The sequence below is a fragment of the Pedobacter sp. KACC 23697 genome (assembly GCF_045348445.1).
GTDB lineage: Bacteria > Bacteroidota > Bacteroidia > Sphingobacteriales > Sphingobacteriaceae > Pedobacter.
The window spans coordinates 1,787,816-1,845,486 of sequence record NZ_CP157485.1; the positions used below are offsets into that span (position 1 = coordinate 1,787,816).

At 38.1% G+C, this 57,671-nt stretch carries 54 protein-coding genes (1 of these 54 cut by a window edge); 26 read left to right on the forward strand and 28 right to left on the reverse strand.

Annotated elements, in window-relative coordinates:
• Positions 1-32 precede the first annotated feature (32 nt).
• On the forward strand, positions 33-191 hold the full coding sequence (locus tag ABEG20_RS06825; RefSeq protein WP_109924584.1) for a lmo0937 family membrane protein: 159 nt from the start codon (positions 33-35) through the stop codon (positions 189-191).
• 276 nt (positions 192-467) lie between these two features.
• On the opposite strand, the gene ABEG20_RS06830 is transcribed toward ABEG20_RS06825, so the two are convergent.
• Both ABEG20_RS06830 and queA read right to left on the reverse strand, forming a co-directional pair.
• Positions 468-1,133, reverse strand: a complete 666-nt coding sequence (locus ABEG20_RS06830) for a 2-C-methyl-D-erythritol 4-phosphate cytidylyltransferase (protein ID WP_406826631.1) — start codon at positions 1,131-1,133, stop codon at positions 468-470.
• Between the two features lie 75 nt (positions 1,134-1,208).
• The gene (gene queA / locus ABEG20_RS06835; protein ID WP_406826632.1) at positions 1,209-2,258 is read right to left on the reverse strand and encodes a tRNA preQ1(34) S-adenosylmethionine ribosyltransferase-isomerase QueA; all 1,050 of its coding nucleotides are present in this window, start codon (positions 2,256-2,258) and stop codon (positions 1,209-1,211) included.
• Between the two features lie 201 nt (positions 2,259-2,459).
• Between queA and ABEG20_RS06840 the strand changes: the two genes are divergently transcribed.
• Positions 2,460-3,704: an ABC transporter permease gene (locus tag ABEG20_RS06840; RefSeq protein ID WP_406826633.1), complete on the forward strand. Its 1,245-nt coding sequence runs from the start codon at positions 2,460-2,462 to the stop codon at positions 3,702-3,704.
• 730 nt (positions 3,705-4,434) lie between these two features.
• Here the strand turns inward: ABEG20_RS06840 and ABEG20_RS06845 are convergent.
• A complete protein-coding gene (locus ABEG20_RS06845) occupies positions 4,435-5,631 on the reverse strand; it encodes a pyridoxal phosphate-dependent aminotransferase (RefSeq protein WP_406826634.1) in 1,197 nt (398 codons plus the stop codon).
• A gap of 113 nt (positions 5,632-5,744) precedes the next feature.
• On the opposite strand from ABEG20_RS06845, the gene ABEG20_RS06850 reads away from it, so the two are divergent.
• From ABEG20_RS06850 to bioA, 3 genes are read left to right on the forward strand one after another with little or no spacing between them, the layout of a single operon-like run.
• Entirely contained in the window at positions 5,745-6,731 is a 987-nt protein-coding gene (locus tag ABEG20_RS06850; RefSeq protein ID WP_406826635.1) for a cation diffusion facilitator family transporter, read from the forward strand.
• Positions 6,718-7,164, forward strand: coding sequence for an NUDIX domain-containing protein (locus ABEG20_RS06855; protein WP_406826636.1), 447 nt, complete (start codon positions 6,718-6,720; stop codon positions 7,162-7,164). Before ABEG20_RS06850 ends, ABEG20_RS06855 begins: the two co-directional genes overlap by 14 nt.
• A gap of 6 nt (positions 7,165-7,170) precedes the next feature.
• Positions 7,171-8,472 (forward strand): adenosylmethionine--8-amino-7-oxononanoate transaminase, encoded by a 1,302-nt coding sequence (gene bioA / locus ABEG20_RS06860; RefSeq protein WP_406826637.1) that lies wholly within the window; start codon positions 7,171-7,173, stop codon positions 8,470-8,472.
• Between the two features lie 48 nt (positions 8,473-8,520).
• Here the strand turns inward: bioA and ABEG20_RS06865 are convergent, their stop codons facing one another.
• The 5 genes from ABEG20_RS06865 to ABEG20_RS06885 all read right to left on the reverse strand — a co-directional run bounded on the left by ABEG20_RS06865 (position 8,521) and on the right by ABEG20_RS06885 (position 13,203).
• Positions 8,521-8,937 carry a VOC family protein gene (locus tag ABEG20_RS06865; RefSeq protein WP_406826638.1) on the reverse strand — a complete coding sequence of 139 codons (417 nt, stop codon included), beginning with the start codon at positions 8,935-8,937 and terminating at the stop codon, positions 8,521-8,523.
• A gap of 890 nt (positions 8,938-9,827) precedes the next feature.
• The gene (locus ABEG20_RS06870) at positions 9,828-11,201 is read right to left on the reverse strand and encodes an exonuclease domain-containing protein (RefSeq protein ID WP_406826639.1); all 1,374 of its coding nucleotides are present in this window, start codon (positions 11,199-11,201) and stop codon (positions 9,828-9,830) included.
• Positions 11,202-11,327: 126 nt separating this feature from the next.
• On the reverse strand, positions 11,328-11,957 hold the full coding sequence (locus ABEG20_RS06875; protein ID WP_406826640.1) for a hypothetical protein: 630 nt from the start codon (positions 11,955-11,957) through the stop codon (positions 11,328-11,330).
• A gap of 11 nt (positions 11,958-11,968) precedes the next feature.
• Positions 11,969-12,355 carry a two-component system response regulator gene (locus ABEG20_RS06880; RefSeq protein ID WP_406826641.1) on the reverse strand — a complete coding sequence of 129 codons (387 nt, stop codon included), beginning with the start codon at positions 12,353-12,355 and terminating at the stop codon, positions 11,969-11,971.
• An 89-nt stretch (positions 12,356-12,444) separates the two neighbouring features.
• Positions 12,445-13,203 carry a LytR/AlgR family response regulator transcription factor gene (locus tag ABEG20_RS06885; RefSeq protein WP_406826642.1) on the reverse strand — a complete coding sequence of 253 codons (759 nt, stop codon included), beginning with the start codon at positions 13,201-13,203 and terminating at the stop codon, positions 12,445-12,447.
• A 334-nt stretch (positions 13,204-13,537) separates the two neighbouring features.
• On the opposite strand from ABEG20_RS06885, the gene ABEG20_RS06890 reads away from it, so the two are divergent.
• The 4 genes from ABEG20_RS06890 to idi all read left to right on the forward strand — a co-directional run bounded on the left by ABEG20_RS06890 (position 13,538) and on the right by idi (position 16,273).
• Entirely contained in the window at positions 13,538-13,813 is a 276-nt protein-coding gene (locus ABEG20_RS06890) for a hypothetical protein (RefSeq protein ID WP_406826643.1), read from the forward strand.
• Between the two features lie 190 nt (positions 13,814-14,003).
• The gene (locus ABEG20_RS06895; protein ID WP_406826644.1) at positions 14,004-14,897 is read left to right on the forward strand and encodes a MerR family transcriptional regulator; all 894 of its coding nucleotides are present in this window, start codon (positions 14,004-14,006) and stop codon (positions 14,895-14,897) included.
• Positions 14,894-15,730, forward strand: coding sequence for a phytoene/squalene synthase family protein (locus ABEG20_RS06900; protein WP_406826645.1), 837 nt, complete (start codon positions 14,894-14,896; stop codon positions 15,728-15,730). The genes ABEG20_RS06895 and ABEG20_RS06900 overlap by 4 nt, the downstream gene beginning before the upstream one ends.
• On the forward strand, positions 15,731-16,273 hold the full coding sequence (gene idi / locus ABEG20_RS06905; RefSeq protein WP_406826646.1) for an isopentenyl-diphosphate Delta-isomerase: 543 nt from the start codon (positions 15,731-15,733) through the stop codon (positions 16,271-16,273). It abuts the gene before it with no gap.
• A gap of 198 nt (positions 16,274-16,471) precedes the next feature.
• Here the strand turns inward: idi and ABEG20_RS06910 are convergent, their stop codons facing one another.
• The 3 genes from ABEG20_RS06910 to ABEG20_RS06920 are packed head-to-tail and all read right to left on the reverse strand — an operon-like array spanning position 16,472 to position 17,839.
• Positions 16,472-17,209 carry an endonuclease gene (locus ABEG20_RS06910; protein ID WP_406826647.1) on the reverse strand — a complete coding sequence of 246 codons (738 nt, stop codon included), beginning with the start codon at positions 17,207-17,209 and terminating at the stop codon, positions 16,472-16,474.
• A 1-nt stretch (position 17,210) separates the two neighbouring features.
• Positions 17,211-17,414, reverse strand: a complete 204-nt coding sequence (locus ABEG20_RS06915) for a KTSC domain-containing protein (RefSeq protein ID WP_406826648.1) — start codon at positions 17,412-17,414, stop codon at positions 17,211-17,213.
• 44 nt (positions 17,415-17,458) lie between these two features.
• Entirely contained in the window at positions 17,459-17,839 is a 381-nt protein-coding gene (locus ABEG20_RS06920) for a hypothetical protein (RefSeq protein WP_090496596.1), read from the reverse strand.
• Between the two features lie 108 nt (positions 17,840-17,947).
• Here ABEG20_RS06920 and ABEG20_RS06925 point away from each other — a divergent pair, with 108 nt between their 5' ends.
• The 4 genes from ABEG20_RS06925 (at position 17,948) to ABEG20_RS06940 (ending at position 21,974) form a co-directional block, all read left to right on the forward strand.
• A complete protein-coding gene (locus ABEG20_RS06925; protein WP_406826649.1) occupies positions 17,948-18,139 on the forward strand; it encodes a hypothetical protein in 192 nt (63 codons plus the stop codon).
• A gap of 612 nt (positions 18,140-18,751) precedes the next feature.
• The gene (locus ABEG20_RS06930; RefSeq protein ID WP_406826650.1) at positions 18,752-19,543 is read left to right on the forward strand and encodes a HipA family kinase; all 792 of its coding nucleotides are present in this window, start codon (positions 18,752-18,754) and stop codon (positions 19,541-19,543) included.
• A complete protein-coding gene (locus tag ABEG20_RS06935; RefSeq protein WP_406826651.1) occupies positions 19,521-19,904 on the forward strand; it encodes a DUF3037 domain-containing protein in 384 nt (127 codons plus the stop codon). The genes ABEG20_RS06930 and ABEG20_RS06935 overlap by 23 nt, the downstream gene beginning before the upstream one ends.
• Positions 19,905-20,060: 156 nt before the next feature.
• The gene (locus ABEG20_RS06940; protein WP_406826653.1) at positions 20,061-21,974 is read left to right on the forward strand and encodes an AAA domain-containing protein; all 1,914 of its coding nucleotides are present in this window, start codon (positions 20,061-20,063) and stop codon (positions 21,972-21,974) included.
• A 1-nt stretch (position 21,975) separates the two neighbouring features.
• Here ABEG20_RS06940 and ABEG20_RS06945 read toward each other — a convergent pair whose 3' ends face one another.
• The gene (locus tag ABEG20_RS06945; RefSeq protein WP_406826654.1) at positions 21,976-23,829 is read right to left on the reverse strand and encodes a DNA topoisomerase 3; all 1,854 of its coding nucleotides are present in this window, start codon (positions 23,827-23,829) and stop codon (positions 21,976-21,978) included.
• Between the two features lie 201 nt (positions 23,830-24,030).
• On the opposite strand from ABEG20_RS06945, the gene ABEG20_RS06950 reads away from it, so the two are divergent.
• Positions 24,031-24,483, forward strand: a complete 453-nt coding sequence (locus ABEG20_RS06950) for a hypothetical protein (protein WP_406826655.1) — start codon at positions 24,031-24,033, stop codon at positions 24,481-24,483.
• Here the strand turns inward: ABEG20_RS06950 and ABEG20_RS06955 are convergent.
• Entirely contained in the window at positions 24,480-25,265 is a 786-nt protein-coding gene (locus ABEG20_RS06955; protein ID WP_406826656.1) for a murein L,D-transpeptidase catalytic domain family protein, read from the reverse strand. The two genes, ABEG20_RS06950 and ABEG20_RS06955, sit on opposite strands and share 4 nt — an antisense overlap.
• Before the next feature lie 243 nt (positions 25,266-25,508).
• Here ABEG20_RS06955 and ABEG20_RS06960 point away from each other — a divergent pair, with 243 nt between their 5' ends.
• Positions 25,509-25,631 (forward strand): hypothetical protein, encoded by a 123-nt coding sequence (locus ABEG20_RS06960; protein WP_335321425.1) that lies wholly within the window; start codon positions 25,509-25,511, stop codon positions 25,629-25,631.
• Here ABEG20_RS06960 and ABEG20_RS06965 read toward each other — a convergent pair.
• The gene (locus tag ABEG20_RS06965; protein ID WP_406826657.1) at positions 25,615-27,522 is read right to left on the reverse strand and encodes a DUF3857 domain-containing transglutaminase family protein; all 1,908 of its coding nucleotides are present in this window, start codon (positions 27,520-27,522) and stop codon (positions 25,615-25,617) included. The genes ABEG20_RS06960 and ABEG20_RS06965 overlap by 17 nt on opposite strands.
• Positions 27,523-29,496, reverse strand: coding sequence for a transglutaminase domain-containing protein (locus ABEG20_RS06970; protein WP_406826658.1), 1,974 nt, complete (start codon positions 29,494-29,496; stop codon positions 27,523-27,525).
• 183 nt (positions 29,497-29,679) lie between these two features.
• Between ABEG20_RS06970 and ABEG20_RS06975 the strand changes: the two genes are divergently transcribed.
• Together ABEG20_RS06975 and ABEG20_RS06980 are read left to right on the forward strand one after the other, a co-directional pair.
• Positions 29,680-30,633 (forward strand): exonuclease domain-containing protein, encoded by a 954-nt coding sequence (locus tag ABEG20_RS06975; protein ID WP_406826659.1) that lies wholly within the window; start codon positions 29,680-29,682, stop codon positions 30,631-30,633.
• Between the two features lie 79 nt (positions 30,634-30,712).
• Positions 30,713-32,572: a M1 family metallopeptidase gene (locus ABEG20_RS06980; RefSeq protein WP_406826660.1), complete on the forward strand. Its 1,860-nt coding sequence runs from the start codon at positions 30,713-30,715 to the stop codon at positions 32,570-32,572.
• 172 nt (positions 32,573-32,744) lie between these two features.
• Here the strand turns inward: ABEG20_RS06980 and ABEG20_RS06985 are convergent, their stop codons facing one another.
• Both ABEG20_RS06985 and queG read right to left on the reverse strand, forming a co-directional pair.
• Entirely contained in the window at positions 32,745-32,936 is a 192-nt protein-coding gene (locus tag ABEG20_RS06985; protein WP_406826661.1) for a hypothetical protein, read from the reverse strand.
• Between the two features lie 24 nt (positions 32,937-32,960).
• On the reverse strand, positions 32,961-33,896 hold the full coding sequence (gene queG, locus ABEG20_RS06990; RefSeq protein WP_406826662.1) for a tRNA epoxyqueuosine(34) reductase QueG: 936 nt from the start codon (positions 33,894-33,896) through the stop codon (positions 32,961-32,963).
• A gap of 134 nt (positions 33,897-34,030) precedes the next feature.
• Here queG and ABEG20_RS06995 point away from each other — a divergent pair, with 134 nt between their 5' ends.
• Positions 34,031-34,237 carry a hypothetical protein gene (locus tag ABEG20_RS06995; RefSeq protein ID WP_147228577.1) on the forward strand — a complete coding sequence of 69 codons (207 nt, stop codon included), beginning with the start codon at positions 34,031-34,033 and terminating at the stop codon, positions 34,235-34,237.
• A gap of 61 nt (positions 34,238-34,298) precedes the next feature.
• Here the strand turns inward: ABEG20_RS06995 and ABEG20_RS07000 are convergent, their stop codons facing one another.
• From ABEG20_RS07000 to pdxH, 4 genes are all read right to left on the reverse strand, one after another.
• On the reverse strand, positions 34,299-35,807 hold the full coding sequence (locus tag ABEG20_RS07000) for a GNAT family N-acetyltransferase (protein WP_406826663.1): 1,509 nt from the start codon (positions 35,805-35,807) through the stop codon (positions 34,299-34,301).
• Positions 35,808-36,207: 400 nt separating this feature from the next.
• A complete protein-coding gene (ruvB, locus tag ABEG20_RS07005; RefSeq protein WP_406826664.1) occupies positions 36,208-37,230 on the reverse strand; it encodes a Holliday junction branch migration DNA helicase RuvB in 1,023 nt (340 codons plus the stop codon).
• A 32-nt stretch (positions 37,231-37,262) separates the two neighbouring features.
• Positions 37,263-38,156 (reverse strand): 3-hydroxybutyryl-CoA dehydrogenase, encoded by an 894-nt coding sequence (locus tag ABEG20_RS07010; protein ID WP_406826665.1) that lies wholly within the window; start codon positions 38,154-38,156, stop codon positions 37,263-37,265.
• A 91-nt stretch (positions 38,157-38,247) separates the two neighbouring features.
• Positions 38,248-38,898: a pyridoxamine 5'-phosphate oxidase gene (gene pdxH, locus ABEG20_RS07015; protein ID WP_406826666.1), complete on the reverse strand. Its 651-nt coding sequence runs from the start codon at positions 38,896-38,898 to the stop codon at positions 38,248-38,250.
• A gap of 46 nt (positions 38,899-38,944) precedes the next feature.
• On the opposite strand from pdxH, the gene ABEG20_RS07020 reads away from it, so the two are divergent.
• Positions 38,945-39,508, forward strand: a complete 564-nt coding sequence (locus ABEG20_RS07020) for a YqgE/AlgH family protein (RefSeq protein WP_406826667.1) — start codon at positions 38,945-38,947, stop codon at positions 39,506-39,508.
• A gap of 39 nt (positions 39,509-39,547) precedes the next feature.
• Here the strand turns inward: ABEG20_RS07020 and ABEG20_RS07025 are convergent, their stop codons facing one another.
• From ABEG20_RS07025 to ABEG20_RS07040, 4 genes are all read right to left on the reverse strand, one after another.
• Positions 39,548-40,489 carry a nitrilase family protein gene (locus tag ABEG20_RS07025; RefSeq protein ID WP_406826668.1) on the reverse strand — a complete coding sequence of 314 codons (942 nt, stop codon included), beginning with the start codon at positions 40,487-40,489 and terminating at the stop codon, positions 39,548-39,550.
• 72 nt (positions 40,490-40,561) lie between these two features.
• Complete coding sequence (locus tag ABEG20_RS07030) at positions 40,562-41,368, reverse strand: DUF6597 domain-containing transcriptional factor (RefSeq protein WP_406826669.1); 807 nt, start codon at positions 41,366-41,368, stop codon at positions 40,562-40,564.
• 79 nt (positions 41,369-41,447) lie between these two features.
• Positions 41,448-41,948, reverse strand: a complete 501-nt coding sequence (gene purE / locus ABEG20_RS07035; RefSeq protein ID WP_406826670.1) for a 5-(carboxyamino)imidazole ribonucleotide mutase — start codon at positions 41,946-41,948, stop codon at positions 41,448-41,450.
• A gap of 80 nt (positions 41,949-42,028) precedes the next feature.
• Positions 42,029-43,168, reverse strand: a complete 1,140-nt coding sequence (locus tag ABEG20_RS07040; protein ID WP_406826671.1) for a 5-(carboxyamino)imidazole ribonucleotide synthase — start codon at positions 43,166-43,168, stop codon at positions 42,029-42,031.
• Between the two features lie 54 nt (positions 43,169-43,222).
• Here ABEG20_RS07040 and ABEG20_RS07045 point away from each other — a divergent pair, with 54 nt between their 5' ends.
• A complete protein-coding gene (locus tag ABEG20_RS07045; protein WP_406826672.1) occupies positions 43,223-44,413 on the forward strand; it encodes an NAD(P)/FAD-dependent oxidoreductase in 1,191 nt (396 codons plus the stop codon).
• A 14-nt stretch (positions 44,414-44,427) separates the two neighbouring features.
• Here ABEG20_RS07045 and ABEG20_RS07050 read toward each other — a convergent pair whose 3' ends face one another.
• Positions 44,428-45,144, reverse strand: a complete 717-nt coding sequence (locus ABEG20_RS07050) for a hypothetical protein (RefSeq protein ID WP_406826673.1) — start codon at positions 45,142-45,144, stop codon at positions 44,428-44,430.
• 180 nt (positions 45,145-45,324) lie between these two features.
• On the opposite strand from ABEG20_RS07050, the gene ABEG20_RS07055 reads away from it, so the two are divergent.
• Positions 45,325-47,541 carry a B12-binding domain-containing radical SAM protein gene (locus ABEG20_RS07055; RefSeq protein WP_406826674.1) on the forward strand — a complete coding sequence of 739 codons (2,217 nt, stop codon included), beginning with the start codon at positions 45,325-45,327 and terminating at the stop codon, positions 47,539-47,541.
• A gap of 430 nt (positions 47,542-47,971) precedes the next feature.
• Here ABEG20_RS07055 and ABEG20_RS07060 read toward each other — a convergent pair whose 3' ends face one another.
• Together ABEG20_RS07060 and ABEG20_RS07065 are read right to left on the reverse strand one after the other, a co-directional pair.
• A complete protein-coding gene (locus ABEG20_RS07060) occupies positions 47,972-48,235 on the reverse strand; it encodes a hypothetical protein (protein WP_406826675.1) in 264 nt (87 codons plus the stop codon).
• A gap of 289 nt (positions 48,236-48,524) precedes the next feature.
• Positions 48,525-51,752 (reverse strand): amidohydrolase family protein, encoded by a 3,228-nt coding sequence (locus tag ABEG20_RS07065; RefSeq protein WP_406826676.1) that lies wholly within the window; start codon positions 51,750-51,752, stop codon positions 48,525-48,527.
• A 325-nt stretch (positions 51,753-52,077) separates the two neighbouring features.
• On the opposite strand from ABEG20_RS07065, the gene ABEG20_RS07070 reads away from it, so the two are divergent.
• The 5 genes from ABEG20_RS07070 to ABEG20_RS07090 form a co-directional block, all read left to right on the forward strand.
• Entirely contained in the window at positions 52,078-53,976 is a 1,899-nt protein-coding gene (locus ABEG20_RS07070) for an ATP-dependent DNA helicase RecQ (protein ID WP_406826677.1), read from the forward strand.
• Between the two features lie 111 nt (positions 53,977-54,087).
• Positions 54,088-55,395 carry an MFS transporter gene (locus ABEG20_RS07075; protein ID WP_406826678.1) on the forward strand — a complete coding sequence of 436 codons (1,308 nt, stop codon included), beginning with the start codon at positions 54,088-54,090 and terminating at the stop codon, positions 55,393-55,395.
• A gap of 22 nt (positions 55,396-55,417) precedes the next feature.
• The gene (locus tag ABEG20_RS07080; protein ID WP_406827384.1) at positions 55,418-56,155 is read left to right on the forward strand and encodes a (Fe-S)-binding protein; all 738 of its coding nucleotides are present in this window, start codon (positions 55,418-55,420) and stop codon (positions 56,153-56,155) included.
• A gap of 364 nt (positions 56,156-56,519) precedes the next feature.
• Entirely contained in the window at positions 56,520-57,419 is a 900-nt protein-coding gene (locus ABEG20_RS07085) for a hypothetical protein (protein WP_406826679.1), read from the forward strand.
• Positions 57,420-57,631: 212 nt separating this feature from the next.
• On the forward strand, positions 57,632-57,671 hold the start of the coding sequence (locus ABEG20_RS07090; protein WP_406826680.1) for an acyltransferase family protein. The gene runs 1,064 nt beyond the window's last position; 40 of the gene's 1,104 nt are visible here — the first part of the coding sequence; the start codon lies at positions 57,632-57,634; its stop codon lies off the right edge, out of view.

The following is a 57,671-nucleotide window of genomic DNA, read 5'->3' on the forward strand; positions in this document are numbered from 1 at the left end:
AAAAATATAAACATTGATAAAAAATTAACACTATGGGAAATTTATTGTACTTAGTCGCAGTGGTATTGGTAATACTATGGGTGATCGGATTTGTATTTCACGGCTTCGGTGACGTAGGCGGAATAATCCACGTATTATTGGTAATTGCAGTTATTGCCATCTTATTAAAAGTAATTGGTAGGGCGGCGTAAAAATGTTGCCACCAATATTCATTATTTTAGAAGTAGGGCAACACTTTGAATAGATGAATTAAAAAAGGAGTTCCATTTTTGGAATTCCTTTTCTTTAGATAGTCCTAAGATGATTATCTTTTTGCACGCTCAAAACCTCGGTATACTACGTAGCTTTCCGCAACGCGAAAAATCAGCTTGATCAATTGAATTAAACACATCTGCTTAAGCGCTTCTAAAAAATATGGTTAATCGAGTTCGGGTTGGCAAAAACTTACTTTTAACCCAAAAAAACTGTTAATTTTTCAATAACAATTCTGCAAGTTCGAGATCAATCGGATAAGTAAGTTTAATATTCCCTCTTTCTCCTTCAATGATATTGATCTCATAACCTATAGATTCTACCACGCTTGCATCATCAGTGAAATGAGAGGCGAATTCCTGGTTGTAAGCCTCTTTAAGAATGTTAAGGGTAAACGTCTGCGGAGTTTGAACTAAATAGATTTGATCGCGCTTTAGCGCGGATGTTTTTTTGTTTTGCAGTAAACGTACACTATCGCTGGATTGTACCGCTGCAATAACATTCCCCTGTTTAGCAGCTTCAGAAAAACAGCTGTCAATCAATTTTTTAGAAACCAGCGGACGAACGGCATCGTGAATCGCAACATAACTATCCTCTTCAATGGCATAAACCGCATTTTTAACTGAATAGAAACGTTCTGTACCGCCATCGATAACCTGATGTGTTATGTGGAAATTAAATTCTTTGCATAGCCTGGCCCAGTAAGCCTGTTGATCTTTATTTAAAACCAATAGAATTTTAGGCTGTGTAGTGCTTGCCGCAAAAGCTTTTATGGTGTGCATTAAAACCGGGAGGTTTTTGAGCAGTAGAAATTGTTTTGGCGTTTCTGTTTGCATCCGATTTCCAGAACCGCCTGCTACAATTATAGCGTAATGTTTCATATAAAGAGATGTGAGATGATAGATTTGAGATATGAGACCTGATTTAACTCAAATCTCATATCTCATTACTCAAATCTATATGATTAGCATGGCATCACCATAGCTGTAAAATTTGTATTTTTCTTTTACTGCAACTTCATAGGCGTTCATTACATTTTCATATCCGCCAAATGCACTTACCATCATCAATAATGTAGATTCTGGTGTGTGGAAATTGGTAATCATGGAGTTTGCAATACTGAAGTCGTAAGGAGGGAAGATAAACTTGCTGGTCCAGTCGTTAGCCGCTTTTAATGTTCTGTTTGCAGAAACAGCCGATTCGATGGCGCGCATTGATGTTGTTCCTACCGCACAGATTTTTCTTCTTTCCTCTATAGCTTTGTTTACAATGTTCGCATCTTTCTGTTCGATGATAAACTGCTCAGAATCCATTTTGTGCTTGGTTAAGTCTTCAACCTCCACCGTTCTGAAAGTGCCCAAACCTACATGCAAAGTTACTTCTGCAAATTCTACGCCTTTAAGTTCAAGGCGCTTCATCAGCTCGCGGCTGAAGTGTAAACCCGCGGTTGGAGCTGCTACTGCACCTTCATGTTTAGCGAAAATAGTTTGATAACGCTCTTTATCTTCGGCGGTAGCTTTACGCTTAATGTACTTTGGAAGAGGAGTTTCACCTAAAATTTCAACATTTTTCCTGAATTCTTCATCTGTACCTTCAAATAAGAAACGGATCGTACGACCACGTGATGTAGTGTTATCTACAACCTCGGCAACCAGTAAATCGTCGTCGCCAAAGTATAATTTATTACCTACGCGAATTTTACGTGCCGGATCTACCAGTACATCCCATAAACGTAATTCCTTGTTTAATTCACGTAGCAAGAAAACCTCTATGGTTGCACCTGTTTTTTCTTTATTGCCATATAAACGTGCAGGAAAAACCTTCGTGTTGTTTAATATCATTACGTCTTTGTCATCGAAATAACTTAAAACGTCTTTAAAAATTTTATGTTCAATTTTACCGCTGTCTTTGTGTAAAACCATTAGGCGAGCTTCATCGCGTTGTTCTGCCGGATTGTTGGCTACTAACGATTCTGGTAAGTTGAATTTGAATTGTGATAATTTCATTCTTGATGAATTTTTTGAGGTGCAAAAATACGAATTTAATTTTTCTTTTCCTTATTTTATCAAACGCAATTTGTGTACATTATGTTTTGATCCCTTTAAATCAAATAATACAGTACTATCAATGCATTAATAGACATTAAATTAATTAGTTTTAACCATAAACTGTAACCTTTTCAAAGGCTTTGCATCTAACCTTTAATTATGATAATCTTTAGGCTAATAGGCGAGAGTTTCCGTTTTGCATTTGATGCATTGCGCCAAAATAAATTAAGGACCATGTTATCGCTTCTGGCTATAACTATTGGTATTTTTACGATAATTACCGTATTCTCTGCAGTAGATACCTTTCGTGGTAAACTACAGGCCAGTGTAGATAAACTGGGTTCTAATACCATTTACATTCAAAAATGGCCCTGGAGCTTTGGCGATAATTATCCTTGGTGGAAGTATATGAACCGTCCTCAGCCCTCGCTACGTGATTTTGCCGCCCTTCGCGAGAGAATTGAACATGCGCAAGGGGTTACATTTGAAATATCAAGTAATAACAGAACCATCAAATATAGAAGTAGTTCGGTGGAAGGGATCACAGTATGGGCAGCATCACATGATTTTAATAAAACGTGGAATTTCGAGCTTCAGGATGGACGCTATTTTACTGAAAATGAAAGCAGAAACGGATCACCTGTTTGTATTTTAGGTTCTGATATAGCCGATGGACTTTTTGATGGTGATGCGGCAGTTGGTAAACAGGTACAGGTTTTAGGTAGAAGACTAACGGTTGTAGGTGTTTTCAAAAAAGAAGGGGAAGATATGTTAGGTACTTCTCTTGATAAAAATGTAAATATTCCCATTGCTTTTGCCAAAGGGGTTTTAGACATTCAAAATGAACGTTATGGCCCACAGATTACTGTTCGTGGTAATGATAATGTTAGCCTCGAAGAGGTAGAGAGCGAATTGAGAGGTTTAATGCGTTCCATCCATAGAATTAAGCCTGGCCAGGAGGAAGATTTTGCGCTAAATAAAACCACTATTATATCTAACCAATTAGACTCGATGTTTAAGATGGTTAATATTGCCGGTTGGGTAATCGGTGGATTTTCGATTTTGGTTGGAGGTTTTAGTATTGCCAATATCATGTTTGTATCGGTTAAGGAGCGGACCAATATTATTGGTATCCAAAAATCGTTAGGCGCAAAAAACTATTTTATCTTGCTTCAATTCATTTTCGAGTCTATTTCGCTTTGTCTTTTAGGTGGTTTACTAGGATTGTTACTGGTATTCCTGCTCGCTCTGGCCATTGGGGCAGCCACCGATTTTCATATCATATTGGGTTTGAACAATATTGCTTTAGGTATAGGGATATCTATTATTATTGGTACTATTTCTGGTTTTTGGCCAGCATATTCGGCATCAAGGCTAGATCCGGTAGAGGCGATTAGAAGCTAGAACAGTTTGCAGTTACCAGTTTGCAGTTACCAGTTTGCAGTTATCATTTGGTCATTTGCAGTTGCACTGTCCGCAGTTTATAAACCTTATTGAAGTAGATAGCCCGCAAGCGAGGCACGAGCGCGGACTAGTAACGGAAAAAGGCTACCGCTCCCGATGAAATACTGGCGTTCATTTCCAAATCAGAAATACGATTGTAATGGCTTGGCAGGAAGATTAATAAGGCATTTAGCATCTGGTTTATTTTATTTCTGGAGACAGATCTCTCCATTACGCTGTGCTCCGGTCGAGAGGACGGCCCGGAGATTGTCATGCAGCCAATATGATATGATAAAAGATCGGGTTAAAACTGTTTGCATTTGCACTGTCCGCAGTTTATAAACCTTATTGAAGTGAATAGCCCGCTAGCGAGGCACGTGCGCGGACTAGCAACGGAAAGAAGGGCTACCGCTCCCGATGAAATACTGGCGCTCATTTTCAAATCAGAAATACTATAGTAATGGCTGGCGAGGCAAGGGCTTAGCAGTAAAATTAATAAGACCCTTAACATCTGGTTTATCTTATTTCTCGAGACAGATCTCTTCAGTACGCTGTGCTCCGGTCGAGACGACGCCCCGGAGATCGAATCTAGTCAGGATAATGATCAACTATAAAAATAAAATCCCCGCTTAATTTAATTAGCGGGGATTTCTTCTATGTTGTTAACTGAAAATTACCAGCGGTTAACCGGCTAGGCTAATTTACCTAGGGCTTCTTTAATTCTTCTTAATGCTTCAACTAAACTTTCGTCAGATGCAGCATAAGATAAACGGATGTAGTTATTATTGCCAAAAGAATCGCCACCAACGGTTGCTACGTGACCTACGTTCAATAAATATAAAGCCAGATCTGATGAATCTTTAATCACATTTCCATCGGCGTCTTTTTTACCAAAGAAAGAGCTGATTTCAGGGAAAAAGTAAAAAGCCCCGTCAGGAAGATTTGTTTTTACACCTGGAATTTCATTTAACAACTTGTAAACCAGTTCCCTGCGACGTAAAAATGCCTCTTTCATCTCTAAAACACTAGCCAAACCTTGCTCATAAGCCACAATTCCAGCTCTTTGCGCAATAGAACATGTACCAGAAGTGGTCTGTCCCTGCAGTTTATCGTTAGCAGCTGCAATTTCTTTGTTAGCAGCAATGTACCCTAATCTCCAACCCGTCATGGCAAAAGCTTTAGAGAAACCGTTCACAATGATTACACGGTCTTTAATGCTGTCGAACTGCGCAATAGATTCATGTTTATCAATAAAGTTGATATGCTCGTAAATCTCATCAGAAAGGATGTAGATATTTGGATGTTTTTCGAAAACGGCCACCAGAGCTGCCAGTTCTTCTTTGCTGTAAACCGAACCGGTTGGATTACATGGAGAAGAAAACATGAACAGTTTCGATTTTGGTGTGATGGCTGCTTCTAACTGTGCAGGCGTAATTTTAAAATTGCTTTCGATATCGGTATCGATGAAAACAGATTTTCCTTCTGCCAGGGTTACCATTTCAGAATAAGAAACCCAGTAAGGTGTAGGAATGATCACTTCATCATCCGGATCGATCAGGGTTAAAATTACGTTCGATAAAGATTGTTTGGCACCTGTAGAAACAACGATCTGCGAAATATCGTAATCCAGGTTGTTTTCTGTTTTTAGCTTGTTTACAATAGCCTGGCGCAGATCTGGATATCCCGGTACCGGCGAGTAACGGGTATAATTTTCGTCTAATGCTTTTTTAGCCGCATTTTTAACATGGTCAGGCGTATTAAAATCGGGTTCACCAACACTTAAACTGATGATATTAATGCCCTTTGACGCTAATTCGCGGCCAAGTTTGGTCATTTTAAGGGTTGCAGATTCTGATAGACTGTTGATTCTTTTAGATAAGGTGCTCATGGTTAATTACTTTGAGCGCAAATATATAAACCAAATATTATTCTGCACTAAAAAAGACATAGTTTTTCTCATTTAATTTATTCGATAAGCGTATTTTTGAAAAAAATATTCTCGTGTCGGTAAAAAAGAAAGCAATAATAATTTCACTGGTGGTAAGTGTGGTGCTGATGTTGGCTAAGTTTGTTGCTTATTTTATTACAGGCTCTAACGCAATTTTAACCGACGCAGCAGAGAGTATTGTAAATGTAATAGCCGGTAGTTTTGCTTTTTACAGCATTTACCTGAGTACAAGGCCCCGTGACGAAAATCATCCATATGGACATGGAAAAGTTGAGTTTTTCTCTGCCTTTGTTGAAGGGATATTGATTTTGATTGCGGGTGTGGTGATCATTTTCAAATCATCTTACAACCTTATTTATCCGCATGTGGTGGGCGAGTTATTAACCGGAACGCTAATTATTGGCATTACCGGGCTGATTAACATGATTGTTGGCCTTTACCTGATCAAAACAGGTAAAAAGGAGCATTCGATCACTTTGCAGGCCGATGGCAAACACCTGCTAACAGATACTTATACCAGTATCGCGATTGTGATTGGCTTAATTTTAATTCAGTTAACAAATATTATTTGGCTGGATAGCTTACTTTCTTTTTTAGTAGGCTTTTACATCGTTTATTCTGGCTATAAACTTACACGCGGTTCAGTAGGTGGTTTAATGGATGAAAGCGATTTTACATTGGTTGAAGAAGTAGTTGACGTGTTGCAAAAGAACAGGCATAATCCCTGGATTGATGTCCATAACCTACGTACTCAGCAATATGGGCCTGAATTTCATATTGATTGCCATGTAACATTGCCATACTATTTTGATTTAAATAAGGTTCACCGGGAAATTTCGCAGATTGATGAACTGATTAATTCGAATGGTGTGCGCAAAGCTGAGCTGTTCATCCATGCAGACCCCTGTTTGCCCGAATGTTGTCATTATTGCCACATGAGCGAGTGTCCGGTAAGGGCAGCGGCCTTTGAAAAAGAAATTGTGTGGACACCTGAAATTGTAATCAAAAATAAAAAGCATTTCGAAAATGAGCTACTTTAATGTCCGCGTTTACGGACTTTTAATTAACCGCAATAACGAAGTTTTGGTTAGTGATGAGGAGGAATACGGATTCCGTTTCAGTAAATTTCCAGGTGGCGGTTTAGAGTTGGGCGAAGGCCTGATTGATGGATTAAAACGCGAATTTGTAGAAGAATGTGAAGCCGAAATTGAGGTGTTATCGCATTTTTACACTACCGATTTTTACGAAAAATCATCTTTTAACGATAGTCAGGTAATCAGTGTATATTATCTGGTGAAAGAAAAATTGCCCCTGCAATTGGCTTTTAAAGATAGGATCTACGATTTTGATGGAGAAGGAGAGATTCTTCAGGCTTTCAGGTGGGTAAAAATAGCAGATTTAAATATTGAAGATATCACTTTTAAAACAGATAAAACCGTAGCGCAGCTTTTAAAAAATCAATATAAATCATAAATTCTGATGTCAGATATCTCCAAAATCCAAACTCCAGGCTCCGAACTTAATTTAACTGATCGCGATAAAAAAGTAATCTGGCACCCTTATACCCAAATGAAAAATGCATTGCCGCACATCCCGATTGTGAGGGGCGAGGGCGTTTATGTTTTTGATGAAAACGGGAAAAGGTATATCGATGCCGTTTCGTCATGGTGGGTGAATATCCATGGTCATGCACATCCCTATATTGCACAAAAGGTAGCCGAACAGCTTAATGTACTGGAACATGTAATTTTTGCAGGTTTTACACATGAACCTGCCGTTCTGCTCGCAGAAAGGTTGTTGCCTATATTACCGGGCCAACAGGATAAAGTTTTTTATACCGACAATGGATCTACAGCGGTGGAGGTAGCCTTAAAAATGTGCCTCCAGTATTGGGATAATAAGGATAAACCTAAAACCAGGATCCTTGCTTTTAAAAATGCATATCATGGTGATACGTTCGGCGCTATGTCGGTAAGCGGGCGCAGTATTTTTACCGATGCATTTAATAGTTTGTTGTTTGATGTAGATTTTATCGATCTGCCTGGTGAGGATAACATCTCACACCTCACATCTTACATATCACAGCTTAAAGATACCGCATGTTTCATTTTTGAACCCTTAATTTTAGGTTCAGGTGGGATGCTGATGTATGAGGCGAAATACCTTGATGAACTCATTGCTGCCTGTAAACAAGCTGGTATTTTAATTATTGCTGATGAGGTAATGACTGGTTTTGGACGGACGGGTACTTATTTTGCCTGCGAGAAACTTAGCCATAAACCTGATATTATTTGTTTAAGTAAAGGTTTAACCGGGGGTACTATGCCTTTGGGGATTACAACCTGTACCCATGAGATATTTACAGCTTTTTTAAGTGATGATAAATTAAAAACCCTGTACCACGGGCATTCTTTTACCGCAAACCCGATTGCTTGTGTTGCTTCTTTAGCAAGTTTGGATATTTTATTGCAAAAAGAAACACTGGCCAATATTAAAAGGATTGAGGCTAAACATGCTGTATTTTCACAAGAGATTAAAGCGCATTCCAAAGTTAAAGCAGTAAGGCAAACGGGTACCATTATTGCTATTGAGTGGGAAACGGGTAATGAAACTTCTTATTTAAGTAATCTTCGTAACTTATTGTATTCTTATTTTTTAGAAAAAGGAATTATATTAAGGCCATTGGGCAATATTATTTATATTCTTCCACCGTATATCATCAGTAACGAAGATCTCGATTATATTTATGCAGCCATCAAATTGGCTTTAGAAGAAGTTTAAGGTTTTAAGGTCGTAGCATGGGGCTACGACCAATATCCTCTTAAAAAATTAACCCAGGGGCATTTTGCTCATGTCCATATAAAGAATATTCCATCTTTGACCATCCAGATCAACAAAACCACAGCCATACATCCAGCCATCTTTGTAGCCGGGTTCGCCATAAAGTGTGCCACCGGCAGCTACAACTTTTTGTGCCAGGCTATCTACTTCTTCCGGACTTTCTGCGTCAAAGGAGAACAATACCTCAGCACCATGGCGTTTATCGGCAATATTGGTTCCGGCAAAGCCCTCGTACAAAGCTTCTTCAAAAAGCATAATGGCCAAATTGCTTTCTCCTACTAAAAAGCAGGCAGAATCTTCGCGGGCGCCATACTGTAGGTTAAGGGTGAAACCGAGTTGTGTAAAGAATGCTTTAGACTTATTAATGTCTTTTACCGGAAGGTTTATCCAAAGTGATCTTGTCATAACATTTTTATCTTTTGTTAAATGTAAAGATAGGGAACTGATTGTGGAGTTAACCTTGCTAAAAACGAAAAATTATAGGGGGATTTGAGACAATTAATCTGGAATATATTTTTCGGACCGTTTTTTTTGCGCCACATTACCATAAGAAAGTATAATGGCATCGATAAGCATTTCGTCTGTTAGTTCCGTTAGGTCAAAAATTGTCCAGCCTTATCTTCTCCACACCCCGGTAGCAGGCCATATGCCGTTCGGATTAAAGTCGCAGAAAACAGACTGATCGATTGCCGATAATTTGAACGTCGCCTGTTTTTGAAGATTTAGCGTAGCAAAGATTTTTTTATTTACCCGGATTGAAGTTTTTTCGAAATGTGGCAGTTTAATAACTTCATCAAAGATAGGCAGTAAGCTATAAAGCTTAAACTATCCATTAGTTTTATTGCATGAAAGAAATTGAAGAACTATTGAATATTTGCTTCGGCAATTGGCTGTTAATTTTATGAGTTAACACTTTAACAGGTTTTTCATCTGTGTCGTAAAAATAAAGAGTATTATTATTCAGTTTAAAAGGCAATTCGTTGGGCATACTGAAATGATACCGGGCTTTGAATTTTTTATTTGGACTGTAAAATATAAGCCAGCTATTTCCGTGGTATGCCATGGCAGCCTTTATTCGGCTAAATTCTTTAACTACATAAAATAGATTTCTTTGATTTTTATCTGTTATTTTTCCTAAATATGTAGATCTGGTATCACCATTTTCCGTTTTTTGAAATATCTCCTTCCCAATATTCTTTTCAATGAATATTACATTTTGTGCAAAACATAAAGTAGATGAAAGTAACAATAGCAGGATTATTGCAGAATACCTCATTAGCATTAAATCAGGTTTTCTACAATTTATACAATTTCTGTGGATGTTGCTCTGCGTAATTCAGAATCAAATTTAAAATATAACTATTAGACTGGTAGGTAGATAAGTCATTTTTAACCGTTGCCAATCCATCTGATAAATAGTTTTTATCTGTAAAATAACCCATTCCATAAAATTTTCCGTTTTCTACAACCAGACAGCTAAATTCATCCTCTTTTCGGCCTTCATCTACCAAAGCGAAACTCAGCTGTTGATTTTGAACATCATTTAAGGCTGCATTTAGTTTTTTGTTATATACGCTAACGGTTTCTATTCCGCTGCATGCACCGAAACACTGGCCATTTTCATGGGCATAACATCTGGTTGCCGTTTTTTGCAAATAACAAAGCTTGGCACAAAGCTGGTACTTATCAACCAGTTGGTTTAAAAAATTATAACCTTCCAATAAACTATTAAAACTCTGCAGAGCATTATTGTTCTTTTTATGTTTATCTATCGCTAAGCGTAAATAACCGTTTTGATCTTCGAAAACATATAAATCATATTTATGCTCATAACGCTTCATTGCGCGGTTATTTTCCGGCCAGAGGCGTTTAATTTCATTGGCTTCTAAAATTAAAGCCATCAGTTCGGTACCACAAATTACATAATCTACATGATGAATAGTGCGCAAAAAATCCTGGCGCTGCCGGTTAGGTGTATTACCTGTAAAGTGACTGGTTACACGTTTCTTCAGGTTTTTAGCCTTTCCAACATAAATAATTTTACCCTTATTGTCTTTAAAGTAATATACACCAGGCTGATTAGGCAATCTTAAAATAGAAGCTTGATCCAAATGAGGGGGTAAAACCTGCTCTTTCGATGTTTTCTTTAACATTTCTGCTATGATGCCTTCCTGGTCGTACTCGAGTAATAGATTGAACAATATACTGGTTGCATCTGCATCTCCTGCGGCCCTATGGCGGTTCTGAATCGGTATCTGTAGGGCCGTACAAAGTTTACCTAAACTATATGAAGATTTACCAGGAAATAGTTTTCTGCTTAATCTTACTGTACACAACTTTTTACATTGTAAGTCATATCCTGAAGCTGCCAAATGATGCTTTAAGAAAGAATAATCAAAGTTTACATTGTGCGCTACAAAAACCTTATCATTTAAGAGCTGATAAATTTGTAGAGCAACATCATCAAAAGTGGGGGCGTTCATCAGCATGTGATCATCAATACCAGTAAGCGCCGTAATATAAACGGGTATAGGCTGCCCAGGATTAATCAGCGTAGTATAAGACTCCACTATTTTGTTACCATCATGAATGTTAATGGCAACTTCGGTAATGCCATTTGCTGAGGCATGACCACCGGTGGTTTCAATATCTACAACTGCGTATAACATCTGAATAATTTGAAATACAAATTTATGCTAAAATAATTAGTATGGAAATTATTTTGATTATTTCTTTAGCATAAAAAAAGCGACTAAGTATTTAACGTAGTCGCTTGCCCATCTTGTATGTCGATGTTATTTAAGTTTATTAAGTAATTTACTTAAATTAGGTTTAATACCGACAGAAATTGGTACAGTATTAAAAGCCCGGTTCTGGATTTTGCTGAAACCATACATGTAACTGGCTTCCACAAATAAATTAGCGCCACCAATATTGTATTCAATGCCAGCGCCACCTTCAGCAATGCCTAAACCATTTGATTTATTATCCTGTATCACCTGCAAGCTTGATGAATTAACGGCTGCCTGAGGGGTAAGGATAAATCCACCACCTGCACCCGCAAAACCATAAAATGCCCATTTGTTCACTATTTTACGATAGCCTAACGCCACATTTAATAAATACGTGGTAGCTCTGCCTTTTTGCAGGGTATAAGTATAACCTGCGTCTGGCGTAATCTGATTAAAAGTGAAGGCATGTAAACTTACTTTTGGATAGAGAAATAAGCCGCCATCTCCTAAACCAAGATTTAATCCTAATGATGTTGAGAATTTGGGTTTAAAGTAGTCTGAAGTTTCACCCATAGGGAACGCAAATCCAATTCCACTCATTGAGTAGAGTTTGTCAGGCCTGTCCTGTGCCATTAACCTGGTTGAAGCCATCATAAATAGCACTAGGAGAGTTGTTAGTAGTTTTAATTTCATATCTGATTTTTTTAATTTTCTATTAATGCACCTACTTTTCGGAGTAAATCTGTAATGTTGAAGGGTTTTTCCAAATAATCGTCCGGATGATATTTTTGTGATATGATGTAATTTTCATCATACCTGGCTGACGCCATAATAATTGGTATGCCCGCTGTTTCAGCATTCAGTCTCAACTCTTTAAACACGGCACGCCCATCCATTCCATTTAACATAATGTCCAGAATAATCAGATCGGGTCTAAAATCTTTAATGGTTTTAAAAATATACCGTGGCGAAAGTAGTGGGTAAACTTTATAATGTTCAGTTTCTAATACTTCCTGGAAAACTTCTAGTACATCTGGATCATCATCCACAACCAACACTCTTTTCAAAACAGATAAATCAATTATTAACAAAATAGATTATCTTAATACAAAGTTTTGTAACTAATGTTTCGATTCTATATCAAAATATAAAGAAGATACTGATAATGGGTGGTTAAAGGTTATAAAATAGTTCCTGGACGGGGTTTTTCCTGTAGCAAATTATGCTTGATGAAATTTGCGAAAAGTTCTAAATAAGTTTCTGAAACAGTAAAAGATGTTTCGCCGGATAGCAGTATCTTATCATCAAGAACACTTTTGATATGCTGTTTTGAAATCACAACAGTAGGTGTAACCTGAATAAATGAAGGGTTTTCTTTGAGCATTTTTAAAGTTTTGGTAAAGTTATATTTCGAACTTAAAAAAACATCTTTTGTAGTTTTAAACTGAATGTCTTCACCTAGCTCTTCTATGGCAATAAGTTCATTCAGCGCTATTCTGACCAAATCACTGTTTTCTCCCTTTACCGGGATGTAGAAGAAGTGATCATCTAAAATAGAAGAAGTATGTTTTGCTCTTGTGCCAGTTGGATAAAGGTTATTTATCGTTTTGGCAAAATGTATGATGGAGTAGGGCTTTAGCAAATAGGCATCTGCCTGGACTTTAAAAGCATCAATAGCATACCTCGTATGTGCAGTAGTAAAAACCAGGTATTTTGTCTTTTGCCTCAATAGGCCAGCCAGTTCTATTCCGGAAAGCGAAGGCATTTCGATGTCCATAAAAATAATATCGACAGGATTAGATAGCGATATTTCTTCAAAGGCCCGGAGCGGTTCTGTAAAAGTTTGGATAAGCTTTAAATCTGGCAGCTTTTCCATATACGTCACCAAATTCTCCAGGGAATGAAGGTCATCATCAATAGCAATACAACTTATTGACATTTCTTACAGGTTTAGTTGGTGCAAATTACAATTTCATCAAAGTAAAATGAAAAAAAAACACATTATGGAGCTACTTTTCATATTTTTTGAAAAAAAACTTTTGAGATGGGGGATAATTGAATTATTTGGGAATGATAATCTGCCAAGAGTATTAAAATTCATGTTTTCTATTTTAAAGCGATGGTTTACATCATATTTTTTTGCACGAGAAATGCTATGATTTAAAAAAAAAATAATTATTTGAATTATAGTTGATTATATTTTTAAACGTTATTATTAATAACATATATTTAATATCAGAACAATCATGCCAAACACCTAAAATAATATCCCCATGAAAAACAATATCCGCACAACGAACAGATTAAACGTATCCATTACAAAAAAAGTTATTGAACTTCAGGAACAAGGTTACGACTGTGATTTTCTTTTACTGGCCAATGGTAGTCTGCTATGCATGCAAACCAACTTAAATTATCCGTTGAGCACGGTAGCAATTAATCAGAGAGAGCAAGGCTACGATTTCTTCAGCCATTCTTACAAACATGTGCATGCCATAGAAACCGGCAACGGTGAAAGAGGAGTATTGCTTACTGAAAAGGCATTTTAATCTTTCTTTTTTAGTTCCCGATCTTTCGTGGTTTTTTATTGCAAAGTTTTATGATCCGTTTTATTATTTCTCAGCTAACTTAAGAAGATCATGCCTAAGATGGAGGCTCAATTCACTGCACATTTCCTGAAAAAAAACTTTTTCAACTTCTTTTTGTTTAAGTTTTTATTAGATATATTTAAACAAAATAATGACTTACTCCATCGCAGATCTTGAGCAGCTTTCGGGCATCCATTCTCACACCATCAGGATTTGGGAGCAGCGTTACAGTGCCTTAAACCCTTTGCGGTCTCAAGGCAATACACGGTTATATGATGATCAGCAGCTTAGAAAACTGTTAAATATTGTAAGCTTAAATAAAGGTGGCTTAAAAATTTCTAAAATCTGCAGCCTTTCAGACAGAGAAATGGATGAACTTCTTGAGCAACAGTTTTATCATTCATCTGGAGATCAGGAAGATGATTATTATGTTACTCAATTGATCAGATATGGACTGGCTTTTAATGAACAATCTTTTAGCCAATTGATTGATCAAGGTATTGATCAATTTGGATTTGCTGACTGCTATCGGAAAATAATTTATCCATTATTATTACGCCTGGGATTAATGTGGAGAAAAGATGATATCTGCCCTGCGCATGAACATTTTTTATCCAATATTATCCGCCAAAAAATATTTACCCATATCAATAATCTTCAATTAGAAGAAGATTCGGGCCAAAGTTGGCTGCTTTTTTTACCTGAAGACGAGGATCATGATATTGGGTTGCTTTTTGCCAGTTATATGCTGAGGATTCAACATCACCATGTTATTTTTTTAGGTAGCAAAGTTCCGCTTGATTCGATTAAGCGCGTATTTTCAACTTTAAATGTAGACCACGTGTTGCTTTTTATGATCAAATCGCGATTGGCGCCTGTAGCACAACAATACATAAATCAACTGTCTGAAATATGCTCAACCACACAAATTCATCTTGCTGGAAATAGTGAGGTTATCGGTAAGTTGAACCAGATCGATCACATCAACTGGATCAAAAATATTGATGAATTTGAAAAAACCATTCAATCACCGCTTCATACATGAAAGAACTCTTCGATCAATTATCCGGCAATTGTAGCCGGCTTACCACTAAGTTATACAGCACCAGTTTTTCTTATGGCATTTACTTTCTCGGCAAAGAAATACGCCAACCCATACATGCAATTTACGGTTTTGTGCGCTTAGCAGATGAAATTGTAGACAGCTTTCACGAATATGACAAGAAATTTTTACTGGCAAAATTTAAGGAAGATACTATTGAAGCCATTAACCTGGGCATTAGTTTAAACCCGATTTTAAATTCATTTCAAAAGGTAGTAAATCAATACCAGATAGATGAAGAATTACTTACTCTTTTTCTGAGAAGCATGGAGATGGACCTATCTACACAAAAATATACGCCAGAACTTTACAACGATTATATTTTAGGTTCAGCAGAGGTTGTAGGATTGATGTGCTTAAAAGTTTTTACACATGGAAGCGAGGTAGATTATGAATATCTGAAACCTTACGCAATGAAATTAGGTTCTGCATTTCAGAAAGTCAATTTTTTAAGGGATGTTAAAGCTGATCATCAAACGCTTAGCCGAAATTATTTTCCCAATGTTAATCTAGCGTTATTCTGCGATCAACAAAAAAGAGAAATAGAAAAGGAGATTGAATCCGAATTTGCTGTTGCATTAACCGGTATTAAACTGCTGCCTGCTACTTCCAGAAACGGGGTATATCTGTCTTATATTTATTATAAAAAATTATTCTCGAAGATAAAGCGTTTAAGTGCAGAAAAGATCATGACAGAACGGATAAGGATTTCCAACAGCCATAAAATTGGTTTGATGTTTGATTCGATTATCCGCAATAAATTAAATGTAATTTAAATGGAAGAGCAAGTTATTCTGGTAGATATGGATGATGTGCCGAAAGGGCAGATGGACAAAATGGAAGCACACGAAAAAGGATTATTACACCGTGCCTTTTCTATTTTTATTTTTAATTCTAAATGTGAATTGTTACTACAGCAAAGGGCTTTGAGCAAGTATCATTCAAGGGGCTTGTGGACAAATACCTGTTGCAGCCATCCGCGGATCGGGGAAAGTAATATTCAGGCTGCCAAGAGGAGGCTGATGGAAGAAATGGGGATGGACTGCGAATTAAACTATTTGTTTAAATTTACCTATAAAGCAATATTCGAAAACGGATTAACAGAACACGAAATAGACCACGTTTTTTTTGGTATGAGTGATCAATTGCCGGTTATCAACAAGGAAGAAGTAGAATCTTTTAAATATGTAGATCTGGATACTTTAAAAAAGGACATTGTGGTTAATCCGAATGCCTATACGCCGTGGTTAAGAATCTGTTTGGACGAAGTGATCGCACATGCATCAACAGCTAAAACAAAAAACGGGCATACAGCCTAAGCCATATACCCGTATCTAAATTAACGCTCTCGAGGACAAATATAGGACTAGTTTAGAAAATTCCTAGAAATATAATATTTCTTTTACTTTAAGATTATAGTTCTTGCTCAGGGAAAATAAGGGAGACAATCTAAATCGCTGTTATATAATGAATTATATCTTGATTGAAAAAAAATTTAAACAGAAACATTTTTTGATTTATTTATAAATTTTTTGACATTTATCACAAAAGTAAGTTTGACGGTGTGTTTTGCCCAGTTCCTTTTTGTCTGTTTTGTGCTTGAGGGGGCATATTTTCTGGCTATATATTTCCCAATGTTTACTCAATGTATTCTCCTTTTTCCATTTTAAAAAATCAAAACTATAATTTCTGGCCTCCTTAACCAATGCCCTTAATTTTGCAGGTGGTAGATTTCCAATTTTGTTTAAGGGATGTATCCGGGTAAGATATAAAACTTCATTTTTAATAATATTGCCCACGCCACTAAAAATTTGCTGATCTAGCAGTACGTCGCAAACCAGTGCATCGGGTTTTTCTTTTAGCTTTTTAATTGCTGCACTGCTGTTCCATTCATCAGCCATCACATCGTTTTCCCAGGTATAATGCTTTTCAACGTTCCCTTCCAACAGATCAACTTTACAGGTGTAGAAGTTTAATTCATCTTTTTTAAAGATAAGCCCCAGTTTTACGGGCGTTTTTTTACGCCCGTTAATTAAATAGCTGCCAAACAGCATAAAATGGATACGAATGGTGAAGTCATTAAAACAGATCAGAAAATGTTTTCCCCAGCTCTTAAAATCTACAACCTTTTGACGGAGCAATCTATCCTTATCAAAATTTTTTATATGACCTGTAACTTCAAGCACTTCAGGCTTGCCCAAATGTAACTCCTTGATTAAATCTTTTAATATGACTATTGATGGACCTTCGGGCATATTATTCTTCCTCCATTTTGTGAAATTCAAATTTATCTTTAATGTTATTGTTAAAATATCGTCCTTTTGATCCGGATGCTTCTAACATTTTATAAACCTCTCCGGGAACATTTTGGTACAGATAAACCATGTTGGTTACAAAAATGATTTTTAATGTTTTTGTAGCTTCATCATAACTAAAAAATTTGATTACCGATGATGGCATAAAAGCAGATTGTTATTTCAAAATATTAACCATTACAATGGGTTTCAATCATTTTTAAGTGCAGATTCTTCTTTTTGAACTTTGATTTTTTCTTTTTTCAAATCAATACGGATAATATTATACAAACTCATATAAACATTGGCCACCCATACTATCGAAAAAAAGGAAATGATATAACCACGCCAGTCTGGATAGATCAAAGTAAATTTGGTAATAAAAAGCAAAATCAGGGTTACGTAGTGACTAAAGCAGTATTCACAGGTAAATACATAAAAAAACTTCCTTTTTACCAACTTATTGCAGTTTTTAGAACGGTCTACACAAAATTCACGCGCCTCTCTGAAGATCTCTTCCTTGGTAACTGTCCAGGCGATACAGGCTACAGGCAAAGCCATAAAAAAAAGGTAATAAAGGTGTGTTTCCATCGTAATTGAATTGGGCTATCAATACAACCTTAGTCCCTTGAAAATGTTTATTAAGCAATAAACATTTTAAGTATATTTATGTTAACTAAACTATTGCTAATTCATAATATGATGGAAAGATCAGAAATTATATCTCTACTTGAGGTAATCAATCAACAGGTGAGTTCTTCGGTTTTAGGCGGGATGGAAGAGGAGTATGAAGAATTAGAAAGCATGGGACTGATTAAAATTAACCGCGATTCGGTACAATGGTCGTCTGCTATAACGCCTGCTGGCATTGCTTATTTGGGGCACGATTAGAACAGATTGCAATGTTTTAACCACAGAGGACACAGAGTGTGGAGAGCACTAAGATCACAAAGCTGCCAGTGTCTGTCGATACTGAAAATAATCCTCGATGAATCGTCATTCCCAACTTAATTGGGAATCTTATTGCCGTAAGTTTTAAGATTCCAGCCTGCGCGGAAAAGGCGACCGTTATTTGGAACATGTAGAAGGTAGCCAAGTCTAATATTCTTAGATGAGTAGATTCAATATTAACCATAAATTATATGGTTTAAAATGGTTTGAAATCGTTCAATTTATTTTAATATTGATTTTATTAAAAATTTGATTCTTCAAGCGATATAGCCCTGATGGCAATGGAAATCCCTTTTGGATGATCATTGAATTGTTTAATTTAATGATATTAACCAAAAGGATTGTAATGAACAGCAGGACTGAACCTTTAAAAATGGTTACTGGTATTGCGCTTCCAAAAAAAATAACTTTCTATTTTAACAATTATTCAGCAAATCTCCATCATGATCCTTTCGACTAAACTTCGACCAATTTATTGCTGAAAATCTGCTAAATTTGCAGCAAGTTTAAAATTGTGCCTAAATAGATTAAATGGCCATTTTAGCTTCAAATATGAACGATTTACAACTTAGAACAGTAAACGTAACCAGATACGTTACGCCATTGCGCGAGGGTGGCTCTATGCCTGCGATTGCAGAGGCTGATGATAACTTTTTATATGTACTGAAATTTAGGGGAGCAGGACAGGGCACCCGGGCTTTAATTGCCGAACTGATTGGTGGCGAAATTGCCCGTTACTTGGGCTTGCGTGTACCTGAGTTGGTTTTTGCTAATTTGGATGAAGCTTTTGGGAGAACAGAGCCCGACGAGGAAATTCAGGATCTGCTAAAAGCCAGTGTAGGTTTAAATCTGGCATTACATTATTTATCGGGTGCAATTACATTCGATCCGACAGTAACTGTTGTGGATGCTAAACTCGCCTCGCAGATTGTTTGGCTGGATTGCTTTTTAACCAATATGGACCGCACCTGCAGAAATACGAATATGTTGCTGTGGCATAAAGAACTTTGGTTAATAGACCACGGTGCGGCATTGTATTTTCATCATTCGTGGCAAAATTGGGAAGAACAGGCCATTAAACCTTTCTTTCTCGTAAAAGATCATGTATTGTTACCATGGGCATCTGAATTAGAAAGCGTAAATGAAGAATTTAGTAAACTACTTAATCCTGAAAAGATCGCGGCCGTAATTGACCTTATCCCTGATGACTGGCTGGAAGGCGAAACGAACTTTGAGAACAAAGCTGCCCATCGCGATGCCTATAAATATTTCCTTACTATGAGGTTAGCACATTCCGATATATTTTTAAATGAAGCACAGCATGCAAGGGAAATTCTTATTTGAGTACGCTGTGATTCGCGTAATGCCGAGGGTAGAACGTGAAGAATTTATGAATGTGGGCATTATTTTATTTTGTGCCAGGCAAAAGTTTTTAAAAAGTATTTTTGCCCTGGATGAGAAAAGAATACAGGCTTTTTCTACGGAAATAGATCTAATAGAGTTAAGAGAGAATTTATGTGCTTTTGAAAGAATAAGTACGGCTGCAAAAGGATCAGGCCCGATTGGTCAATACGACCAGGCTTCGCGTTTTAGATGGCTTACGGCGACCAGAAGTACTGTAGTGCAATGCTCAAAAGTGCACCCTGGCTTTTGTGAGGATGCCGGAGAGACTTTGTTGAGGTTACACCAGGAGCTGGTTTTATAGTGCTAAGCGCATGGCGCTACGCGTTTGAACTATCTTTAAAACAAAATATATTCAGTTCCTGAACAATCCAACAATTAATCAGTTTACAATTGGCAGTCTTCAGTTATCAAGCAATCAATTTAACAATTAATTAATTCCAAAATTAACCCACTTACCTTGCCGAAAGAATATTTTAAAAAGCTTCAGGATCTGCTCGATACCGAACGCAACGAAGATTTACAATCATACTTAAAACTTACTGAACATAGTTCGGCTGCCGATAGGAGGGCGTTGGGTTTAACCTGGTATCCTATTGCCATCCGCAATACGGAAATAGGCCGTGGCGATTATTTAACGGTAGAGCTGGAAAGGACTACTCATCAGGATTTTTCTCATCAGTTCCGTTTTGGTGCTGCCGTAGTATTATTTTCTAATCACGATGCCAAAGAAGATCGGCTGGAAGGAATTATCAATCATCTAAGTGGTAGCAGGATGAAAATCAGCTTTCGTGTTGATGAACTGCCGGATTGGACAAGAAATGGCAAACTTGGTGTAGATCTGCTTTTTGATAACAACAGCTATGACGAGATGCAAAATGCACTTAAGCAAGCCTCAAACTTAGCCGAAAATGAATCAGAAAATAAACTGATCCGTATCTTAACAACCGGAGAAAAACCATCCTTTCATGGAGAAGAAAAATTTATTATTCCCAATACGCTGAACGACTCACAGCAATTAGCGGTGAATAAAATTATTGCAGCAGACCATCTGGCTGTAGTCCATGGTCCGCCGGGTACCGGAAAAACAACTACGTTGGTGCATGCTATAAAATCATTGATAAAACATAGCGATCAAAAAATTCTGGTGGTAGCACCAAGTAATGCTGCTGTTGATTTACTTACGGAGAAGTTGGCTGCCGAAGGTTTAAAAGTAATCCGTGTGGGTAACCCGGCAAGGGTTTCCGAAAAGTTAATGGCGGCTACGCTCGATCATCAAATGGCCGATCATCCGGAGATGAAAACCATAAAAGCTTTGAAAAAACAGGCCGGTGAGTACAAAAATATGGCCCACAAATATAAGCGTAGTTTTGGCAAAGCAGAACGTGATCAACGCAAGGCCTTATTTGATGAAGCGCATAAAATTGGAAAAGAAGTAGAAAAAACGGAGCAGTATATTATGGATAATCTGTTTGGCAAAGCACAGATTATTACTGCGACTTTAGTCGGCGCTAACCATTATACGGTTCGTAATTTAAAGTATAATACCATTGTAATTGATGAGGCGGGGCAGGCATTAGAACCAGCATGCTGGATACCGATTTTGAAAGCGCAAAAAGTGATATTGGCTGGTGATCATTTCCAGCTATCGCCAACGATAAAATCAAACGAGGCAGCCAGAAATGGCTTAAGCAATACTTTGTTAGAAAAAGCAGTACATCTTCATCCTGAATCTGTTGTGTTATTGAATGAACAATACAGAATGAACGCTGCTATTATGGGGTATTCATCACAGGTATTTTATCAAAATGCACTAAAGGCACACCCGTCTGTTGCAGATCATTTATTATGTATCGGAGATGAGCCAATCCAGTTTATTGATACGGCTGGTTGTAGTTACGATGAAAAATTAGACGGAACCAGCACCACCAATCCAGATGAAGCCACTTTTTTGGTTAAGCATTTAACGCACCTGGTTGCGGGTATAGTAGATCAAACCTCAATGGAAAGCTTTCCATCTATTGCTATCGTTTCACCATATAAACAACAGGTTCAGCTTTTAAATACTTTGGTTCAGGAGAATGAAACATTGATCTTATATCGCGATAAAATTGCGGTAAATACCATTGATAGTTTTCAGGGACAGGAACGTGATGTGGTTTATATCAGCCTGACCAGGAGTAATGCTGATGGAAGCATTGGCTTTTTATCAGATACGAGGAGAATGAATGTGGCCATGACCAGGGCCAGGAAAAAGCTGGTGGTGATTGGCGATAGTGCTACATTATCTAAATCTGATTTTTACGCAGAATTTATACGCTATACAGAACAATTAAATGCTTATCACAGTGCCTGGGAGTTTATAGATCTGTAGGCTAAACCTTTTCCAGTTTCTTTTCCTCTTCAAGCTTGCCCGATATACTTGCGCCTGCAATTAAGAGTTCGTGTGTGATGGTTTTGGTGTATTCTGTAATTTCGGATTTAAAATCTTTTACTGATGAGCCTGAACGGATTTCTTCCAGCCTTTTTTCCCATTGTCCGGTAAGTTCAGCCTGTGCAATCTGTTTATCTTTCACTACTTCGTAAACAGCCAAACCTTTATTGGTAGGTACGAGATTTCGCTTTTCCCTGGTAATATATTCTCTGGTAATTAAAGTTTCGATAATGGATGCACGTGTTGCCGGTGTGCCTAAGCCACTATCTTTCATCGCATAACGTAATTCTTCATCCTCAATCTCTTTTCCGCAGGTTTCCAACGCTTTTAATAACGAAGCTTCGTTATACATGGGCTTAGGTTTGGTTTGTTTTTCTAAAAGGGATTTTTCCGTAATGGGTAATTGTTCGCCAACAGCAACTTTTGGTAATGCTGCATTGTCTTCATCCTTTTTGTCATCTTCAGGGTCGTTAAAAACAGCCCGCCAGCCGGCAGAGCGGATTACCGTTCCATTGGCTACAAAAGTAACGCCTGATTGAATGGTTATTTTGGTTAACTCTTTAATACATTCCTGGTGAAATGCCTCGATCATACGTCCAACAACCATATCATATACGGCTTGTTTATCCGGACTCAATCCATAAGCTTGTTCGCCTGTTGGTAAAACCGCATGGTGATCGGTTACTTTTTTAGCATTAACACTCCTTTTATTTAAAGTAATGGTTTGCAAAAACTGCGCTTGTTTTCCAAAATCAGGATGATCAGTAAATTTTGCAATTAAATCCGGAACGCCGGCAAATACATCATCGCCGATATAGCGTGATCCGGTACGGGGGTAAGAAACCAACTTACTTTCGTACAGGTTCTGCAGAATATTAAGGGTTTGATCGGCAGTATATCCCTTTTTCTTGTTGGCTTCCTGCTGCAAACTGCTCAGATCATGTAATAGTGGAGGGGGTTCTTTTCTCGGCTTGGCTTCTACGGCTGTAATGTTTCCGCCCGTTGGAAATCCGGAGGCTACATCTTCTACTAGCGCAAACAACTTTTCGACCTCTTCTTTTTCCTTATAGTTTGAGGAAGATATGGCTTTAAAAACCTGTTCATCTTTAACCAGTAAAATGCTGATCTGATAATAGGTTTGGGGAACAAAATTCTTAATCTCTAAAAAACGTGCACAGATCATGGCCAGGGTGGGCGTTTGTACCCGTCCTAACGAAAGAACCGTTCTATTACCTGCAGAGATGCTGAGTGCCTGAGTAGCATTCATGCCCACCAGCCAATCAGACTCTGAGCGGCAATGGGCCGAATTAAATAAGGTATCGTAATCTGTCCCGGGTTTTAAGTTTCTGAATCCATCTTTTATGGCCTCATCTGTTTGTGAAGAGATCCAGAGCCGTTTGAAAGGTTTTTTACATTTCAGATAATAATAAATGTACCGGAAAATCAATTCACCCTCACGCCCCGCATCCGTTGCCACAATAATTTCGCTGGCCTCATCAAAAAGCTTTTTGATGGTGTCTAATTGTTTACGTACCGCCGGATCTTCTACAAAACCATCCTTTGTTTTGATCTTTCTAACCGCGAGCTTAAACTTTTGCGGAAGCATGGGTAAATGTTGCTTCCTCCAGCCAATAAAGCCATAATCCTGGGGGGGAGCCAATTGTAATAAATGCCCGAATGCCCAGGTAAAAGAATATCCTTTACCTTCAATGTATCCGTCTTTTCTGGTGGTTGCGCCAAAAACTTTAGCAAGTTCACGACCAACAGAAGGCTTTTCTGCAATTACAATCTTCATGAATGGGCTTATCTTTTCAAGTACAAAGATGATTAAAATATCGGCAACAGCTTAAAAAAATTACTCACAATGCCGTTTAATACCTGTTTTGGTAAACAATTTTCGGATAACTTTGTCCATCATTTGAATCGGCGGTTTTTATATTGGATTGATTAACAATTTGGTAATATCTCCATCTAATCCCTGCAATTATTTTAATGAATGGATAAAATTTACAAACTGGAAGGACAGAAAATTAAAGTAGGGCTTGAGCCAAAGTTAATCCGTGTGTACAGTAATGCACAACTTTGGGCTTATCTTGAAGGAAAAGCAGCTGTGAGGTTAAATCGGTTTGAACTTTTGGTAAACACCATTAAGGTGGATTATGAGCAGCATTTTGGCCAGGTGCTCGCTATCTCTAATGCCTCTCTCATCGTAGAAATTTTGGTGCATGTGTATTGTGACTATCTGGGCCTGTACTTTAACCATATTGTAACAATAAAATGGCTTCAGCAAATTGTTAAAAAACTGCTGAAGCGTGCTGAGGTTGTAGATTGTGGCGAGAAAACGGTTGACAGCAACCGCTGGGTTTGGGATTTGCTGGCAGGCAGCCAATCACTTTTCATTAATATCCTGCCAGAAAAACTAAACGCCAAAAATTTTAAGCATGATTAATCCATTTGTGATGCATAAAACTGTGCTTGGTTTAAAGCTACACTGGCTGCAAGCGTCTCATTTAAAAAGGAAGAATAATACAACTGATCTGAATTATTGATAAACAGCACTGTTCGATCTGAAATGGTATTAATTACATGATCTGCCAGTTTAGCGGGAACAGCAGGGCAACCCTGGCTTCTGCCCAGTCTACCCAATTCATCTATACTTTTCTGGCTCACATAACTTGCACCATGAACCACAATTGATCTTTCTCTGGCATTGCTGTTAAATCCTTGATCCATACCATCTAATTTAAGTGAACGACCATGTTTACCATGATAAATCTCGCCGGTTAAATAGAAGCCCAAACTGCTCTGGTTTGAGTTGATGTTATTCGAGAATGATGAAGGTTTATCGCCACCACTGTTTTGTCCATGAGCTACCCAGGTATTTAAGATTAACTTTTTACTCGCTAAGTCGATGATGTAAAGGCGTTTTTTAGTACTTTCCTGGTCGAAATCGGCAATGGTTAAAATGGACTTTGTACGGATTAGCCCGGAATATTTCATGTTATAAAAACCGGTTAATGCTTTCTCGAAAACCTGTTCAGTTAATCCCACAGAATCTAAATGAATTTCGTGGTATATATGGGTGACAAACTGGCTGTATACACTATCTGCCGCTATATTTATAATTACACCATGCTGCGTTTTTGGACGATCTATCGCTTTCCAACTTGTTCCGACAATGCTTATTCCTGCTAAAAAAGTCGTAACAATGCCCAGGACATACTTCTTCATTCAGTTTGGTTTAGTTTAATTCAGTATTATCTATACGATGATATTGTATAAATATTGTTCACATTAAGTTTGTAATGCTAAATATACATGATGTTTTACAAAATGGTGCCAATAATGATATAGCTTTTTTGAATATTCAAAATCTTATGATCCTAAGAGACGATTGTTAAAATACCAATCAGCTAAAATGTTAGCTTTTATTCTAATCTATTTGCCTATTTTTGTAGCAGAAAATAAACAAGCATGCCAAACGACGAAAATGATTATTCTTTCTGGACCAAATACAAGAAATTTGCCACCACAGAAATTTTGATGTATCTGATTATGATTATCGGTATTGGTCTTGGGATTATTTTTTTAAGCTAAGTGCTAATTTTAAATAATCTGCAGCATTTACGTCGTTTATAAATCTCGAAAATTCTGCATATTTTTCTGCAGGGAATATCCCATCGTTTAAAATAAATTTTCGGTAATAGGTTAATTTATTTCCTTCTACACTTGTTTTGCAGGCATACTCGCCAAATACACTTTTAAAAGTTTTATTTTGCCCAACGATTAATGCTGCATTTACATTATCCGGCAGGGTATAAATAATAGTATCCTCATCAGTATAACCACGGTTAACGTAAACAGGTAGCGTTCTGTTTTTTATTTCAGCAATAGATCGTTGTAGGTTGAAAGCATTAAGCTGTAAAAACATTTTATTTCCATTTACTGCTGCATAATTTCTGATATTGACGGTTATATCTTCCAAGAGTTTGGGGTGGACATCTTTTTCCTGAGCGAACAAAACCGTTTCAAAATCAATGTTATCAATATTATACGTTTCTTTTAATAATTTATGCTGTTCTGTTACCGGTTTACCAATCATTGGTTCCTGATTTTCATATTGTGAGCCAGCATAAACAGTATTCATCTTGCCGGATATACTCCCGTCTGATTGAATCTTTAAATTAGCCTTGCGTGTCTGTAAATTTTCAGCAGAAGTTAGCTTTGGTGTATGCAATAATTTTCCGCCATCTTCGGTACAGGCCAGCACCAGTCTATCATCTGTAAAATCGCCTAAAAAACCAAATGGGATTTTTTGGCTGGTGCATTCCAGCCAGGTTGTATCGCCTTTTAATGGCATACATAAGATAATATGATTGCCTTGGTCCATACTGGCATATGCTGGATCCATGCTTTTCTTTTCGGAACCAGCAGCTACAACACAGTAATATGAGGCTATACCTGCAGCGTTGAGTAAACTTTGCATGTAATTGACCAAAGCTTTGCAATCGCCATAACCCAATCGGTCTACCTCACTTGCAGCAATGGGCTGAAAACCACCAATGCCAATCTGTACACTAATATACCTGGTTTTATCCTGTAAGTACCGGTAAATTTTACGTGCTTTATCTTGGTCTGTTCTTTCGTTTTTTACCAAGTCTTTGATCATCTCGATCGTAGCAGTCGGCAAAGCTTTGCGTTCTGCGAGCAAGTCGTCATAAATCCACTTGCCAAGCTCGGTCCAATTGGTATAACTGCCGTTATGGCTATAATAATAGAACGCTTGCGGCGCAATCTGTACGTTGGTCACATAGGTTTCGCGTGCAGGGCTGTAGGGTTCAGCTCTTACAGCCACCATGTTATTTACTGTCCAAATCGTTTTTTTCAGTTTCTCATCCGTTATAACTTCCGGGGTTCCGTTATAATTTTGAGTTTTGATTCTTACCCGGTCTGTTGGCTTGCAGATAAAGGTATACGTACTTTTTTCCACTGAAACATCATCTGCCGGTTTAGGCGTCCAATCGGGGATAATCAAGTTTTGTTTATTTCTAACTTCATAATTGTAAACCAGCGTATAAGGATATTCGTTTATCGATGGTAAATAGTGTTTAAGGCGGCTATCAACAAAAAGAGAAAAGCCATCTGCGGCGCTCATGTCCGAAAAATCATTTTGGGAAAATTTATGGGTCAGTTTGCCTACACTATTGTAAACTTCTCCCTTTATGCTTTTAATTGAAATATTTTTATCGTAGTAGATGACCAAACGGGCTTCATCTTCACCATTTTGATTAAAAACGGTAATGGCCTTTTTTACATTAAGTATTACGTTATCGGGGGAGCGCATGTCGACAGTTGTTTCCTGGTTACGGATACAGGCATTGGCGCGGTTACGCAGGTTTGGTGGAATTAAATCAATATCATAGTTGTTTTGTGCAAAGCCTGTAACTGCTACTAAAAACAAGGAAAGGCAGGTGAATAAAAATTTCATTTAATTTGCCTTTTTTAATAAAAACTCTGTTTTTTGATTCTGGATGATTTTACTGTAAAATTCCTTTAAATAAAGGTATTCATCTGGCTGATAAATAGCTTTGTTAAACTGTAAAATCTGACTCATTGAAATGGTAGTGTCTTCCAGTTTGGTTTGTAGTAAATATCTTCCTCCGGCATCCGGCAAAGCAATTGCCATATCTTTCGGTTTTTCCAGCAATTGGTATTTTTCTGGTAAAAGTACATTAACGGAGATGCGCTCGTCGGATGCGGCACCTAAGTCAACAGGGTAAGTACGCTCGTTTAAGTGGAATGGGTTTTTTGAAATGGTATTGATAAAAAACGGGCTAAAATAGAACTGATCCTGATTTGAACCATCATTTATGGTAAACTCTACTTCATACTTCTCTATTAAGGAATTTTCAACGCTATCCAGGTTTGAAATCTGATGATCAGATATTTTTATCCTGGTTAAACGCTCATCTAGTTTCTCTACATACTCATCCGGAGAATTGTACCGAAGTATTTCTTTACGTTTTCCATATGCGGCATAACCCATGGTATAGGTGGTTAAAGTACCAATAATTTTGCCATCAGTGGTCATTTTTCCGGTCAAGATATAACTCGTAGTTGATTTCTGGCTGGCCACCAAATCGATCCAGTAAGATGGCTTTTTTAAGTTAATTACCCTTCCCTGGTCATTTATGCAACGAAGAGGGAGTAAACCGAACGGCAATAGTGGTTCTGTAGCATCTAATAAATAACTTTTGTCGGCAATATTTACTCTGGCAATCAAATAGTTAAAATCGCTCATTACCGGATAAAGTTTGTTTACCGTTCCATTATCGCGGGTAGAAAGTATCACGGCTTCTGCATCTAAACCGGCGGCAGAAAGTGCCGCAATTAAACTCAGGTTTACGTCTGCCACATTGCCCGACCTATTTTCCAATGCCTTTTTGATATTGTCTTCAGAATACTTTCCGTAGTAATTATTCCACCTGATCTGTTTTTTAATGTAATTATAAATGGCTTTTGCTTTGTCTAAATCTGTTGAGCTTCCTTTTGTGATTTCCGGAATAAGGTCTTTAAAAACATCCTTTCTTTTCATCTGATCGCCCAGGGTTTTGTAGGAAGACAGCTCATAATCAATATCCCTCCAGGTTTTGGTATAGGAAGTTTTACTGCCGTTTAAATTCTGGACATCAGAAAGCTCAAAATAAATGGCCGATTTGAAGTTACTGGGCGCCGTCATATTATCTTCCTCCATAAATGCCGGGATATTTTTCATCATGTAATCGATTTTCGAACAATCGATAGGTACACCCGATAGCCTTAAACATTCTTTGCTTAGTTCAACCTTTTGATCCGTCAGTTTTTGAAAACCACGTAACGATACATTGTAATTGTAAATGCCCGGAATGTAAACCAGATATTCGCTAATTACCTTTGGAATGTTGCTTTGGAACTCCCATGTTCTGAAATTAAATAAATTGGGAGATCTTAATCTGTAACTATATTCAATAATGGAACCTTCTTTAAGATTTGGAAGCGTAAACTTGGTTAGTCTGGTATATTTTGACCTGTTTTCAGTAAAAACCGCCTTTTTATCCATAGTGGTTTCCACAAAGTTATTGTCTACATAGTTAAATGTAGAAGCTTTTAATTCACTGATCGTTTCTTCGCGGGAGTCATCTTTATAGGTTGGAATAACGATGTTGGCTTCTTTAAAGCCTTCTTTATTATAGATTTTGATTTTTACATGGTGTTCAAAAATCAGTTCCAAACTTCCTGTAATATCATCTCTTTGAATAGACGCCGTGCCGAATTCCTTCAAAACTATTGCATTAGCATTACTATCCAATTTCTTTCTGTCAAATTCATAATCATCATAGGTAATAGAACCGAAGTTAAAGTTTTGAGCATGAGTAGCTAATGATAAAAATAGGAGTAATAACAGGGCTAATGTCTTATTCATCTGAGCGTGCATAAATTTTTGCAATTTAATCTTAGCAACCAATATCATGAAATAATTTGAAAATTAAATTTATAAATTAATGAGGCCATTTTACAGAACTAATGAAACCTTTTTAGCACTTTTGAAAAAAAGAATTTGACATTCCGATTCAAATCTAATGTCGCCAATCTCACATCATAAGAAATGAAATTAAATTTAAAGCGCCCCTTAGCATTTTTTGATTTAGAAGCTACCGGAGTTAATGTTGGAGCCGACAGAATCGTTGAAATAGCGATTTTAAAAGCCATGCCAGATGGTTCTGAACTTGTTAAAACCTGGCGCGTAAATCCAGAAATGCCGATTCCTTTGCAAACTTCGTTAATACATGGTATTTATGATGAAGACATTGCTGACAAACCCACCTTTAAAACCCTGGCAGCAGAAATTGCTGAATTTATTGGTGATAGTGACCTTGCCGGATACAATTCAAACAAATTTGATATCCCCATGCTTTTAGAAGAATTTTTAAGGGCGGAAATAGATTTCGACATGAACAACCGCAAATTTGTTGATGTACAGAATATTTTCCACCAGATGGAACAGCGTACCTTAAAAGCAGCGTATAAATTCTATTGTCAGGAAGATTTGGTGAATGCACATGCTGCTGAAGCTGATGTTATTGCCACTTATAAAGTTTTACTTGGCCAGCTGGAAATGTACAAGGAAACTGAGTTTGAGAATAAGCAAGGTGTAAAAAGCATTCCGGTAGTAAACGATGTGGACGCGCTGCATATCTTTACCAATATTAATAAACCTGTAGATTTTGCCGGTCGTTTGGTTTACAATGATAACGATGAGGTATGTTTTAATTTTGGTAAACACAAAGGTAAAACCACTGCTCAGGTATTTTCAGTAGAGCCTAGTTATTATGCCTGGATGAAAAACGGCGATTTCCCCTTATATACGAAGAAGAAGTTAGATGAAGAGTGGGCGAAATTCAATGCGAAGAAAAATGAAAATAAGCCAGCAAGAGTTCAGCATAACACGCCGGTAAATAAATCTCCATATCAACAAAAACCTCAGCAAAAGCCAGAAAAACCTGCTCAACCGATCAATTCGGATATGTTGGAGCAGCTGAAAATGAAGTTTGGTAAGTAATAGCTGACTGGTTAATTGTTTAAAATGTTTAATTGACGTTAAACGCTATGCACATTGCGCTTAGTCCTAAACTCAAAAAATGAAATCTATAAAAATATTTAGCCTGTTATTTTGTACTGCCATCTATGTTAGTGCACAAACTACCTTGCCGATAGCGCCTGTTTTTCAGAAAGCCTATCAGAAAGAAACCAGAAATGGAAATGGCAAACCTGGGAAGAATTATTGGCAAAACACGTCTAAGTACGATTTGAATGTAGATTTTAATCCTGCCAGCAGATTATTAAAAGGGAAGGTTCAGGTAATATATACCAACAACAGTCCGGATACTTTGAAGGAAATCTGGTTTAAATTATATCCGAACCTGTATAAAAAAGGAACGCCAAGAAAATCAAAGTTATCAGCTTCTGATCTCGGTGAAGGTGTGGCTATAGAAAAAATGGTAGCGAACGGAAAATCAGTTATTGATTTTAAAATCGACGGAACAAATATGACTGTGGATGTTCCAGCTATTGTGCCTGGAAAAAGTATTAGTTTATCCATTGATTATAGTTATACTTTAAATAAAGGATCACATGTACGTACAGGTCAGGTAGATGAAGGTTCGTTTTTTGTAGCCTACTTTTTTCCACGAATTGCGGTTTATGATGATATTGACGGCTGGAATAAATTTCCATATACAGGTGCTGAGGAATTTTATAATGACTTTGACCAGTTTAATGCTTCTATTACGGTTCCAGGGGGGTATGGTGTTTGGGCAACTGGTGATCTGAAAAACCCTTCAGAAGTTTTTCAGAAAGAAATTGTTTCCAGAATATCAACTGCAGAAAAAAATGATGCTGTAATTGATGTGATTACGGATAGAGATTTAGCAGATAAAAAAGTGACTAAACCAAATGCCTACAATACTTTTAAGTTTGAAGCTAAAAATGTGACTGATTTTGTATTTGCCTTGAGTGATCATTACTTATGGAAATCGAGCAGTTTGGTGGTTGATCCTAAAACAAAAAGAAGAACCCGGGTAGATGCCGTTTTTAACCCAAAGCATAAAGATTATTATGAAGTAATAGATTTTGCCCGTAAAACGGTAGAAGCCATGAGTTATACTTTCCCCAAATGGCCATTCCCTTATCAACATGAAACGATATTTGATGGTTTAGATCAGATGGAATACCCAATGATGGTTAATGACAATCCGGTTGATAACCGCGCAGATGCCATAACCTTAACCGATCATGAAATTTTCCATACCATGTTCCCGTTTTATATGGGTATAAATGAAACCAAATATGGCTGGATGGACGAAGGTTGGGCAACTATTGGCGAGTGGTTAATTTCACCAATGATTGACTCTACCATCGTGGATGAATATGGCGTGCAGCCTACGGCTTCGTCTTCGGGCGGGAAAGATGATACACCGATTATGACTTTAACGCCTGACTTAAAAGGATCAGGATCTTTCACCAATTCTTATCCAAAACCGGGCTTGGCTTATTTGTATGTTAAGGATTATCTGGGCGATGAACTGTTTACTAAAGCTTTACACACGTACATCCAAAACTGGAATGGCAAACATCCGATGCCATATGATTTCTTTAACAGCATAAATGCAGGCAGTGGGAAAAATTTAAACTGGTTTTGGAAAGCCTGGTTTTTTGAAGATGGTGTAACCGATATGGCCATTAAAGCGGTAGATAAAACTTCAGCCGGATATACAGTAACTATTGAAAACAAAAGTGTTAAGCCATTGCCTGTCGATTTAGCGCTGACCTTTGAAGATGGTACTACCGAAAAAAATCACAGCACGATTGGTGTATGGGAAAAAGGCGACCGACTGGTAAAAATCGAAGTGAAGACTACTAAAAAATTATCTAAAGTTGTGATGGGAAATCCGCATACACCAGATAAGGTTAAAAGTGATAATAGTTTTTCGGTGAATTAGATGAGTATCAAGGAAGTTAAATTTTGGACGATTTGCTAAGTCAAATCTGACTTCCTTAATAATTTGGTTATAAGATATATTTATGGCGATCGTCATCCTGAACTTGTTTCAGGATCTATTTAACTTAATTCTTGATGAAAGATGCTGAAATAAATTCAGCATGACGACCCTTTCAACCTTCAATCGGATCATTAAAATTATCCTTCATACTGATTAAACGTTTTCCTAACCCAGCAGTGCTCTTTTGAGATTTATCAACCGACTTTTCTGTAATCATTGGAGAATCAATATAATCTGATACCCTTTTTTTTAATTTGGCAGGTAAGTCTGCAAGCTTTGTATATAATTGAATATCAGTCATCATATTAAATATAATAAAGATTTGTAATTATTCAGGTTTAAGAAAATCGATATTTCTTTTTAGTCCGGTAAATTTGGTGCGCTTAACCGCTGAGCCTTTAAAAACCTTTTTAAAAACATCATCCGTAATTTCCATCAGGTCTTTTGCGCTCAAATCCAGCAATCCATTATCAGGCTTAAAAGCATCTTCATTATGTGCTTTAGAGAAACGGTTCCAGGGACAAACATCCTGACAAATATCGCAACCGAACATCCAGTTATTCATTTTATCTTTAAACTCATTTGGGATTTCATTTTTGAGTTCTATAGTAAGATAGGAGATACATTTCGTTCCATCCACAACCTGGGGTGCAATAATAGCATCAGTAGGGCAGGCGTCTAAGCAGCGGGTACAGCTTCCACAATAATCGGCCTGGTAAGGATGATCATAATCCAGTTCAAGATCAATGATCAATTCGGCAAGAAAGAAAAAGGAGCCATCTGTTTTACTGATCAGGTTTGAATTTTTCCCAATCCAGCCAATACCCGATTTTTTCGCCCAGGCACGGTCTAAAACCGGAGCAGAATCCACAAATGCCCTTCCCGAAACCTCTCCGATATTTTCTTCTATAAAATGGGTGAGTTCCTTTAATTTTTCTTTGATTACCGTGTGGTAATCCTGCCCGTAAGCATACTTGGAAATTTTCGGTGCGTCGGGATCTGACTGTTTTTCTTCCGTATAATAGTTTAATGACAAGGAAATTACGGATTTAGCACCATCAACGAGTAATCTGGGATCGAGGCGTTTGTCGAAATAATTTTCCATATATTTCATTTCACCATGACGGTTCTGATTAAGCCAACTTTCCAGTCTGGGCGCTTCTTCTTCAAGAAATTCGGCTTTAGCAATACCGCAAGAAATGAAGCCTAAACGGAGGGCTTCTTCTTTAATCAACTGGCTATATCTTGCATGATTGTTATACACCGTTTTGCAAAGATAAGGCTTAGGATTTAAAACATTTTCATTAATCGCTTGTTCTACATGCAGAAACTAAATTAATTAATTATGGCTCATCATTATTGGGTAAAACCAGAAAGGAGAGCTTCAGTAAATCAGCTATGGAAAATATAGATCCACAACATACGGAATCAGGAGCAGCTCCGAAACCGATTGAAAAAGATTACGAAAATCATAAAGAAGATCCGGGACCTGCAAAGCCAGCGGTAACAGAAAAAGATGAAAACGGAGGAGGGCAAGCACTAAAATGGGTGCTACCGATAGCGGTAATCATTGGACTGATTATATGGTTTATCATGAGAAAATAATTAGCTTTAGATTAAAAATGAAATGCCGGTACATGAATTTGACCGGCATTTTTTATCATCCTTATTTTAAAAGTTTAACCTGGTAAAGGTCCTTTCGTCTGTCTTTTAGCACTTTTACCGTTCCATAATGGTGCAGTTCGTCTAATAAATGAAGGTCTACATCTACCACCAATACCATTTCTGTATTTGGAGTAGCCTCTGCTTTGATGGCATTAGTTGGAAAAGCGAAATCAGAAGGAGTAAAAACTGCTGACTGGGCAAATTGAATATCCATATTATTCACCTTAGGTAAATTGCCCACACAACCTGCAATAGCCACATAACATTCGTTTTCTATTGCCCTGGCCTGTGCACAGTGCCGAACACGGGTATAACCGTTTTGGGTATCGGTTAAAAATGGTACAAATAAAATCTGCATGCCCTGTTCTGCATAAATACGGCTCAATTCAGGAAATTCTACATCATAACAGATCAAGATACCTACTTTACCACAATCGGTATCAAAAACCTGCACTTTATCTCCACCAATCATGCCGTAATATTTTTGCTCATTTGGCGTGATGTGGATTTTCCTGTATTCATCTATTTTACCGGTACGGTGGCATAGATATGTGGCATTATATAGTTTACCATCCTCAATGAGCGGCATACTGCCGGTAATAATATTGGTGTTGTAACTTAACGAATATTCGTGCATTTTCTGCACAATCTCTTCCGTTTTTTCAGCAAGCTTACGCATGGCCTCAATTTCTGGTAAGTGATTGTATGGCTGGAGCAGTGGTGTATTAAATAGCTCAGGAAACATCACGAAATCTGATTTGTAACCACTCAAAGCATCTACAAAGAATTCTACCTGTTCGTAAAAAGCTTCCATATTGGGGAACAAACGCATTTCCCATTGCACCAAACCTAAACGGATGGTCATGGCCGAACGGGCCGAAGCATCAATACCCTGGTAATAAATATTATTCCACTCAATTAAAGTGGCATATTCTTTCGATTCTTTATCGCCTGGTAAATAATTCTTTAGTACCTTTCTAACGTGAAAATCATTCGAAATCTGAAAAGTAAGTGTGGGATCGTAAATTTCTTTAGCTTTTACCTTATCTATATACTGCCTCGGACTTAACTGTTCTGCATATTGATGGTAACCCGGAATTCTTCCGCCGGCAATAATGCTTTTGAGGTTAAGGCTTTCACAGAGTTCTTTCCTGGCTTCATATAATCTCCTACCTAAACGTAGCCCCCTATATTCCGGGTGAACGAAAATTTCGATGCCGTACAAGGTATCGCCGTTTGGATCGTGTGTGGTGAAAGAATAATCGCCAGTAATCAATTTATAGGTGTGCCGGTCTCCATATTCATCATACTCTACAATAATAGCCAATGAACAAGCCACAACTTTATCATCAACTGCAATACAGAGCTGCCCCTCGGGAAAAATATTGATAAGTTTTGCAATACTGGATTTTGGCCAGATGGAACCGCCCATACTATCATAGGCCTGGAGCATGGATTCTTTAAGATCTGCGTAATCTTCGAGCGTTAGTTTACGTAATTCAATATTCATAATGTTTGATTTCTATGTTATGAACACCAAAAGGGCTTAAATGTTCAGTTGGATTATACATTTTCAAAGTGGCGTCACGCTGAACTTGTTTCAGGGGCTTTCCTAAAGTTTATCATCTTTCGATTGCAACTTGCGTAATCTATTGATCTGAAAAGCAGTCTTTAGATGCTTTTAGAAGGATTTTTCCCTTCTATTTATCATCCCTAACAGCTATATCGTACAGATGCTTTGTCCAAGACGCGCTAAGATTCCCGCCTGCGTGGCAATGACGTTTAACTTTTACAGCATGGTGATCAGCCTGAATTCATTTCAGGGTCTTTCCTAAATTTAGTTTAACAGATTGTTCCATTCCGCTGCACTCCGGTGGATATGACGACCTGAAAAGGGACGTGCAAAGATATTAAAACAACTTCCCGGTCTGGCCAGGATAATTTTTCTTTAAGTGCTTATAAGCTGCTTCAGTAACTTCTCTGCCCCGTGAAGTACGCATAATATAGCCTTCCTGTATCAAAAAGGGTTCATATACCTCTTCAATGGTACCTTCATCTTCTCCAACAGCCGTGGCAATAGTTTTTAATCCCACCGGGCCGCCCTTAAATTTGTCGATAATGGTGACCAATATCCGGTTATCCATTTCATCTAAGCCATGTTCATCCACGTTTAATGCATCGAGGGCATAACGGGCTATTTCGGTATCGATATTTCCGTTTCCTTTAATCTGTGCAAAATCTCTTGTTCTGCGCAAAAGTGCGTTGGCAATACGGGGCGTACCGCGGCTACGGCGGGCAATTTCATAGGCACCTTCATCGCTGATCGGCGTTTTTAATATATCGGAAGAACGGAGCACAATTGTAGTGAGCAATTTAGCATCGTAATAAGCCAAACGGGCATTAATTCCAAAACGGGCTCTTAATGGTGCTGTTAGCAACCCGGAACGCGTAGTGGCGCCAACCAATGTAAAGGGATTAAGTGATATCTGTACCGAGCGGGCATTCGGCCCGGTTTCGAGCATAATATCGATTTTAAAATCTTCCATGGCTGAATACAGGTATTCTTCTACAAGAGGGGATAAACGATGGATTTCATCAATAAAAAGGATATCGCCTTCATCCAGCCCGGTTAATAAACCAGCCAGATCGCCAGGCTTATCCAATACGGGGCCAGAGGTAACTTTAATACCGGTAGCCATTTCATTGGCAATGATATGAGAGAGCGTGGTTTTACCTAAGCCCGGAGGACCATGCAATAGAACATGGTCTAAAGCCTCGCCGCGGAGTTTTGCTGCCTGAACGAAAATTTTCAGGTTTTCCATCACTTTTTCCTGCCCCGTAAAATCTTCAAAAGCCTGTGGCCTTAATACCCTTTCAATATCGCGATCGGTAGGGGTTAGGTTACTTGCTTCAGGATCCAGATGCTCATTCATAACCGCAAATATAAAATTAAATGCTAAAAAAATTAGGATTTTTTGAATTTATCTGAAACGATAAGATCTTTTAACCCAGAAGTATATTTATAAAAGCCTTCACCTGTTTTAACACCTTTTTTACCCGCTGCCACCATATTTACCAATAGCGGACAAGGCGCGTATTTAGAATTACCAAAACCATCATGTAATACTTTTAATATGGCCAGGCAAACATCCAGGCCAATAAAATCGGCTAACTGCAATGGCCCCATGGGGTGGGCCATTCCAAGTTTCATCACGGTATCAATTTCGTGAACGCCGGCAACACCTTCATATAAAGTATATACAGCTTCGTTAATCATGGGCATTAAAATACGGTTGGCCACAAAACCCGGATAATCATTTACCTCTACAGGAACCTTTTCCAGGCGCTGAGATAGCTGCATAATGGTGCTGGTCGTGTCATCACTGGTGGCGTATCCCCTTATCACTTCTACTAATTTCATTACCGGCACCGGGTTCATAAAGTGCATTCCGATTACCTGATCACCTCTTCCGGTTACGGCAGCAATTTGCGTAATGGAAATAGAGGAAGTATTAGAAGCGAGAATTGCATGTGGAGGCGCATATGCATCTAAATCCTTGAAAATCTTTAGTTTTAATTCTACATTCTCCGTAGCGGCCTCTACAATTAAATCCGAACTTTGAACACCATCTTTTATGGAAGTATATGTAGAGATATTATTTAAGGAGGCTGTTTTCTGCTCTTCTGTCAGGGTTCCTTTGGCAACCTGTCTGTCCAGATTTTTGGTAATGGTTTGTATGGCCTTATCCAGTGCAGGTTGATTGATGTCAATCAGGTTGACTTTATAATTGAATTGTGCAAAAGTATGGGCAATGCCATTTCCCATAGTTCCGGATCCTATAACTGCGATTTGTTTCATCCTTTAAGATTAAAAAAGAAAATTACTTGTAAACGATTGGTTAAAAAGATTTTGCTGTAAGGCCGATCTATATCAATTTTTATGAACAGCCTTATGGTGCCAACCTGGTTTTTGTCCAGCTTCCTTTTACAAGTTCAAAGTTTATTCTATCGTGCAACCGGCTTCGTCTGCCTTGCCAGAACTCTATTCTTGTTGGTTTTACCACGTAACCGCCCCAATGCGCTGGTTTGGTAACACCTTTGTCGCCACTTTTAGCTTTAAGTTCTTCCATTTTGTTTTCCAGAAACGATCTGTTTGGAATAACCTGGCTCTGTGGCGAAACTACTGCTCCTATCTGACTGGCAATCGGTCTGGTATTGAAATAAGCCTCAGAAGTTTCCTTATCCAGCTTTTCTACCGTTCCTTCTATTCTCACTTGTCTTTCCAGTTCAGGCCAGAAAAACACCAAAGCTGCATAAGGGTTGCGTTTGAGTTCTTTCCCTTTGGTACTCAGGTAATTGGTGAAAAACCTGAATCCGTCTGTATCAACACCTTTGAGTAAAACAATACGGGCATCGGGCCGGCCGGCTTTATCGGCCGTGGCCAAAGTCATTACATTAGGTTCATATATCTGTGCATCAACCGCATGTTGAAACCATTTTTGAAACTGGACAATCGGATCCGGATCAACGTCAGATTCGTCTAGCGAAGCGCTTTTGTAATCTTGGCGCAGGTTTTGTAGAAATTCATTTGTAACTTGCATTTAACAAAAATAGGCATCTTTTACGGTGTAACAAATGATTATCATCATGCTGAACAATATAAAACCAAAAACCGGCCGCTTACTCATCTCGGAACCCTTTATGGCCGATCCCAATTTTAAGAGATCTGTTGTGTTGTTAACGGAACATGGTGAGGATGGAACGGTAGGTTATATCCTTAACCAGGTAGGAAACCTGGTGTTGAACGATGTAATCCACGATTTATGGGATGCGAAGAACTACATTTATTTCGGCGGTCCTGTTGCTGCAGATACCTTACACTTTATCCATAGGTGTTATGATAAATTACAGAGTGGTGAGCCCATTGGTAATGATTTATACTGGGGCGGAAATTTCGAAACGCTAAAAATCCTGTTAAATACCAATGCGATAAACGAGGATGAAGTGAAATTTTTTATGGGTTATTCAGGCTGGGATCATGGTCAGCTTGATCGTGAAATAACACAGAACGCCTGGATGGTGAGCGATATTTTTAACCCTGATCTTATTTTTAGCAATGATGATGAAAGGCTTTGGCGGGATGTAATTGTAAATCTCGGACCAAAATATGCTCATGTAAGCAATTTTCCAATTGATCCGAGTTTGAATTAAGTTTAACTGATAACGATCAACAGGAAATTGTAAACTGTTTCATCGCCATATCACTTTTTGAACGCTTTTATGGGCTTTGCTTATAATTTCTCCATATAATTCAGGCTTTCTCGCCTCTAAATAGCGATAACCCCCAGCCTGAATTATCTTTTCTGGATTTAACTCTGCTATCACAAAAGAATCCTCTAGTGATCTACATTCGGCAATTACATCACCAAAGGGATCAATAATCATGGAGCATCCATTTTTTAACTGGTCGTCATCCATCCCGATAGGATTAGAAAAAATTGCGTAAATGGCATTATCATAAGCTCGTGCAGGCAGCCATTTCATTAGCCATTGTCTTCCTTTTAAACTATCAAATTCTTCACGCAGCTGTTTAGCATTTGTTTCTTTATCCTTCCATAATTCCGGATCAACGAAGCCTGCACCTGGTCTTGTAGATGGCGTACACATGGTTACATGGGGCATAAATATAATCTGGGCACCAAGTAATGCAGTGGCACGTACATTTTCAATAATATTATTGTCATAACAAATCAGAATTCCACACTTCCATCCATGAATATTAAAAATGGTATAGTTTGTTCCAGCAGAAAGGTTTGGATTGATAAAAGGGTGAAGTTTTCTATGTTTTGTTACAAAACCTGTTTCATCAACACAAACATGCGCTTTATATAAGTTTTCTTCGTGATCTTTTTCGAACAACCCTGCCAGTATTGTAATCTGATATTTCTTTGCGATAGATATCAATACGTTTATACTGTGGCTATCAGGAATAGTTTCCGCTAGCTCCAGCATCTGCTGTTTACTTAAATTTCTGGCAAAAGTATAACCTGTAATGGAGCATTCATGAAAATTAATGACGTTGGCACCTTTTTCTGCAGCTTCCTTCGAAAGTTTTTCTATAACCCTCAGATTGTATGCTTTATCGTAACTTTTGTTTTCAAACTGTGCAGTAGCAATTTTTAAGTTTTTCATTTCGTTATCTTAATTGTTAATACGAAGATGAGTAGAAAGCTATTTTAAAAATTGGAAAAAAGCGACAATATGTTAAAGCAAAAGAAAATTAACCGCAAGTAAATTACTGTTGCTTTGGTATTGAAGTGGCGTTAAGCCGGTAAATTTCTTAAAGATGTTATTTAAATGTGGTTGATCATAATAGCCACAACTATAACTAATTGATGAAATATTTGTATGCTGATTTGCTTGTTTAAGGCATTTCAGTAGGTATCTGAACCTGACAATATCAACAAACTTTTTTGGACTTAAGCCGATGTGTTCACGAAATTTTCTTTCCAGCTGTCTTTCAGTTGCAGGAACTTCTTTTAGCATTTTCGTTAAACTGCTCATTCCTTTCCGAGCATAAATATGCTGGAGCGAAGTGAATATTATTTTATCATTATGAGTATTTTGAATATGCAGCCCTAACAAAAAATCTTCAATCAAATGAATAGCTACAACATTTTCAGGTTGTTCCTGAATTCTTTCTAAAAGTAAACGGCCAGAATGACCAGTTAATTCATCAAACGAAATGGTTTTATCATTAACCTCAAAAGCAGCAATATTAAATAATTTAAATAGGGCAAATGGTTGTAAAACAACAATTAGCATATCTGTTTTTGCTGTAGTGGATAAGGTGTTAAAATGCGTAATCTGTCCGTATACAAAACATTTAGGCTGTATATTAAAATTACCATCCAATTTGTTTTTCTGTGAAAAGGGTATTTTCCTGTGAAAAACAATTCCGGGACTTCCATCAGAAAAAAATCTAAAATCATGTTTTATACAGACATCGCTTGAAAGAATCAGGTAGTGTCTAACAATATTGCTCAGCGCTGGTGATGGCGGTATTTGCATGAATTACATCGAAATTAAAATAGATAAAAGGTATTTTAATTTTTCTTTTGATTTCCAAACGTTAGACTTTCTGCGCTTATCACATTTCCAGAGCACTCTCTTCCACTTTTCTTCTCAGTTCATCCTTATAAGCCTGCATTTTAACTGTTAAAGATTCATCAGCGGTAGCTAAGATCTGAGTAGCCAGTAAACCTGCATTTTTAGCCGCATTTAAAGCTACTGTAGCAACGGGAATACCGTTCGGCATTTGTAAAATCGATAAAATACTGTCCCAGCCATCAATAGAGTTTGATGATTTAACCGGTACACCGATTACCGGCAAAGTAGTAATAGAAGCGACCATGCCTGGTAAATGGGCAGCACCGCCGGCACCTGCAATAATTACCTTTAAACCGCGGCCTTGTGCTTCTTTAGCATAATTAAACATACGTTCTGGCGTTCTGTGTGCAGAAACAACTGTAATCTCATAATTGATTCCAAATTCTTTTAATACATCGGCAGCATCTTGCATCACAGGTAAATCTGATTTGCTACCCATGATAATGCCTACTAAGGCTGAATTTGAATTTTCTTGACCCATATCTATTTTATTTCTTCTGATTTCTTATAAAAATTTTATTTTTCACCTCGCTGTTAGTTCACCCCTTTTGGGGCAGGAGCTTAGGCGATTACCTTTAATGTTTTTTGTACAAAACGTGCCTTTTCTATGGCTTTTTCCCTGTCGATATCAACAATGGTGACGTGGCCCATTTTACGGAAAGGTTTAGTATACTTTTTACCATAGAGATGAACATAAATACCATCGATGGCCAGTACTTTTTCCAGATTTTCATATCTGGCCACGCCGTCAAAACCTTTTTCGCCAAGCAGGTTGATCATGATGGCATTGGTAATGCTACTGGTATCGCCTAATGGCAAATTATAGATAGAACGTAAATGCTGTTCAAATTGCGAAACATAATTGCCTTCAATGGTTTGGTGACCACTATTATGCGGGCGCGGAGCCACCTCATTTACCAGTAATTCGCCGTCTTTACATACAAACATCTCCACCGCTAAAATTCCGGTAATATTCATTGCCGAAGCGATGTTCCTGGCGATGTTTTCTGCTTTGTGTTGTAAACTTTCCGCAAATGTAGATGGTGAGATCAGAAATTCAACCAAATTGGCTTCCGGATTAAATTCCATTTCTACCATTGGGAAAGTTTTTACATCGCCATTGGCGTTGCGCGCGACAATTACGGCCACTTCTTTTTCAAAATCGACCAGTTTTTCAACAATGCAAGGTGCATCAAAGGCTTTTTCCAGATCGGCAGCACTATTGATTTTCATTACCCCTTTACCATCGTAACCATCTTTACGCAGTTTTAAAATATAAGGAAAAGGAATATTGCAGTTTTCCATATCTTCCTTCGTATTTACAATCTGGAAAGGAGAGGTGGGAATGTCGTTTTCTTTGAAAAACTGTTTTTGTACACCTTTATCCTGGATTAAACGGATTACTCTCGACTGCGGAAATACCTTTTTGCCTTCTTTCTCGAGCTGCTCAAGCGCATCAATATTTACTTTTTCAATCTCAATGGTGATGATATCCGCTTTTTTCCCGAAGTTATAAACGGTGTCAAAATCTGTAATCGAGCCATTTTCGAAATAATTGGAAATGTGTTTACACGGAGCATCAGGATCAGGGTCTAAAACCAACGTAGTTACATTGTAATTAATTGCTTGCTGAATGAGCATTCTGCCCAATTGTCCGCCACCTAAAATACCTAATTTTAATTCGCTAATCTGTTTTGCCATGCGCTTGAAAATAATGCTACTTTTGTGCAAAAGTAACCATAATAAATTTTATTGATGAATGCTGATGCAATAATTATTGGGGCAGGTGCATGCGGATTGATGTGTGCCGTACAGGCGGGCTATCTGGGAAAGAAAGTAATTGTGCTTGAAAAAAATGAAAAACCTGGTGCTAAAATTTTAATTTCAGGAGGAGGTCGCTGTAATTACACCAACCAATATGCATCAGCTGAGCAATTTATATCTTCCAACCCTCATTTTGTAAAATCAGCTTTTACACAATGGACAGTCGATGATACCATCAGTTTTTTCGAAACCTATGGTATTGATGGCAAGGAAAAAACCTTAGGACAACTATTTCCCGATCATCAAAACGCAAAAGATGTTGTTCAGGTTTTTACTTCCATTTGCGAAGATTTTGGACAGGAAATTAGATGTAATGCCGATGTAAAAGATATTGAGCTTTTGCTTGACGGTTTCAAAATAAGTTATGAGAAAAATGGAAAAACCGTTGTTTTAACGGCAGAAAAACTGGTGATTGCCACAGGAGGCTTGCCCATTCCAAAAATGGGCGCTACTGATTTTGCCTTACGTTTTGCCAGAAAACATAGTCTTAAAATTATCGAAACAGCACCAGCTTTAGTTCCCCTAACCATTACCGGGAAGGACGAAGAGTGGTTTGCACAGCTTTCGGGCAATACTGTTTTTTGTGAAGTGAGTAATGATGAAATTTCTTTTGAAGAAAATATTCTGTTTACACACTGGGGACTAAGTGGTCCTGCTATTTTGCAGATTTCTTCTTTCTGGAGAAGGGGTGAAACCATCAACCTGAACTTACTGCCACATCAAAATATCGTTTCGTTATTGGATGTAGAAAGGAAAACGAATGGCAAAACGTTGTTGTCTACATTGTTAAACCGGACTTATACCAAGAAATTTACTGATGCATTGGGCAAATTTTTACCACTAAATAAACCGGTTGCTGCGCTCACAAACGCAGATTTTGATTTAATAGAACAAACGATCCATCATTTTAAAGTTAAACCTGCCGGCGATAAAGGTTACGATAAAGCGGAGGTGATGCGTGGCGGAATTGATACGAACGAAATTTCCTCTAAAACTTTGGCGTGTAAAAAAATCCCGAACCTGTTTTTCGGTGGCGAGTGTTTGGATGTTACGGGCTGGCTGGGTGGTTATAATTTTCAATGGGCATGGGCCAGTGGTTTTGTAATTGCACAGAATATTTAACGTTGATTAAACCGCTACAAATAAACATTCGGCATAATTTCCCAGGCCCATGGCTTTTTAAAGGTTTTAAATGTTCTGAGCTGTGAAAAATATAATACTTCACTTGTCTTGTGATTTGCAATATCTCTTCTGTGCAGATTGCCAACGGTGGTAAATAATTCCCGGGTTTTAAAATCATAAACTCTTTCGGTCATATCGCCAGTATTTTGATTAAAGTAAAGATTGATGGCACTCGTTAAAAACCAATCTTTGTTTTCAAATTTAAAAGTATAACCCAATTCCCAGCGCCACTCTGATCCGCCTTGAAAACGGAGATAAAGTTGTTGGTCTTTAATCGCAATCTGCTGTAGCGGGTCGCCAAGTTTACCACCTTCTTCTGAGCGTAAGATAAAATCATTGTTTTGTATAGACAGGCTTAATAAACCCGTCGGTTTATCTTTGAAAAATATGGCCAGAATCCTCGGTTTTTGGGTTTCCTTTATAATCGCGCTGCTATTGTCGCCATATACCCGGGTTTCATCAATGGGTTTGTTGTACTCAAAAACCACTGCTAAATCGGCTGAACCATCGTTGTTCAGGTCGCCGTCAACCTGGTCTATAATTTTCCAGCTGGGCGGAATAAATTGTTCAACAGCAGCACCTTGCGTTTTAATCTTAGGGAATATAAATGTTTTTTGCGCAAAGCTGAATTGCGCAAAGAGCATCATAATGTAAAAATAAAAAACTTTCATTCAGGCATAGAAGGTATTGATATAGGGTTAAAACGTTTAGTTTCCATTTTTAGTTTAATTGATTCACTTCCCAATAGACTCGTCATGCGGAATTCATTTCAGCGTCTTATAGACAATGAAATAAATTCAAGGTATCGACTGTTTAAAAAATCCCTTACTTTTGCAGAAAAACAATTTCTTTTGAGAACCGAAATATTTGCCATTACGCCGCCGTTTACCCAACTGAATACCCCATATCCGGCAACGGCGTATATAAAAGGTTTTCTGAACACCAAAAATATCAGCTCAACACAGGCCGACTTAGGCATTGAAGTGATTTTGGAGTTGTTCTCTAACAAAGGATTACAAGATTTATTTTGTCACACTAAGCGAAATCAGATTGTAGATAATCAAAAACCTAAAAGTGACAATGCTAAACGTATTTTTGCTTTACAGGATGAATATTTAAAAACCATTGATGCGGTAATCGCTTTTCTACAGGGTAAAAACCCAACCCTGGCCTTACAGATCTGCAGTGATGACTTTTTGCCGCAGGCTTCACGTTTTTCACAACTGGAAGAATTAGATTGGGCTTTTGGCGCCATGGGCACGCAGGATAAAGCCAAACATCTGGCCACACTTTATCTGGAAGACCTATCCGATTACATTGTTGAATGCATTGACGAAAATTTTGGATTTAGCCGCTATGCCGAACGTTTGGGCAGAAGTGCAAATTCTTTTGATGAATTGTACGGTGCTTTATCAAAAGAACCTACCTACATCGACTACATCCTGATTTCGGTTTTAAAAGAGAAAATTGAAACCATACAGCCTAAATTATTTTTGATTTCGGTTCCTTTTCCGGGCAATTTGTATAGTGCTTTCCGCTGTGCCCAATGGGTGAAAGCAAACTATCCGCAAATCAGAATTTCGATGGGCGGTGGCTTCCCAAATACCGAATTAAGGTCTTTATCTGATCCGCGTGTGTTTGAATTTTTTGATTATATCACCCTGGATGATGGCGAACTTCCGATCGAATTGCTGTACCATAACATTACACATCCGATCCCTGCTGAGGCCCACTTTTATAAAAGAACTTTTCTGCTTGAAAATGGTGAAGTGCTTTACCGTAATGATGCTTTCAGAAATGATTATAAACAAGCTGATGTTGGCACGCCAGATTATACAGATTTGCTGTTGGATCAGTATATTTCGGTAATTGAAATTGTTAACCCCATGCACCGCATGTGGAGTGATGGACGATGGAACAAACTCACCATGGCGCATGGCTGTTATTGGGGCAAATGTACTTTTTGCGATATTTCACTGGATTACATTAAAGTTTATGAACCGGTTGCTGCCAGGCTAATTGTTGACCGCATTGAGGATTTATATGCCAAAACCGGTCAGAATGGGTTCCATTTTGTAGATGAGGCGGCACCACCTGCACTGATGCGCGAAGTGGCTTTAGAAATTCTCAGAAGGAAATTAGCGGTGACCTGGTGGACCAACATCCGCTTTGAGAAAAGCTTTAGTCAGGATTTATGTTTGTTGCTCAAGGCTTCTGGCTGTATTGCTGTTTCGGGAGGATTGGAAGTCGCTTCAGATCGTTTGTTAAAACTGATCGATAAAGGCGTTACCGTAGAACAGGTAGCCAAAGTTACCCGCAATTTCACCGAAGCGGGAATTATGGTACATGCTTATCTGATGTACGGCTATCCAACCCAAACTGTACAGGAAACGGTTGATAGTTTAGAAATGGTGCGACAGTTATTTGAAGCCGGGATATTACAATCTGGCTTTTGGCACCAATTTGCCATGACGGCACATAGCCCTGTAGGCATGTATCCTGAAAAGTTCGGGGTAGTTAAAGAGACTGAAGTTATTGGTACTTTTGCGAATAACGACATCAATTACACTGATAAAACCGGGATTGATCATGATAAATTCAGTTATGGGTTGAGAAAATCGCTTTTCAATTTTATGCACGGAATCTGTTTTGATTATGAACTGCAGGATTGGTTCGATTTTAAGATCCCGAGAACAAAAATTCCTGCCGATTTTATTGAGAAATCATTAAATGACAGCGATCGTTTTAATACGAAGCCGACTGCAAAAATAGTGTGGATAGGAGGAAAGCCATCTGTAGAATATTTTACAAAATCGAAAAAAGGAAATACCTGGGAAATGACCTCACTTACTTTTCATGATAAAAAAGAAACTTTTACCGTTCAGACGAATAAAAAAGAAGGGGAGTGGTTAACTGCTATTTTGAATAAAATTTCAATCGCTAATGAAAAGGTATTTACTTTTCATGAGGTTAAGGCAGATTTTGAACAAGAAATGGAGAATTTTGAACTTTTCTGGTATTCTAAACCCATAAATACGTTAAGGGAATATGGTTTATTAGTACTGTAAGTGTTTATGCTCATTCCAGCTAGCATAAAATATGCGGGCGATCCGATCGTCTTGCTATTGCTTCATTCATGAAAATGAGCGCAGACATGAAAGCGTTTCTGTTCGTGCTTCGTCCTGAACCTCATTAAGGTGCTATCAGGGTGAACATGCGGATCATGATTTGAGAGGTTATTTAGCATTCTTAATATGCCCTTTGAAAGATTCTTTAGTGCATTCAGAATGAGATTAATGAGATCTTAACACATACTGTCCGTAGAGTTAAGCGCAGCGTCTCTATGGTTTCATGAGATGGAGTATATAATTCAATGATTATAGAGTGAGTCGGAGACACTGTTCCATACTAGAAGCCGTAGTGCCTTTCAGAACACTACCGACAGGCCGGGGAAGTTTTATAAAGGCAAAGAGTTGTTTAAAACTTAAACAGATATCGCTACATTTTCATTTTGAAATGTGTCAGGAAGTAAATGATGCAAATGAGCACAATGGAATTCAGTATTAAAAGCAGCCAAGAAATAACTGATTTTCTATCTTTCATCACCGCTATAAAAGCAGTAATGTAAGCCATCGCAATCAGTGCTAAAAACAAATTTACGGTCTGGATGCCCAGGATATAATACCCGCTGTAAGAAAAAACCGCTATGCTTAAGATTAAAAATATAATTGATGCGGAGGTATAAAGTTTGCCTGGTTTCATCTGGTTTATTCTAAATTAATTGTTTTTTCGAGTCTGTCAATACCCAATCCATTTCGGGTTTTGATAGATATTTTTCTGTTCTAACCACTTCTTTTCTAATTTGATGGTTTAGGCATTTTACGCCCGGACATGAACCAATAAGAAGTCATATCAATACAATATCCCATTATAACTAATCATCCGTTGTTGTATTTTTTAAAGATATAAGGAATGTAAGATCACTTAAGCTAAGATGTACCTCAAAGCTTATATGGTCAAAATAAATGTTTCAGAAATTTAGGGCTTAGTTTTAATCACAGTGCGGCACGGTAAAAGTCCAGGTTTCCGATTCCCCGTTTGGAATGATGTAGCCATTTCCCTTGGCATTTTCAAACCACAATTTACCCCTTAATTTTTCTCTTGTACCTACTTCGTTCAAGGTGGCACTATCATAAAGTCGGCCATTAATCATCACATATTTGATTTTTTCCGAGTTGCGGATATCATCTAAGGGATTGGCATCCATAATGACCATATCTGCCAGTTTGCCCACTTCTAATGAACCGATTTCCTTATTCATGCCTAGATAACCCGCACCATTTAAAGTTGCTGCCCTGATGGCCTGTAGCGGACTAAAGCCACCCTGAACCAGCATCCACAATTCCCAGTGTGCCCCTAAACCCTGAATCTGTCCGTGTGCGCCAAGGTTAACCTTGGTACCGCCATCCGCAATTTGTTTGGTGGCCTTCGCCACCTCGATGTGGTTGTAATCACTGTATTCAGAAGTGGTTCTGCGTCTTGCCCGGGCATCAATAATGGAACGGGGGGTGTAAGTCATCAATTTTTCGTTTTCCCAAACATTGGTCCTGTCATACCAATAATTTTCGCCCCACTGGCCCCCATAAGCTACAATTAAAGTAGGAGTATAAGCCACCTCGGTATTGTTCCAAAGACTGGTTACATCTTTGTAAACTGGCAAAACCGGAATACTGTGCTCAATTCCGGTATGTCCATCTGCAACCATGTTCATATTGGTGAAAAATGTAGATCCACCTTCGGGTACAACCTCCATTTTAAGCTGACGTGCTGCTTCTAAAATTTGTTGGCGCTGCTCTCTGCGGGGTTGGTTGTATGATTTAACTGAAAACGCACCCACCGCTTTTAACCTGCGCAGGTTAGCCAATGCATCATCCAGACTATTAATCACCACTTTAAAATCGCCATCTGCACCATACAAAATAGAGCCTGTGGAATAAACCCTTGGACCAACCATTCTGCCTGCCTTGAGCATTTCACTCTGGCTAAAAACCATTTCTGTATTGCTCGATGGATCGTGCGATGTGGTAACACCAAAAGCCAGGTTAGCCATATAACTCCAGTCGCTTTGTGGTGTTATACCATCCGGACTGGTACGCAGGTGGGCATGAACATCCACTATGCCGGGCATAATGGTTTTGCCGTTAACGTCAATCACTTTGGCATTGGCCGGAATGCTTACGGCATCTGTTTTTCCTATTGCAGTAATTTTATTTCCATCGGTAATGATGGTTCCATTTTCAATCACTTCATCGCCTTTCATCGAAATAATCCTTGCTCCTTTAAGTGCAACTGTTCCGGTTGGGATGTCAGACTTTAATACCAGATTAATATCTACCGCAGAAGCTTCGGTTTTAGGCGTAGTTCCTTCAAAATTGAATGCATTGTTTACATCAATAGTAAAATATTTTGGGCCTAAGGTCCAATGCAGGCTTTTGCTATCTGCGCTCCATTGCATGTATGTTCCCCCATCAGTAGTGACTTTGGTAACCGGAATAGCTTTATTGCCTGCAGATGCATCCTGTGCTGTGCCGATATTGATCATGGGTGTGATGTAAACATTTAATAATTCATTAAATGCCAGCCATTTATTGTCAGGACTAATCACAAACTGATTCGCATATTGTGAAGTGAAATGAGTTTTTTCATTTGCTCCGTTCAGGTCGATGCTTTTCAGTGCTTTTTTACCATCAGCATAACTTTGGAAATAAATGCGGGTATCTGTATTATTAAACTGTGGGCGGATTCCATTATCTGAAATCAAAGTTTTCGCACCACCATTGGCTGGCATGATAAAAATACCCGTGCCACGGCCAAAGTTATAGCCTAAAACATCGTTTCCACTCCCTTTTCTGAAAACGATTTTATCTCCCTTAGTAGAATAGTGCGGTGAATAATAAAAACCTTTTTCATCACTTAGCATAATGGTTTTACCCGATTTTACATCCGTACGTTTGATTGCTCCGCGTAATTCGTCGTTCCAGGTGGTGTAAACAATATATTTTCCATCAGGGCTGAAGGCGGGCTCAAATTCAAAATCCAGTCCGTTGGTTAACCTTTCTGGTGTTCCTGCTGGTAATTCCTGCTTGTATAAGTACCCTGCGGCATTAAAAACAACTATTTTTCCATCCGGTGAAGTGGTTAACTGCCTTAACATTTTTGCAGAAAACTCACTATTGAAAACCTGCTGTTCAAAATGTAAGGCCTTTTGTACCGTTTGTATCGTATTGGCCTGAAAGGGTATTGTGGTATTGATTAAAGTACCAATTTCCGTTTTCCTGATTTTTCCTTTTGCATAGAAAACGATGCTTTTGCTATCTGGTGTCCAGGCGAAATTTGGATAAACCCCGAATATGGCCCATGTTTCCTGCTGATCATGCGATAAATCTTCATTTACAGGCCACTCTTCTCCTGTTTTAAGATTTTGAACATATAAGGTAGACTTTAATCTTACCCGTTTTACAAAAGCAATCAAATTTCCGTCAGGAGAAACCTGCGGACGACAAGCGCCGCCCTGTTCATCAATTAAGGTAGTTAATTTTCCGGTAGTTAAATCGAGTTGACGAATGGCATAAATAGTTCCATTGGGGTCTTTGCTGTATTCGAAATTTGGGCCTGGACTCACATCTTCACTAAAGTAAACATATCTTCCATCTGGCGAAACGTTCGGCTCACCCGCATCTTGCTGGTCGTTTTTACGCTTGGTTAACTGTACACCATCACCGCCATTTATACTATACATCCACATTTCACCCGCACCTAAAGAACGGCTTGCTGTAAAATGCTTTCGCGCAATGATATATTCGCTGTTTGGCATCCAGGTGGCATTATTTAATAACCTAAAGCTTTCTTTGGTAATCTGTTTTTTGCCGGAGCCATCCCGGTTCATGATCCAGATGTTATCTCCGCCGCTTTTGTCGCTGGTGTAGGAAATATATTTTCCGTTAGGACTAAAGCGAGGCTGCACATCCCATGCAACACCTCCGCTAATCAGCTTAGCTACACCGCCATTAATTGGCATTACGTAAATGTCGCCCAATAAATCAAAAACAATTTCTTGTCCGTCAGAACTTACATCCAGGTTCATCCAGGTACCTTCATCCGTATTTAAGGTGAAGTTTTTGGTTGTTCCAAGGTATTTTTCAATATCCCATTTTTTTTCCTGGGCAACTGAACGGAAAAATAATAGGGAAAGAGCGGCTAGAAAATAAAGGTGTTTCATTATATGTTTGGATGGTTATTTGAACAATTCGTGTATTTTTTTTGAAGTATTTTTTTTAGAATTTCAATTGTCTCAGCACTGCTGAGCGTTTTGAATAATTTATTTTAATCAAATCCGTCCTTTCGAGCGGAGTGCAAGGCAGTCGAGAAATCTGTTGTAGATCTCTCCATTTCGCTTCGCTTCAATCGAGATGACTGGCATTCTATAAATTTAATCCTTCTTATTTAGCAAAGTTAATAATCTTTTCTTAAGATGATTTTTTCAATTTCCAACAATAATAAATGGCGATTTTAGATTAAATGTATAGTTTTGATACCGCCGATTTATGACAGCAATAGAGATTTTACAAAAATATTGGGGACACCAGGCTTTCAGACCTTTACAGGAAGACATTATTGCTTCCGTTTTGGAAGGCAAAGATACTTTAGCACTTTTGCCAACAGGTGGTGGAAAATCGATCTGTTTTCAGGTACCTGCACTGGTAAAAGAAGGGATCTGTATAGTCGTTTCTCCGCTAATTGCCTTGATGAAAGATCAGGTAGAGCACCTGAAATCCAAAGGAATCGAAGCCATTGCCATTTATGCCGGTATGGGCAAACGTGAAATCGACATTTTACTGGATAACTGTATTTACGGAAAAATTAAGTTTCTTTATTTATCCCCGGAGCGTTTGTTGTCTGATTTGGTACAGGTCCGTATTTCTTATATGAATGTGAACCTGATCGCGGTAGACGAAGCACACTGTATTTCGCAATGGGGTTATGATTTTCGCCCACCGTATTTACAGCTATCTAAACTGCGCGAAATCTTACCAAATATCCCGGTTTTAGCGCTTACTGCAACCGCTACTGAATTTGTGCGGAAAGATATTGTAGCGAAACTGGAAATGAAAAACCCACCCGTTTTTGTGAAAAGTTTTGCCAGGGATAATTTGAGTTATGTGGTTTTTGGTCATGAAGATAAGTATAAAAAGCTCATCGATATTTGTAAAAATGTTAAGGGTACTGGCTTAGTTTATGTCCGCAACCGCAGGGAAACCGCAGAGGTAGCCAATTTTATTAACCGAAACGGGATTAAAGCAGACTTTTACCATGCCGGGCTTGAACGTGATGTTCGTTTCCTGAAACAGGAGGAATGGAAAAATAACAAAACCCGGATCATGGTGGCTACCAATGCATTTGGGATGGGTATAGATAAGGCAGATGTTCGATTTGTGGTGCATTTGGATTTGCCTGAAAGTTTAGAAGCTTATTATCAGGAAGCGGGGAGGGCAGGACGTGATGAAAAAAGAAGCTATGCCGTTTTATTGGCCAATCAATCGGATGTCCTTGGCTTAGAATCAAGATATTTAGATAGTTTCCCTTCACCTGACGAAATCAGAAAAACCTATCATTACCTGGGCAACTATTTTCAACTGGCATTTGGTGCCGGAGAAGGCTTAAACTTTGCTTTTGATATCGCCGATTTCTGTAAAAGATTTAATGTTAGTGTTTTAAAAACAATATCTGCATTGAAATTTCTTGAGCATGATGGCTATCTTACGTTTTCAGAGAGTGTTTTTTTGCCATCAAGAATAATGTTTATTGCCAGTCACGAAGATATTTACCGTTTCCAAATCGAAAATAAAGCATATGACGGGATTATAAAGACCATTTTACGCTCATATGGTGGTGCTTTTGATGGTTTTGTTAAGATTAATGAGGCGGATTTAGCCAAGAGGACAGGATTATCATATAAAGACATTATCAATCTGCTGGATAAATTACAAACGATTGAATTACTTACTTATATTCAGCAAACAGATCAACCACAGTTACAGTATGTTAGGCCGAGGGTAGATATGGATCACTTTGATCTGGACGTCAAATACCTGGAACTGAGAAAAGAAATACTACACAAACAGATCAATGCTGTGGTAAGCTACGCTTCATCTGATTTATGCAGAAGCATCCAGTTGCTTCATTACTTTGACGAACACCATGCTACAAAGTGTGGGGTTTGCGATGTTTGCCTGGCTGAAAAAAAAGCCGGAAACCATCATTTGTTGCGTGAAGAAATAGATTATGACATTATTTCTTTACTGCAACAACAGCCTTTAAGTCTCGATGATTTGGTTTCCCATATTAAAAAGGGCACTGAAGGGGAAAGAATTGATGCCATCAGAGAATTATTAGATGCCGGTAAGATTAAAACTGATGGGAAAAAGTATTATCTTGAGATGTAAGATGGGAGAAAAATGATTATCAAGTTAGCAATAAAATCTTAGTTTTGTAATCAACGATTTAATCCTGATAAACAAACAATCATTATAACCTTCCGCGAAGCGAAAAAACAAATGATAACAAAAAACAATAAGAAAACCATCCGTTCGTGGGCATTTTTCGATTGGGCAAACTCTGCCTATAACTTGGTCATCACCTCTACCATTTTTCCGGCTTATTATACCATTATCACCACCACTAAAGAGCATGGTGATAAAGTAGATTTTTTTGGCAGAACCTTTGTAAATACTTCACTTTCCAATTATGCCCTATCATTTGCGTATCTGGTTATGGCTTTTGTTTTGCCTATACTCTCGGCTATAGCAGACAGAAGGGGCAATAAAAAATCATTCATGAAATTCTTCACCTACATGGGTGGGGCGGCCTGCATCGGTTTATATTTTTTTAAATTAGATACACTCGAAATGAGCATCATCTTGTTTGCACTGGCGGCAATGGGTTATATTGGGGGTGTATTGTTCAGTAATTCATATCTGCCAGAAATAGCGACAGAAGAACACCAGGACCGGGTAAGTGCACAAGGCTTTTCATATGGCTATATCGGTTCAGTAATACTTCAACTGATTTGCTTTTTATTTGTGTTAAAGCCCGAATGGTTTGGCATTACGGATGCTTCTTTCCCGCCGAGGTTATCTTTTTTACTGGTTGGCCTGTGGTGGATTGGCTTTTCACAGATTCCTTTTGCGGTACTTCACAACGGAACCCCACAACTTGATAAGGTAAAAACGAATATCTTTAAAGATGGCTTTAGCGAATTATCAAAAGTTTGGGCACAGGTAAAGCAAATGAAAGTTTTAAAAGGGTTTTTAGTCTCATATTTCTTTTACTCTATGGGTGTACAAACCATTATGCTTGCCGCTGCTGGTTTCGCTGAAAAAACGCTAAAATTAGGTACTGCTAAACTGATTGCGGTGATATTGATTATTCAATTGGTCGCCATCCCCGGAGCCATGTTGATGTCTTATCTTGCCAAAAAAATAGGTAATATAAACGTACTGATTATGGTTGTTTTGGTATGGATTGGTTGCTGTGTTTACGGTTATTATATTACTAACGAATATCAATTTTATTCATTGGCGGCGATTGTAGGGCTGATTATGGGCGGAATCCAGTCCTTGTCGCGCTCAACTTATTCCAAGTATCTACCTGTTGATACAAAAGATACCACTTCGTTTTTCAGTTTTTACGATGTAACCGAAAAACTGGCCATTGTAATCGGTCTTTTTAGTTTTGCATATATTGAAGATTTAACGGGAAATATTCGATATTCTATTATTGCCCTGGCATCTTTTTTTATTGTTGGATTGGTTCTTTTAATGGTTTTAAGAAAAAACGAGCGCAAAGCATTGGTAAAATTGTAAGTTTGCAGCCGTAAAGAATATGATGAAAGTAGAATTATTTGTGCCTTGTTTTGTAGATCAACTTTATCCGGAAACTGCTTTTAATACTTTAAGGTTACTGGAAAAATCAGGATGTAATGTAACCTACAATTCAAAACAGACCTGTTGCGGCCAACCCGCATATAATGCTGGTTATTGGGATGAAGCTAAAGAAGTAGGCACGAAGTTCCTGAACGATTTTACGGAAAATACTTATGTGGTGGCGCCATCAGCGTCGTGTGTAGGGATGGTGAAAGGTGGATTTAATGATCTTTTTACCAATACGATTGTACACAACAAGTGCCGGAGTTTGCAATCCAATATCTGGGAACTCTCTGACTTTCTGGTGAAAGTGGCCAAAAAAGATTATTTTGGTGCCGAGTTGGAAGGAAAAGCGGTGTATCATGATTCTTGCAGTGCTTTACGGGAGTGTAAAATCAAGGATGAGCCACGTCAGCTTTTGTCTAAAGTTCATGGACTGGAGATGATTGAAATGGAAGATACGGATATGTGCTGTGGCTTTGGGGGTACTTTTGCGGTTAAATTCGATGCTATTTCTTCGGCTATGGCCGAGCAGAAAGTGAATCATGCCCTTGCGCAAGGTGCTGATTATATTATTTCTACTGATTTATCATGCCTGTTACACCTGCAGGGCTATATTGATAAAAATAACCATCCAATTAAAACCATGCACATAGCCGATGTATTGTGTAATGGCTGGTTGGAGAGTACGGAATACTAGTCTGAATCTTTCCATGACCTATGTTCTACAAGCCATCATCGTTAAGTTTTTCGGTAAAAAAGAACTACTGTTTTTTGTCAATTAAACCTGACCGTCAGCGTTATCCCGATTAAAGAGAAATTTTAAATTAAAGCGTATGTTCTATCGGGATTAAGCAGAGGGCAGGACTATCGCAACCGAAGAACTACTGCAATTGCTTTCCAAAAAAAAATGTAAAAAATAAATTACATCGGCCTTTAAATAGCTTGCTTAGCTAATCCCCTATTAGATTTTAACACAATTTAACACGTTTACGTTACAATCTAAAATATCTTTGTTAAACCTTTTCAAGGCTTTCGTATCCAACTCACAAAACAAAATCATAATGAAAAAAATAACCGTCGCTTTACTTGGATTTTTATCAATTGTATCTGTTGCAAACGCCCAAAAGAAAAAAACTTCGGGCGCTATACAATTCGAAAACACGGTAGACCCTGCCGCAATGGCTTCAGCCAGTGGTATTCAGTTAACTGATCAGATGAAAGCCAGAATGCCTTCATCAAGTAAAACTAATTTTGAGTTATTATTTACCGCGACCAATGCAAGTTATATGCCGGTTGAGGAAACTGAAGATAGCAATGGTGCAGGTGGTGGCGGTGGTGGAATGGGCCGGATGATGATGCGTTTTGGTGGTGCGGGTGGCAACCGAGAGTATTATTACACCTTTGCTGATAAAAGTTTAACAGAAGTCTTCGACCTGAACGATACCACTTATTACATGCCCGGCAAATTAACCCTTTCTACTTCCGGACCAATTTCTTCGTTCAGAATGGGAGGTGGTAACCCTAATGATACCACCAGGGCAAAAGCTGCTCCGGCACCAAAAATAGAAGTGGTTAAAACAGATTCTACTAAGCAGATTTTAGGTTTTACCTGTCACCAGGCCATTGTAAGATCTACAAGAGCAATCAAGATATTGGATATGGATAAAAACGTAGTGGAAGAAACCAAAATCTGGTATACCAACGATTTAGGTTTCGATTTTTCTCCAAACCCAAATATGTGGACAGAAGGTGCGGTATTGGCCATTGAAGGTAGGGGTAACAGCTCGGTTGCTAAAAGCATTGAATACAGAAATGTAAGTTCGAAAGACGTAACCGCTCCTAAAAAAGCGAAATTGATTACCCCTGATGAATATAAAACTAAAATGGAAAACATGATGAAACGTTTTAGACAGAACAGGCCAGGTGGTGGCGGTCAGGGAAGAGCATTTGGAATGAATTAATTCAGTTCGTTTCCAGACATCTGAAGGTTGAGCATAGGCCAGTACCGCTTGCGAACTTCGGATGTCTTTAAATTACCTGTATAAATGATTCTATCAGCCGTGAAAGTGTAAACATTCAGGGCTTTTTTTGTATCATTTCTGAAAAGGTTGGCTTTAGTTTTTGCATCTAAATGGAGAATAAGTATTATTGGGGTTAAATAAACTAACCAAAAGTGATTACAGCAGAAAACAAGGCAAACTTATTAGCAACCA

Excerpts from the sequence above, each read along its gene's own strand:
- ABEG20_RS06825 (WP_109924584.1), top strand. The coding sequence starts at position 33 with ATGGGAAATTTATTGTACTTAGTCGCAGTGGTATTGGTAATACTATGG.
- ABEG20_RS06830 (WP_406826631.1), bottom strand. The coding sequence starts at position 1,133 with ATGAAACATTACGCTATAATTGTAGCAGGCGGTTCTGGAAATCGGATG.
- queA (WP_406826632.1), bottom strand. The coding sequence starts at position 2,258 with ATGAAATTATCACAATTCAAATTCAACTTACCAGAATCGTTAGTAGCC.
- ABEG20_RS06840 (WP_406826633.1), top strand. The coding sequence starts at position 2,460 with ATGATAATCTTTAGGCTAATAGGCGAGAGTTTCCGTTTTGCATTTGAT.
- ABEG20_RS06845 (WP_406826634.1), bottom strand. The coding sequence starts at position 5,631 with ATGAGCACCTTATCTAAAAGAATCAACAGTCTATCAGAATCTGCAACC.
- ABEG20_RS06855 (WP_406826636.1), top strand. The coding sequence starts at position 6,718 with ATGAGCTACTTTAATGTCCGCGTTTACGGACTTTTAATTAACCGCAAT.
- bioA (WP_406826637.1), top strand. The coding sequence starts at position 7,171 with ATGTCAGATATCTCCAAAATCCAAACTCCAGGCTCCGAACTTAATTTA.
- ABEG20_RS06865 (WP_406826638.1), bottom strand. The coding sequence starts at position 8,937 with ATGACAAGATCACTTTGGATAAACCTTCCGGTAAAAGACATTAATAAG.
- ABEG20_RS06870 (WP_406826639.1), bottom strand. The coding sequence starts at position 11,201 with ATGTTATACGCAGTTGTAGATATTGAAACCACCGGTGGTCATGCCTCA.
- ABEG20_RS06875 (WP_406826640.1), bottom strand. The coding sequence starts at position 11,957 with ATGAAATTAAAACTACTAACAACTCTCCTAGTGCTATTTATGATGGCT.
- ABEG20_RS06885 (WP_406826642.1), bottom strand. The coding sequence starts at position 13,203 with ATGTCAATAAGTTGTATTGCTATTGATGATGACCTTCATTCCCTGGAG.
- ABEG20_RS06890 (WP_406826643.1), top strand. The coding sequence starts at position 13,538 with ATGAAAAACAATATCCGCACAACGAACAGATTAAACGTATCCATTACA.
- ABEG20_RS06895 (WP_406826644.1), top strand. The coding sequence starts at position 14,004 with ATGACTTACTCCATCGCAGATCTTGAGCAGCTTTCGGGCATCCATTCT.
- ABEG20_RS06900 (WP_406826645.1), top strand. The coding sequence starts at position 14,894 with ATGAAAGAACTCTTCGATCAATTATCCGGCAATTGTAGCCGGCTTACC.
- idi (WP_406826646.1), top strand. The coding sequence starts at position 15,731 with ATGGAAGAGCAAGTTATTCTGGTAGATATGGATGATGTGCCGAAAGGG.
- ABEG20_RS06910 (WP_406826647.1), bottom strand. The coding sequence starts at position 17,209 with ATGCCCGAAGGTCCATCAATAGTCATATTAAAAGATTTAATCAAGGAG.
- ABEG20_RS06915 (WP_406826648.1), bottom strand. The coding sequence starts at position 17,414 with ATGCCATCATCGGTAATCAAATTTTTTAGTTATGATGAAGCTACAAAA.
- ABEG20_RS06920 (WP_090496596.1), bottom strand. The coding sequence starts at position 17,839 with ATGGAAACACACCTTTATTACCTTTTTTTTATGGCTTTGCCTGTAGCC.
- ABEG20_RS06925 (WP_406826649.1), top strand. The coding sequence starts at position 17,948 with ATGATGGAAAGATCAGAAATTATATCTCTACTTGAGGTAATCAATCAA.
- ABEG20_RS06930 (WP_406826650.1), top strand. The coding sequence starts at position 18,752 with ATGAACGATTTACAACTTAGAACAGTAAACGTAACCAGATACGTTACG.
- ABEG20_RS06935 (WP_406826651.1), top strand. The coding sequence starts at position 19,521 with ATGCAAGGGAAATTCTTATTTGAGTACGCTGTGATTCGCGTAATGCCG.
- ABEG20_RS06945 (WP_406826654.1), bottom strand. The coding sequence starts at position 23,829 with ATGAAGATTGTAATTGCAGAAAAGCCTTCTGTTGGTCGTGAACTTGCT.
- ABEG20_RS06950 (WP_406826655.1), top strand. The coding sequence starts at position 24,031 with ATGGATAAAATTTACAAACTGGAAGGACAGAAAATTAAAGTAGGGCTT.
- ABEG20_RS06955 (WP_406826656.1), bottom strand. The coding sequence starts at position 25,265 with ATGAAGAAGTATGTCCTGGGCATTGTTACGACTTTTTTAGCAGGAATA.
- ABEG20_RS06960 (WP_335321425.1), top strand. The coding sequence starts at position 25,509 with ATGCCAAACGACGAAAATGATTATTCTTTCTGGACCAAATACAAGAAA.
- ABEG20_RS06965 (WP_406826657.1), bottom strand. The coding sequence starts at position 27,522 with ATGAAATTTTTATTCACCTGCCTTTCCTTGTTTTTAGTAGCAGTTACA.
- ABEG20_RS06970 (WP_406826658.1), bottom strand. The coding sequence starts at position 29,496 with ATGAATAAGACATTAGCCCTGTTATTACTCCTATTTTTATCATTAGCT.
- ABEG20_RS06975 (WP_406826659.1), top strand. The coding sequence starts at position 29,680 with ATGAAATTAAATTTAAAGCGCCCCTTAGCATTTTTTGATTTAGAAGCT.
- ABEG20_RS06980 (WP_406826660.1), top strand. The coding sequence starts at position 30,713 with ATGAAATCTATAAAAATATTTAGCCTGTTATTTTGTACTGCCATCTAT.
- ABEG20_RS06985 (WP_406826661.1), bottom strand. The coding sequence starts at position 32,936 with ATGATGACTGATATTCAATTATATACAAAGCTTGCAGACTTACCTGCC.
- ABEG20_RS06995 (WP_147228577.1), top strand. The coding sequence starts at position 34,031 with ATGGAAAATATAGATCCACAACATACGGAATCAGGAGCAGCTCCGAAA.
- ABEG20_RS07000 (WP_406826663.1), bottom strand. The coding sequence starts at position 35,807 with ATGAATATTGAATTACGTAAACTAACGCTCGAAGATTACGCAGATCTT.
- ruvB (WP_406826664.1), bottom strand. The coding sequence starts at position 37,230 with ATGAATGAGCATCTGGATCCTGAAGCAAGTAACCTAACCCCTACCGAT.
- ABEG20_RS07010 (WP_406826665.1), bottom strand. The coding sequence starts at position 38,156 with ATGAAACAAATCGCAGTTATAGGATCCGGAACTATGGGAAATGGCATT.
- pdxH (WP_406826666.1), bottom strand. The coding sequence starts at position 38,898 with ATGCAAGTTACAAATGAATTTCTACAAAACCTGCGCCAAGATTACAAA.
- ABEG20_RS07020 (WP_406826667.1), top strand. The coding sequence starts at position 38,945 with ATGCTGAACAATATAAAACCAAAAACCGGCCGCTTACTCATCTCGGAA.
- ABEG20_RS07025 (WP_406826668.1), bottom strand. The coding sequence starts at position 40,489 with ATGAAAAACTTAAAAATTGCTACTGCACAGTTTGAAAACAAAAGTTAC.
- ABEG20_RS07030 (WP_406826669.1), bottom strand. The coding sequence starts at position 41,368 with ATGCAAATACCGCCATCACCAGCGCTGAGCAATATTGTTAGACACTAC.
- purE (WP_406826670.1), bottom strand. The coding sequence starts at position 41,948 with ATGGGTCAAGAAAATTCAAATTCAGCCTTAGTAGGCATTATCATGGGT.
- ABEG20_RS07040 (WP_406826671.1), bottom strand. The coding sequence starts at position 43,168 with ATGGCAAAACAGATTAGCGAATTAAAATTAGGTATTTTAGGTGGCGGA.
- ABEG20_RS07045 (WP_406826672.1), top strand. The coding sequence starts at position 43,223 with ATGAATGCTGATGCAATAATTATTGGGGCAGGTGCATGCGGATTGATG.
- ABEG20_RS07050 (WP_406826673.1), bottom strand. The coding sequence starts at position 45,144 with ATGAAAGTTTTTTATTTTTACATTATGATGCTCTTTGCGCAATTCAGC.
- ABEG20_RS07060 (WP_406826675.1), bottom strand. The coding sequence starts at position 48,235 with ATGAAACCAGGCAAACTTTATACCTCCGCATCAATTATATTTTTAATC.
- ABEG20_RS07065 (WP_406826676.1), bottom strand. The coding sequence starts at position 51,752 with ATGAAACACCTTTATTTTCTAGCCGCTCTTTCCCTATTATTTTTCCGT.
- ABEG20_RS07070 (WP_406826677.1), top strand. The coding sequence starts at position 52,078 with ATGACAGCAATAGAGATTTTACAAAAATATTGGGGACACCAGGCTTTC.
- ABEG20_RS07075 (WP_406826678.1), top strand. The coding sequence starts at position 54,088 with ATGATAACAAAAAACAATAAGAAAACCATCCGTTCGTGGGCATTTTTC.
- ABEG20_RS07080 (WP_406827384.1), top strand. The coding sequence starts at position 55,418 with ATGAAAGTAGAATTATTTGTGCCTTGTTTTGTAGATCAACTTTATCCG.
- ABEG20_RS07085 (WP_406826679.1), top strand. The coding sequence starts at position 56,520 with ATGAAAAAAATAACCGTCGCTTTACTTGGATTTTTATCAATTGTATCT.